General features: G+C 64.7%; 49 protein-coding genes and 1 pseudogene (1 of these 50 running past the window's edge). 23 read left to right on the top strand and 27 right to left on the bottom strand.

Features of this window, described 5'->3' with window-relative positions:
* From ACH49N_RS10320 to ACH49N_RS10310, 3 genes are all read right to left on the bottom strand, one after another.
* Window positions 1-794, bottom strand: partial view of a 3,4-dihydroxy-2-butanone-4-phosphate synthase gene (locus ACH49N_RS10320; protein ID WP_358272633.1) — the 5' portion only. It extends 235 nt beyond the left edge of the window; 794 of the gene's 1,029 nt are visible here — the first part of the coding sequence; it begins with the start codon at window positions 792-794; the stop codon falls past the left edge of the window.
* 235 nt (window positions 795-1,029) lie between these two features.
* Window positions 1,030-1,524: a flavin reductase family protein gene (locus ACH49N_RS10315; RefSeq protein WP_358272635.1), complete on the bottom strand. Its 495-nt coding sequence runs from the start codon at window positions 1,522-1,524 to the stop codon at window positions 1,030-1,032.
* A gap of 27 nt (window positions 1,525-1,551) precedes the next feature.
* Window positions 1,552-2,799: an acyl-CoA dehydrogenase family protein gene (locus ACH49N_RS10310; RefSeq protein ID WP_397504500.1), complete on the bottom strand. Its 1,248-nt coding sequence runs from the start codon at window positions 2,797-2,799 to the stop codon at window positions 1,552-1,554.
* A 534-nt stretch (window positions 2,800-3,333) separates the two neighbouring features.
* Here ACH49N_RS10310 and ACH49N_RS10305 point away from each other — a divergent pair.
* The 17 genes from ACH49N_RS10305 (at window position 3,334) to ACH49N_RS10225 (ending at window position 25,190) form a co-directional block, all read left to right on the top strand.
* Window positions 3,334-4,653: a helix-turn-helix domain-containing protein gene (locus ACH49N_RS10305; protein ID WP_358277866.1), complete on the top strand. Its 1,320-nt coding sequence runs from the start codon at window positions 3,334-3,336 to the stop codon at window positions 4,651-4,653.
* Window positions 4,654-4,791: 138 nt separating this feature from the next.
* Window positions 4,792-5,532 (top strand): SDR family NAD(P)-dependent oxidoreductase, encoded by a 741-nt coding sequence (locus tag ACH49N_RS10300; protein WP_358277868.1) that lies wholly within the window; start codon window positions 4,792-4,794, stop codon window positions 5,530-5,532.
* Window positions 5,533-5,805: 273 nt separating this feature from the next.
* Window positions 5,806-6,276 (top strand): nuclear transport factor 2 family protein, encoded by a 471-nt coding sequence (locus ACH49N_RS10295; RefSeq protein ID WP_358277870.1) that lies wholly within the window; start codon window positions 5,806-5,808, stop codon window positions 6,274-6,276.
* Between the two features lie 65 nt (window positions 6,277-6,341).
* Window positions 6,342-7,187 carry a fumarylacetoacetate hydrolase family protein gene (locus tag ACH49N_RS10290; protein WP_358277872.1) on the top strand — a complete coding sequence of 282 codons (846 nt, stop codon included), beginning with the start codon at window positions 6,342-6,344 and terminating at the stop codon, window positions 7,185-7,187.
* Between the two features lie 4 nt (window positions 7,188-7,191).
* Complete coding sequence (locus ACH49N_RS10285) at window positions 7,192-8,202, top strand: C-terminal binding protein (protein ID WP_358277874.1); 1,011 nt, start codon at window positions 7,192-7,194, stop codon at window positions 8,200-8,202.
* A complete protein-coding gene (locus tag ACH49N_RS10280; RefSeq protein WP_358277876.1) occupies window positions 8,199-9,224 on the top strand; it encodes a phosphotransferase in 1,026 nt (341 codons plus the stop codon). The genes ACH49N_RS10285 and ACH49N_RS10280 overlap by 4 nt, the downstream gene beginning before the upstream one ends.
* Window positions 9,221-10,522 (top strand): phosphopyruvate hydratase, encoded by a 1,302-nt coding sequence (gene eno, locus ACH49N_RS10275; protein WP_358277878.1) that lies wholly within the window; start codon window positions 9,221-9,223, stop codon window positions 10,520-10,522. The genes ACH49N_RS10280 and eno overlap by 4 nt, the downstream gene beginning before the upstream one ends.
* Before the next feature lie 209 nt (window positions 10,523-10,731).
* Window positions 10,732-11,940: an acyl-CoA dehydrogenase family protein gene (locus tag ACH49N_RS10270; protein ID WP_358277880.1), complete on the top strand. Its 1,209-nt coding sequence runs from the start codon at window positions 10,732-10,734 to the stop codon at window positions 11,938-11,940.
* Between the two features lie 52 nt (window positions 11,941-11,992).
* Complete coding sequence (locus ACH49N_RS10265) at window positions 11,993-12,400, top strand: nuclear transport factor 2 family protein (RefSeq protein WP_358277882.1); 408 nt, start codon at window positions 11,993-11,995, stop codon at window positions 12,398-12,400.
* An 87-nt stretch (window positions 12,401-12,487) separates the two neighbouring features.
* Entirely contained in the window at window positions 12,488-13,417 is a 930-nt protein-coding gene (locus tag ACH49N_RS10260; protein ID WP_358277884.1) for a tetrahydrofolate dehydrogenase/cyclohydrolase catalytic domain-containing protein, read from the top strand.
* Window positions 13,418-13,442: 25 nt separating this feature from the next.
* The gene (gene purU / locus ACH49N_RS10255) at window positions 13,443-14,300 is read left to right on the top strand and encodes a formyltetrahydrofolate deformylase (RefSeq protein ID WP_358277925.1); all 858 of its coding nucleotides are present in this window, start codon (window positions 13,443-13,445) and stop codon (window positions 14,298-14,300) included.
* A 48-nt stretch (window positions 14,301-14,348) separates the two neighbouring features.
* Window positions 14,349-15,680 (top strand): glycine cleavage T C-terminal barrel domain-containing protein, encoded by a 1,332-nt coding sequence (locus ACH49N_RS10250; protein ID WP_358277886.1) that lies wholly within the window; start codon window positions 14,349-14,351, stop codon window positions 15,678-15,680.
* Window positions 15,681-15,739: 59 nt separating this feature from the next.
* The gene (locus ACH49N_RS10245; protein WP_358277927.1) at window positions 15,740-17,140 is read left to right on the top strand and encodes an acyl-CoA synthetase; all 1,401 of its coding nucleotides are present in this window, start codon (window positions 15,740-15,742) and stop codon (window positions 17,138-17,140) included.
* Between the two features lie 62 nt (window positions 17,141-17,202).
* A complete protein-coding gene (locus tag ACH49N_RS10240; protein ID WP_317613047.1) occupies window positions 17,203-17,601 on the top strand; it encodes a hotdog fold thioesterase in 399 nt (132 codons plus the stop codon).
* Between the two features lie 26 nt (window positions 17,602-17,627).
* Complete coding sequence (locus ACH49N_RS10235) at window positions 17,628-18,500, top strand: PHB depolymerase family esterase (RefSeq protein ID WP_358277888.1); 873 nt, start codon at window positions 17,628-17,630, stop codon at window positions 18,498-18,500.
* Between the two features lie 52 nt (window positions 18,501-18,552).
* On the top strand, window positions 18,553-21,513 hold the full coding sequence (locus ACH49N_RS10230) for an AAA family ATPase (protein ID WP_358277890.1): 2,961 nt from the start codon (window positions 18,553-18,555) through the stop codon (window positions 21,511-21,513).
* A gap of 203 nt (window positions 21,514-21,716) precedes the next feature.
* Window positions 21,717-25,190: a protein kinase gene (locus tag ACH49N_RS10225; RefSeq protein ID WP_358277892.1), complete on the top strand. Its 3,474-nt coding sequence runs from the start codon at window positions 21,717-21,719 to the stop codon at window positions 25,188-25,190.
* Window positions 25,191-25,255: 65 nt separating this feature from the next.
* Here ACH49N_RS10225 and ACH49N_RS10220 read toward each other — a convergent pair whose 3' ends face one another.
* The 3 genes from ACH49N_RS10220 to ACH49N_RS10210 form a co-directional block, all read right to left on the bottom strand.
* The gene (locus ACH49N_RS10220; protein ID WP_358277894.1) at window positions 25,256-25,903 is read right to left on the bottom strand and encodes a type IV toxin-antitoxin system AbiEi family antitoxin; all 648 of its coding nucleotides are present in this window, start codon (window positions 25,901-25,903) and stop codon (window positions 25,256-25,258) included.
* 193 nt (window positions 25,904-26,096) lie between these two features.
* Window positions 26,097-27,764: a CocE/NonD family hydrolase gene (locus ACH49N_RS10215; RefSeq protein ID WP_358277896.1), complete on the bottom strand. Its 1,668-nt coding sequence runs from the start codon at window positions 27,762-27,764 to the stop codon at window positions 26,097-26,099.
* Window positions 27,765-27,894: 130 nt separating this feature from the next.
* A complete protein-coding gene (locus ACH49N_RS10210) occupies window positions 27,895-28,761 on the bottom strand; it encodes an alpha/beta hydrolase (RefSeq protein ID WP_358277898.1) in 867 nt (288 codons plus the stop codon).
* Between the two features lie 155 nt (window positions 28,762-28,916).
* Between ACH49N_RS10210 and ACH49N_RS10205 the strand changes: the two genes are divergently transcribed.
* On the top strand, window positions 28,917-29,510 hold the full coding sequence (locus tag ACH49N_RS10205) for a TetR/AcrR family transcriptional regulator (RefSeq protein WP_250777081.1): 594 nt from the start codon (window positions 28,917-28,919) through the stop codon (window positions 29,508-29,510).
* A 43-nt stretch (window positions 29,511-29,553) separates the two neighbouring features.
* Here the strand turns inward: ACH49N_RS10205 and ACH49N_RS10200 are convergent, their stop codons facing one another.
* Genes ACH49N_RS10200 through ACH49N_RS10185 form a run of 4 tightly spaced genes read right to left on the bottom strand, consistent with a single transcriptional unit; the run spans window position 29,554 to window position 34,226 of the window.
* Entirely contained in the window at window positions 29,554-30,798 is a 1,245-nt protein-coding gene (locus ACH49N_RS10200) for an NADH:flavin oxidoreductase/NADH oxidase family protein (protein WP_358277900.1), read from the bottom strand.
* Window positions 30,799-30,827: 29 nt separating this feature from the next.
* Window positions 30,828-32,291 (bottom strand): AMP-binding protein, encoded by a 1,464-nt coding sequence (locus ACH49N_RS10195; RefSeq protein ID WP_358277902.1) that lies wholly within the window; start codon window positions 32,289-32,291, stop codon window positions 30,828-30,830.
* Between the two features lie 10 nt (window positions 32,292-32,301).
* Complete coding sequence (locus tag ACH49N_RS10190) at window positions 32,302-33,249, bottom strand: alpha/beta fold hydrolase (RefSeq protein ID WP_358277904.1); 948 nt, start codon at window positions 33,247-33,249, stop codon at window positions 32,302-32,304.
* A gap of 8 nt (window positions 33,250-33,257) precedes the next feature.
* Entirely contained in the window at window positions 33,258-34,226 is a 969-nt protein-coding gene (locus tag ACH49N_RS10185; protein WP_358277906.1) for an enoyl-CoA hydratase/isomerase family protein, read from the bottom strand.
* 168 nt (window positions 34,227-34,394) lie between these two features.
* Here ACH49N_RS10185 and ACH49N_RS10180 point away from each other — a divergent pair, with 168 nt between their 5' ends.
* The 3 genes from ACH49N_RS10180 (at window position 34,395) to ACH49N_RS10170 (ending at window position 37,143) form a co-directional block, all read left to right on the top strand.
* Window positions 34,395-35,120, top strand: a complete 726-nt coding sequence (locus ACH49N_RS10180) for a TetR/AcrR family transcriptional regulator (protein WP_358277908.1) — start codon at window positions 34,395-34,397, stop codon at window positions 35,118-35,120.
* Window positions 35,121-35,197: 77 nt separating this feature from the next.
* Window positions 35,198-36,106 (top strand): SDR family oxidoreductase, encoded by a 909-nt coding sequence (locus ACH49N_RS10175; protein WP_358277910.1) that lies wholly within the window; start codon window positions 35,198-35,200, stop codon window positions 36,104-36,106.
* A 35-nt stretch (window positions 36,107-36,141) separates the two neighbouring features.
* Window positions 36,142-37,143, top strand: coding sequence for an NADP-dependent oxidoreductase (locus tag ACH49N_RS10170; protein ID WP_358277912.1), 1,002 nt, complete (start codon window positions 36,142-36,144; stop codon window positions 37,141-37,143).
* A 32-nt stretch (window positions 37,144-37,175) separates the two neighbouring features.
* Here the strand turns inward: ACH49N_RS10170 and pgi are convergent, their stop codons facing one another.
* The 3 genes from pgi to ACH49N_RS10155 all read right to left on the bottom strand — a co-directional run bounded on the left by pgi (window position 37,176) and on the right by ACH49N_RS10155 (window position 40,425).
* A complete protein-coding gene (gene pgi, locus ACH49N_RS10165; protein WP_358277914.1) occupies window positions 37,176-38,834 on the bottom strand; it encodes a glucose-6-phosphate isomerase in 1,659 nt (552 codons plus the stop codon).
* 3 nt (window positions 38,835-38,837) lie between these two features.
* Window positions 38,838-39,809 (bottom strand): phosphogluconate dehydrogenase (NAD(+)-dependent, decarboxylating), encoded by a 972-nt coding sequence (gnd, locus tag ACH49N_RS10160; RefSeq protein ID WP_358277915.1) that lies wholly within the window; start codon window positions 39,807-39,809, stop codon window positions 38,838-38,840.
* Between the two features lie 115 nt (window positions 39,810-39,924).
* Window positions 39,925-40,425 (bottom strand): MarR family transcriptional regulator, encoded by a 501-nt coding sequence (locus ACH49N_RS10155; RefSeq protein ID WP_358277917.1) that lies wholly within the window; start codon window positions 40,423-40,425, stop codon window positions 39,925-39,927.
* Window positions 40,426-40,591: 166 nt separating this feature from the next.
* Here ACH49N_RS10155 and ACH49N_RS10150 point away from each other — a divergent pair, with 166 nt between their 5' ends.
* Window positions 40,592-41,470 carry a class III extradiol ring-cleavage dioxygenase gene (locus ACH49N_RS10150; protein ID WP_358277919.1) on the top strand — a complete coding sequence of 293 codons (879 nt, stop codon included), beginning with the start codon at window positions 40,592-40,594 and terminating at the stop codon, window positions 41,468-41,470.
* Between the two features lie 16 nt (window positions 41,471-41,486).
* On the opposite strand, the gene ACH49N_RS10145 is transcribed toward ACH49N_RS10150, so the two are convergent.
* The 8 genes from ACH49N_RS10145 to ACH49N_RS10110 form a co-directional block, all read right to left on the bottom strand.
* Window positions 41,487-42,014 carry an ATP/GTP-binding protein gene (locus tag ACH49N_RS10145; RefSeq protein WP_317613084.1) on the bottom strand — a complete coding sequence of 176 codons (528 nt, stop codon included), beginning with the start codon at window positions 42,012-42,014 and terminating at the stop codon, window positions 41,487-41,489.
* Window positions 42,015-42,091: 77 nt separating this feature from the next.
* Window positions 42,092-42,490, bottom strand: coding sequence for a roadblock/LC7 domain-containing protein (locus ACH49N_RS10140; protein ID WP_317613081.1), 399 nt, complete (start codon window positions 42,488-42,490; stop codon window positions 42,092-42,094).
* Window positions 42,487-45,126, bottom strand: coding sequence for an ATP-binding protein (locus ACH49N_RS10135; protein ID WP_397504499.1), 2,640 nt, complete (start codon window positions 45,124-45,126; stop codon window positions 42,487-42,489). The genes ACH49N_RS10140 and ACH49N_RS10135 overlap by 4 nt, the downstream gene beginning before the upstream one ends.
* A 280-nt stretch (window positions 45,127-45,406) precedes the next feature.
* Complete coding sequence (locus ACH49N_RS10130) at window positions 45,407-45,688, bottom strand: DUF3263 domain-containing protein (protein ID WP_358277923.1); 282 nt, start codon at window positions 45,686-45,688, stop codon at window positions 45,407-45,409.
* Window positions 45,689-45,764: 76 nt separating this feature from the next.
* The gene (locus ACH49N_RS10125) at window positions 45,765-46,259 is read right to left on the bottom strand and encodes a flavin reductase family protein (RefSeq protein ID WP_397504498.1); all 495 of its coding nucleotides are present in this window, start codon (window positions 46,257-46,259) and stop codon (window positions 45,765-45,767) included.
* Between the two features lie 27 nt (window positions 46,260-46,286).
* Window positions 46,287-47,537, bottom strand: a complete 1,251-nt coding sequence (locus ACH49N_RS10120) for an acyl-CoA dehydrogenase family protein (RefSeq protein ID WP_397504497.1) — start codon at window positions 47,535-47,537, stop codon at window positions 46,287-46,289.
* A 64-nt stretch (window positions 47,538-47,601) separates the two neighbouring features.
* The gene (locus tag ACH49N_RS10115) at window positions 47,602-49,086 is read right to left on the bottom strand and encodes a CoA-acylating methylmalonate-semialdehyde dehydrogenase (RefSeq protein WP_358278722.1); all 1,485 of its coding nucleotides are present in this window, start codon (window positions 49,084-49,086) and stop codon (window positions 47,602-47,604) included.
* Window positions 49,087-49,146: 60 nt separating this feature from the next.
* Window positions 49,147-50,208 carry a 3,4-dihydroxy-2-butanone-4-phosphate synthase gene (locus ACH49N_RS10110; protein WP_358278724.1) on the bottom strand — a complete coding sequence of 354 codons (1,062 nt, stop codon included), beginning with the start codon at window positions 50,206-50,208 and terminating at the stop codon, window positions 49,147-49,149.
* A gap of 323 nt (window positions 50,209-50,531) precedes the next feature.
* On the opposite strand from ACH49N_RS10110, the pseudogene ACH49N_RS10105 reads away from it, so the two are divergent.
* A pseudogene (locus ACH49N_RS10105) lies at window positions 50,532-51,163 on the top strand (NADPH-dependent F420 reductase).
* A 60-nt stretch (window positions 51,164-51,223) separates the two neighbouring features.
* On the opposite strand, the gene ACH49N_RS10100 reads toward ACH49N_RS10105, so the two are convergent.
* The 6 genes from ACH49N_RS10100 to ACH49N_RS10075 all read right to left on the bottom strand — a co-directional run.
* Window positions 51,224-52,261, bottom strand: coding sequence for a porin PorA family protein (locus ACH49N_RS10100; RefSeq protein ID WP_358278728.1), 1,038 nt, complete (start codon window positions 52,259-52,261; stop codon window positions 51,224-51,226).
* 297 nt (window positions 52,262-52,558) lie between these two features.
* Window positions 52,559-53,086, bottom strand: a complete 528-nt coding sequence (locus ACH49N_RS10095) for a DoxX family protein (protein ID WP_358278730.1) — start codon at window positions 53,084-53,086, stop codon at window positions 52,559-52,561.
* Window positions 53,087-53,241: 155 nt separating this feature from the next.
* Window positions 53,242-53,775 carry a nuclear transport factor 2 family protein gene (locus ACH49N_RS10090; protein WP_358278732.1) on the bottom strand — a complete coding sequence of 178 codons (534 nt, stop codon included), beginning with the start codon at window positions 53,773-53,775 and terminating at the stop codon, window positions 53,242-53,244.
* Window positions 53,776-53,885: 110 nt separating this feature from the next.
* Window positions 53,886-55,226, bottom strand: coding sequence for a helix-turn-helix domain-containing protein (locus ACH49N_RS10085; RefSeq protein ID WP_358278733.1), 1,341 nt, complete (start codon window positions 55,224-55,226; stop codon window positions 53,886-53,888).
* 54 nt (window positions 55,227-55,280) lie between these two features.
* Window positions 55,281-56,495 (bottom strand): acyl-CoA dehydrogenase family protein, encoded by a 1,215-nt coding sequence (locus ACH49N_RS10080; protein WP_358278735.1) that lies wholly within the window; start codon window positions 56,493-56,495, stop codon window positions 55,281-55,283.
* Window positions 56,496-56,699: 204 nt separating this feature from the next.
* A partial coding sequence (locus ACH49N_RS10075; protein ID WP_358278845.1) for a transposase occupies window positions 56,700-57,671 on the bottom strand: 972 nt, incomplete at its 5' end.

The following is a 57,671-nucleotide window of genomic DNA, read 5'->3' as shown; positions in this document are numbered from 1 at the left end:
GGCACATCGCTCGCCTCATCCATCTCGCCGATGAACAGACACGTCCAGCGGCCCCACTCATCATCGATCACCGTCATCCGGGCGGGACCAGCAGGCAGCTCGAAATGCGCTTCGAAGGCGGTTGCCGGTGCGACGCCGAGCGCTACGTCACCGACTGCAACCATGGGTAGACCGTGACGCTTCGCGAACCGTGTCAAATTTGGACCGGCGGCCAGATCCGTGGGATTGTCAGTTCCGACGACCGTGGCAAACACCGCTGCGGGACGATGACCGCTCGCGGTGACCAAATGCAGTGCGGCAGAAGCGAATCCGTGGGGAGAGCGATCAGTGTCGACGCGCACGGGGACAAGGTGACCCGGCCGAGTGAAGGCCTCGACGGTGGAGTCGGCGTCGGCCAGCCTTCGCGCCGTGGTGGCGCGGTCGGCGGCCGAGATTCCGGTACCGACCCCGTCTGCGGCGTCCACGCTGACACACTGCTGGGCGGTGGGGTCATCGGCGCCGCACTGTGGGGTCAATCCGAGGGCAGCGCACCGCTCGGCAGCAATGGCGACCTGGAGGAACCCTGAGGTGTGGCGCACCGTGAAGGCAATCGTCTGCGCCGTGGCGCTGTCGGCGGCGGACACGATCTCGCCACGACGCGGCCGGTCGATGTCGTCGCAGAGGACGATTCCGCGGCCCGCGGCCAGAGAGTCGGTGGCCGCGCTGATCCGTGCATGGGAGTTGCGTTCGCTGCCGGTCGGTGTGAGCCTGATCAACTGGGCGAGTGCAATTTCCGCCTCATACATCACCGTCATTGTCAGAACCTTTTCCTGTATGGGCCGAAATGCTCGGGTTCGGAGGGAGCGACCTGGTCCCCGATTCCGAGCGGTTCGCGACCGTAGATTTCCCGGCAAAGAACTGAGGTGTTCCCTGCGTGTGATGAGGCAGTTTCCTCGAGGCGCCGGATTCGCTGCACCGAGCCCATCTCAGCCACGAGCCGGTGCCACGACATCACGCACGAGGTCGACGATTGGAGCACGTCCGCCCGGTCTATGAGTCGTGCGGGGCGTGGGTTCCGAACAGTCGTCCGTGGTAGACGAGGGGGCTGCCGTCGGTGAGTTCGGCGGCGTCGACGGTGCCGAGGGCGATGACGTGGTCACCACCGTCGACCAGGTCGGCGACGGTACACGCGATCCATCCCGGAGCACCCGGGATGCGGGGCAGGTCGTGGTCGAGGTCCCAGCGGGTGCCGTGGAACTTGCCGACCCCACCCTTCTTCGCGAACGACAGGGCGGTTGCGGCCTGGTGGGCGCCGAGGATGTTGAGCCCGAACCGTCCCGACTCGCGAATCAGCTCGAGCGTGTCCGATCCGCGGTCGAGGGAGACCAACACCATCGGCGGGTTCATCGACAGGGACGCGAACGCGCTGACCGTGGTGCCATAGGGCAGGCCACCGTCGATGGCGGTGACGACGGACACCGGTGTCGCGACGCTCGCCATCACCTCCTTGAACGAGGCCTGGACATCGTGTTCGATGGTGGTCATTGTGTGCTTCCTTGTTCGAGGTCGATCTCAGCCAGTGATGTCGCGGCCGAGCAGTTGGCGGGCGATGATCCATTTCTGCACTTCGTTGGCGCCCTCGTAGATTTCGCCGATCTTGCTGTCGCGGTAGATCGCTTCGACCGGGCCGGGGCTGCCGTCGGCGCCGAGTTCCCGGGTGAACCCGAGACCGCCGAACACCTGCACGGCGTCGCGGGCGATCGTGACGGACAGTTCGGTGCCGGCCAGTTTGGCCATCGCCGCTTCCGGTTCGGGGAACGGGTTCCCCTCGTCGAGGCGGATCGCGGCCTTGAGGTAGAGGCTGCGGGCGGATTCGAGGGCGAGCGCGTGATCGGCCATCAGGAACTGCCAGTGCTGCATCGACCCGAGCGGGCGGCCGAATGCCTGCCGGGTGGCAAGCCGGTCGGCCATGTGGTCGAACGCGGCCTGCGCCATTCCGACGCCGGCGGCCGCGATGCCGATCCGACCGTAGGTCAGGGTGGACAGGGCGATCTTCAGCCCACCACCTTCGGTGCCGAGGATCGCGTCCTCGGGCAGTTCGACACCGTCGAGGAGAACGTCGGCGGTGAGCTGCCCCTTGTTCCCGAGCTTGCGGTCCGCCCGACCGATCGTGACCCCCGCGGTGGTGGTGGGCACGATGAACAACGACAACCGCTCCCCGGTGCGGGCCAGGATGACGATGACGTCGGCGACCGGGGAATTGGTGATCCACCGTTTGCGCCCATCCAGACGCCACCCGCCGGCGGTCCTGGTGGCCACGGTCTGCACCGCCTGCGGAGACAAATCACTCGAGGCGCCGGGCTCACTGGTGGCGAACGCACCGATGATCTCGCCGCGCACCAGCGGGGTGAGCCAGCGGCCGCGCTGCGCGGGCGAGCCCTGGTTCAGGGCGTTGCCGGCGAGGATGCAGTGCACATCGAAGATCGCGGCCACGCTGTTGGAGTAGTAGGCCAGTTCCTCGACCACCGCCGCGGTCGCCGACGCGGGCCGGGCCAGTCCGGCGCCGTGCACATCGGCGGGAAACGGGATCTCGAAAATTCTCTGGTTCGCCATCGCCCCGAACACATCGAACGGGAACCCGACATCGACCTCGTCCCCGGCCGCGATCCGGGCCGCGGCGGGGGCGACGTACTTGGTCGCGAATTCCCGGGCCCGGGTTCGGATCTCGGTCGTCTCGGTGCTCGACTGGGTGTCGTGGTACAACCGATCGGCCTGACGAACCGGTGCCTGCGTCGTCGTGGTCTCGTTGGTGAGGGTCATTGAATCATCCGAAGGTCGAGCGTCTGTAGTTGAGTCATGGGTTCGAACCCTTTCAACGAGGTGTGGCAACGCTGCTCCTCGGCGAGTAAGTCGTCCCCATCGGGAGCAGCGAGGTCTTCTGTCTCTGTGCAATGCACCTGAGATAGATCCTGTGTGAAGAGCGACACAAGCGCTTGGCTCGGCAGACAAAAGTTATGCACGGCGATTGCGTTCGCCGCCCACCTATGCAATGCGCCGACCTCTTCACGCGATCGAGTTCAGCGTTTCGAGGTCCGCCGGCTTCGTGGGAAAGAACAGCGCGCCGTTAGGCTCCCAGCCACATCTCCGGGTTTCTTGCGCTGAAAGCGCATATCAATCGTGAGATCTTTGCGCTCAGAGCACTAGTGTCGAGCATCGCTTCGAGGATAATGACAATGCCGAGCCCGGCAAAAAAGTTCGGGTCCCATGAGCTGACAAGCCCGAACGTCGCCGAAGCGGGAAGGAACGATGGCGTTCTGACCGTGAGGCGGGCACGACACAAGGATGTGTATTGCGGTGACCAAGCAACGGGGCACATGGGTCCGAGATCTCCACGTAGATGTGGAGCAGCGGGTCGAGCCTGTTTGTTCCCCCCAGTTACTGGATCCGGCAAGAGAGGAACTCGGCCGCGGCGCAGTTGACTGGGCGATCCGACTCGGGCGTGACGTCGCAGCGCGCGCTGTGTTGAACTTCCCCGAGTTCGGGTCGGGAGCTCCGCAATTAGCGACGCTGCGGCTGGGGACGGAGTCGGCAGCCATCATTGCAATGTTGGGCATAGATCGCGGTGACGGGGAAACACCGGAGATCACAGAGGACGCGATCCGTGCAATCCAGGATTGGGTACATCGCGGAATCCCCCTTCACATCATCTGGGCAGCCATGCGGCAGGGTCACTCCTGGTTGGCCGAGGGGTACATGCGGGCCTGCGTGGAATCGGTTCCCATCGCCGAACAACCCGATCAATTGCAACTGACCTCAGAAGTGCTCTTCAATTTCGTCAATCGGTTCTCGGCCGCAGTAGGCCGCGAATACGGGGCAGAGCACGAGCGCTGGATCATGTCCACCGTCGCAGCGCGGGACGAAGTCGTTCGCTCCATACTCGACGGAAAGATCACCGACACCTCGGACGCGGAGAACATCCTCCACTACACACTGTCTCACCGCCAGCACATCGGGGTGGTGCTGTGGGCGGACACCGTCGACGGTGCGAGCGGATCGGCGTTGCACAGCAGTGCAATGGCACTCTTGCATGCGGCCGGTGCAGAACAAACCCTGCTCGTTCCCCATGGCCGTCACAGCATGCACGGGTGGGGCAACAGCATTCGCCCCTTGATCGGACAGGGGACAGATTTTCCCATGCTGGCGTCCGGGGTACGCGCAGCAGTCGGCACCAGCCACGGCGGCGTTGATGGATTCGCCCGGACACACGAAGAAGCCGCAGCGAGCAAACGGGTGACCGAAATTTTGCCGGGAATCAGCGAACCAATCGTGGATTTTCCTTCAGTACATCTGCTCACGCTGCTTGCGCAGGACAAGGACAAGGCGACCTACTTCGTCCAGGCGGAGCTGAGCGACCTCGCCGGCGACGACGCGCAGCATTCCGAGCTACGCAAAACCGCAATTGCGTATCTACGACATAGGCGGAGCCCTCTCGCGGCCGCCCAGGAGCTCTTCGTCGTGCGAAACACCGTGGCATACCGGTTGAAGAGAGTCGAGGATCTGCTCGGACATTCACTCGATGAGCGGACACTCGAAACATGGGCGGCGCTGGTCCTCAAGGAAAGTTTGGTATGTGGCACCTCCGCGACGAGAGAGGAATTGAGCTCTCGACCCTAGAAGCACCAATACGTTTCGCTACGAGCCACTTGCTGCGGTCGGCAGCTCTGACGTTCACTGGCTCGAGGACGAGCAACCTGATCTTCCGGGGCTCCAGTTCGCGGGCCGACGGGTCGCTCACTCGAGAAAAGAGAACCCATGGTTGGGGACCCGAACGCACGTGCCGAGACCGCTGTCGTCGTCGATGCTGCCACGGGTCTGGGTGAAGCCACTGCCCGGGCGTTGGCCAACGGCGGGTTCCATGTCGTTCTCGGCGCAACAGGCGCCGATAGATGTGTCGACCTCGCCGCCGATATCGGTGGCGAGGCGATGCATCTGGACGTGACCTCCGAGGATTCCGTCCACTCTTTCGCGGAAAGAGTTCACAGTGTTTCCGCACTGATCATCGCCAGCGGCCCGCGGCGTCTGGAATCGCGGGAAGACGCCAGCACCGACGACTGGCGGTGGCGATGGGAGACCAACATCCTCGGCGCCCTACGCCTGACGAAAGCGTTCCTGCCTCACCTCGCCGCAGCGGATGACGGGATCATCGTCGTTGTCAGCACCGCCGAGAACTCGCGCACTGAGTGCGTCGAGCCGGACGGCGGTGCAGTTTATTCCGAAACTCGCGTGTTAGACCGATTGCTGGAAGCGGAAGTGAGCACTTCCGGCGTCCGGCTCGCGAAAATCAGATCGGCACCGATCGAGGAAGCAACGACACGGTCGGGCCAGCTCTCGGCCGCCACACACATGCATGGTGGCCTCTATAGAGACTATTCACCCCGAATGGCCAGCGACGTAGCCGACTTCATCAGCTATGTCGTGAGGGGACCGGCGAAGTCATTCGTCGAGGAAATATCCATACGGCCACGGCTGGATGAGAGTAATCGCCTGAGCTAGGCCGCGGCTCCCGGTCGCGGGCGCGCCACTACCGGCACTGACCGCCCATCGGCGCGATGGCCGTCGTCCTCACCGGGGACCAAATGCGAGATCCGTTCTTATGCTCGGCGCGCAAGAGCGGTGTAACCACCGTCACGCACGATGGATCACGACCCCCACTGCCACCGTCCTTCGGACGAGGGAAACGTGCAGAGACGGGGCTTTAGGCGCAGTCGGTTGGCCGACGGACCACGCGGCACACCGCGCGCCGAACCACTACGGAAAGGGAACACCATGAGCGAACAGCTGGTGCAGGCTGCTGACGCCTACGACTGGGACGAACACGTCAAACCTCCGATCGGCACGGTTGAACGAGCCCTGTGGCTCGCGCACTGGCACATGGAATGGGAGAACCCTGAGCAGCTGGACAAGCTCGCCGAGCTCTACCACCCCGAGGTGGAGTGGGAGACCCCCGGCCGGCGTATCTACCAGAAGGGGAACGTGCCGAAGATCATCGAGAACTACCGAGCGATCTGCGACAGCCTCGAGTTCATCTCTGCGCGGCGCGTGGATCGGTTCGCTACTCCAGATCGAGTCTTCGACGACAGCGAAGCGCTGGTCAAGCTGGTGAGCGGACACGGTTTCCCGAATCATCCGATGCCGGTCGGCAGCCTTGTCGACATGCGAATTGTGCACAGCTTTCACATCAAAGACGGCCTCATCATTCGCGAGAACTCGTACGAACTGTGGCGGAAACCCGTCTAGTTCCCCTGCCCGACCATCGCCGCCGAGGCGGGGTTGACCCACTGATCGCTCGAAGGAGCCCAGCCATGAAGTTTGCCAATCAATCAGGCCGATTCGTCGTACTACATCCGGGTGGGGGTGTAGTCGATGTCGAGACGGCCAGCAAGGGCGCGTTCGGTCCGTCGCCGGCTGACGTGTTTCCCGTGTGGCGTGAGTTCACCCAGTGGTTGGCGTCCGCCTCGCTGTCACCAACCGGCCCGTTGGTGACAGAACAGTTGGACGCTCCGTCACCCCGTCCTCCGCAGGTGTTCGGAGTCGGCCTGAATTACTCATCCCATGTTGACGAGGGCGGCTTCTCCTTGCCGGACAGCCCGTTGACCTTCACCAAGTTTCCCAGCTCGGTGACGGGACCGACCGGTGATATCACCATCACCGGTCCGCAGGTCGATTGGGAGGTCGAACTGGTGGTCGTGATCGGTGAGACGGTGAACGCCGTCAAAGCCGAGGATGCATGGGATGTTGTCGCAGGTGTCACTCTCGGGCAGGATGTCTCGGACCGGGAGGCCCAGAACCGACCCAAGCAGTTCCCGCAGTTCAGTTTGGGCAAATCTCGGCCGGGCTTCAGTCCGATTGGGCCGTTCCTCGTCACCCCGGACGAACTGGCCGACCGCGACAACATTGAACTTGCGTGCTCGGTCAACGGCGAACAAGTCCAGAAGGGCCACACCCAGAGCCTGATCTTCTCGGTAGCCGCGCTGATCGAGTACCTTTCCGGGCTGGTCACCCTGCTCCCCGGCGACCTCATCTTCACGGGCACCCCCCCTGGCGTGGGAGCGACCATGGACCCGCCGCGCTTCTTGGCAGACGGGGACATCCTCGTCAGCACATCGCCAGAACTCGGCCAGATGAGGCACCGCTTTGTCGCACCGTGACGCAGTGCCAGGGAAAGACCGCGTTCTGGTGGTCGACCACGCCTGGCCCGACCTCCACGTCGAGGAGACGGTGCTCGGGGCGGCCGGCATCGAGGTGGTCGCCGCTCCGAGCAGGGATCACGATGAACTCGTCGACACTGTCGCGGACTTCGACGCCATCATGGTCAACTGGCTCTCGTTGCCGGCGACCGTCATCGACGCCGCGGTCCGTTGCCGAACGATCGCGCGGTTCGGAGTAGGAGTCGACAACATCGACGTCGATGCCGCCACCCGCCAGGGCATTCTGGTCAGCAGGGTGCCCGTGTTCTGCACCGACGAAGTCGCCGAGCACGCACTCGCCCTCATACTGGCCCTCGGCAGGCGAGTTGTTCCGTTTGTCGAGCAAACACGATCGGGCGGCTGGTCGAACACGGCGGCCGGGCCGATGTTCCGTATCCGCGGCAGTGTCCTCGGTATCGTGGGCTGGGGATCGACGGCCCAGGCGCTTGCCTCCCGCGCTCAGGGAATCGGCATGCAGGTAGTGGTCTACAGCCGCACCGTGTCCGATTCCGCCCTGCCCGACGGCATAACCGCAGCGCCGTCGCTGATCGACATGGCCGCGACCGCGGACTTCGTCAGCATCCATATCCCGTTGACCGAGCACACTCGAGGACTTATCGATGCCTCGGTCATCGCGGCCATGCGACCTACCGCCTATCTCATCAACACGGCGCGCGGACCGATCGTCGACACCGATGCGTTGGCGGACGCGGTGCGCAACGGCCGAATCGCCGGCGCCGGGATCGATGTTCTCGACGCCGACCCTCCTGCACCAGGCAATCCGCTACTCAGCTTGCCTGACGTGATCGTGACGCCCCATGCGGCTTTCAATTCTGTCGAAGCTCTCAACGATCTACGTCAGCAGGCCGCCGCCAACGTGCTGTCCGCTCTATCGGGGACACCGCCGGTGAACACGGTCAACCCGGACATCCTGGCCAGAGCCGACCTCCGTCTCACCGTAGGACAACCACAATGAGCCAGTCAGAGGCCCATCTCGCTCCACATGCGGCATTGACCGCGGAGTCCATCCTCAACTATCTCGTCGACCGGGGAGTGGTTGATGAGGCACGCGGCACGGTCGAGGTACTCAGCGGCGGCGTCTCGGCCGACGCTTTCGCCGTGCACGCCCCGAATGGATCCTGGGTGATCAAACAGGCGCTCACACGACTGAAGGTTGCGGCGGAGTGGCACGCCGATCCCGCTCGGATCCTCAACGAAGCCGCGGCACTACAGGTGGTCGGTGAACGAGTACCCGACAGTGTTCCGTCGGTTGCCTCGGTCGATCAGGACCGGCTGATCCTCGTCATGGAGCACGCCCCATCAGCCCTCCACGACTGGAAGTCCGAACTCATGGCGGGGGGCGGTCAAGGCAGTGCCGAGACCGCAGCGCGTCTCGGGCAGATCCTTGCGGCCCTGCATGCCAGCACCTTCGGCGACCCGATTCTCGCCTCCCGATTCGGTGACACCGAGTCCTTCGTAGACCTGCGAATCGACCCATTTCACCGGACCGTGGCACGGCGGCTACCCGACCTCGCCGGTCCCCTTGGCGCGCTCGCCACAGAACTGACCGAACACCCGCAATGCCTGGTTCATGGCGACTACTCGCCCAAGAATGTGCTTGCCTCGGGACCGTCGGCGTGGGTGATCGATTGGGAAGTAGCACATTTCGGCAATCCAGTATTCGACCTGGCCTTCATGCTCGCCCATTTGATGTGCAAGACGGCGCACGCGCCCAGCCACCGCGCGGTGTACCGAGAATGCGCGCAGGACTTCCTCACCGCGTATGACCGCGACGTACCCGGCGCACTGAAAGCGGACCCGCTCGGCCTCGTCCGACATACGGCCGCGGTCGTCCTGGCCCGTACCGACGGCAAGTCCCCCGCCGCTTACCTCGAACCACCACAACGAGAAGCCGCGCAACGAGCCGCAATCGAGCTGCTCACCGCAAAAAGTATTGATAGTGATGTCGTCCAACAACTCTGGAGTGTTCTGACGTGAGCTCAACCATTTCCTCCGTTCTCGCCTGGGAGGCGCTCGATTCCCGCGGCAACCCCACCGTGGCGTGTGAAGTACGGCTGCGAGGCGGTGCCACGGGCACGGCGATCGCGCCGTCTGGTGCGTCCACCGGTGCTCACGAAGCCCATGAGCTGCGCGACGGCGGCTCCCGCTACCGAGGCAAGGGTGTTCTCCGCGCAGTCGCCAACGTCAACGGCCCGATCGCGAAGGCCGTGATCGGCTTGGACAGCTGCGACCAGCGCGGCGTCGATGAAACGTTGCGGGCAACCGATGGCTCCGGGAACCTCTCGAAGCTCGGGGCCAATGCCGCACTGGCCGTCTCACTGGCGACCCTGAAGGCCGCTGCCGCCGCCGCGCAACAACCGCTCTGGCGCTACGCGGCGGACGACGACCGTCCCGCCGAGCTCCCGATGCCCATGATCAACATTCTGTCCGGCGGCGCACACGCCGGTCGAGCGGTGGACATTCAGGACGTTCTCGTCATGCCCGTCGGGGCTACCAGTTTCGCTCAAGCGCTCGAATGGGTCGACCGAGTCCGCTCGGCCACCGCCGCCCACCTCCATGACCTGGGCTACTCCACAGCTCTGATTGCCGACGAAGGTGGCTACGGTCCGCAACTGCCCACCAATCGCGCCGCACTCGACGTCGTCACGCGTGGCATTGAACGGGCCGGCTTTGCCCCCCGAACCGACGTGGGAATCGCCCTCGATATCGCCGCCACCCAGTTTTTCGACGCGTCCTCGCAGCGATATGTACTCACCGCCGAGGAACGACAGTTGACGGCGGCTCAATGGGCGGAAGAGTTGGCGCAATGGGCCGAAGACTTCCCCGTCATCTCGATCGAGGATGCGATGGCCGAGGATGATTGGGAAGGATGGGTCGAGGTCACCGACCAACTTGGCGCCCGGACACAAATCATCGGCGACGACCTGTTCACCACGAGCGTCGATCGACTTCAGCACGGCAACAAGCTCGGCGCCGCCAACGCAGTTCTGGTCAAACCGAACCAGATCGGCACCGTGTCCGACGCCCGCGCCCTCATTCAGGCCGCCAACGACTCCTCCTACGCAACAGTGCTGTCCGCCCGATCGGGCGAAACCGAGGAATCATGGCTCGCGGATCTGTCGGTGGGGTGGCGAACCGGCCAGATCAAGGTCGGCTCACTCGCCAGGTCGGAACGCACGGCGAAATGGAACCGCCTGCTCCAGTTGGAAGCCGAACTGGCAGGAGAAGCAACCTTCGCCGGCCGCTCCGGCATCGCACCCCGCCAGCGCAGCTGACCCGCCGCCGCAGCGCAGTTCGACAGCCGAGGTTGTTGCTCAGCGCACAAGAGACGAGTGGCGGCCGTCACACATCATAGAAATCACCAGCTTTTGAAGTATCACCGATCGCTCCGGCACCCGGCACCACTGGCCGAGCCGACGAGAACCGCACCGCGCCCTACGTCGAACCGACACCGCGCGGCAGAACTCATCCAGGAGGATTACCGATGACCACCCTGCAGACAAGTGACCGGGCGACCGAGACGCCGACCAAGAACGAACTTGTCCAACGCGCACGTGATCTGGGCCCGCTGCTTGCTGACAACGCCGCCAAGGGCGAGTCCGATGGCCGCGTCGCCCAGGAATCGATCGACGCGCTCACCGAGGCCGGACTCTTCAAGCTCGCAGTCCCCAAGCGTTATGGCGGCTACGAGACCAACATGCGGACCCTTATGGAGGTCACGGCCGCTATCGGCGAGGCAGACGGCGGGACGGCCTGGGTCGCCACGATCCTCAACGGCACCGCCTGGTTGACCGGGTTGTTCAGCCAACGTGCGCAAGACGACGTCTTCGGCAGCGACCCGGATGCACGCGTGTGCGGCGTCATCACCCCGAGTTCGCAGGCCACCAAGGTCGACGGTGGGTACCGGGTAAGCGGGCGATGGTTCTTCGCATCCGGTTCCTCGCACGCGACGTGGGCCGTGGTCGCCATCCCGGTGACCAACGCGGAAGGTGAGACGATCGACGGTGGAATGGCACTCGTTCCCGCGACCGACTACCGCATCGAAAAGACTTGGTATGTCGCCGGAATGAAGTCGACCGGAAGCAACTGCATCGTCGTCGAGGACGTCTTCGTCCCCGATCATCGCGTCATGTCGGTCTCGCAGGCGATTCAAGGAACCTATGCCACCGAACACACCGACGAGACGATGTACCGCTCCTCGTTCGTTCCATTCCTGACACTGAACATGGTCGGACCGCAACTCGGGATGGGCCGTGCGGCCCTGCGGATGGTGACGGAGAAGGCTTCCAAGAAGTCGATTGCGTACACCCACTTCGACACTCAGGCCGATTCGGTCGCATTTCAGCTGGCCATCGCGAAGGCCGCGACCAAACTTGACACCGCGATGCTGCATGCATACCGCGCCGCCGACGACGTCGACAACGCTGCTGCCGACGGCGCCTACCTCGACTACACGACACGGGCACGCGTACGCGCGGACACCGGCAAGGCCGTCGAGACCGTCGTGGAAGCCATCAATGACCTGCTCTTCGCCAGCGGCGCCGGCAGCTTCGCGGAGAACAATGCGCTGCAGAGGATCTGGCGCGACTCGAGCACCGGGGCACGCCACGCGCACGTCATCCCGGACATCGGCTACGAGGTCTACGGCAAGGCGTTGCTCGGTGTCGACAACACCGTCACCGATCTCGTCTAGACCCGACCACTACCGGAGAAACCAACAGATGCACGCGCGAACGGGGACGAAGATGACGACTACCACCGCCGAGACCGTGGACTTGTTCTTCGAAACGATGGGAAACCAGGGTGTGCGCACCGCTATCGAGCGGTACGCGGATGAGAAATTGACCTGGTGGTCGGCCGGCGCCGGAAACGTCGAAGACAGAATCGGCGAGTTCATGGACGAGTTCGGCGCACAGGTATCCGGTGCCGTCGAGTTGACCGTTGGCGCGAAGACTTGCGAAGGCGACCGCGCCGCCGTCGAAGTGACACTCCATGCCGAACTGACCGAAGGACGCGTCTACCACAACAACTTTCATTTCCTGTTCGAGTTTCGGAACGGCGTCATCGTCAAGATCTCGGAATACCACGACACACACCACGCCTACGAAACCATCGGCCCCACCCTCCGCAAAGTCGGTTTTGTCGATGCATGAGACACACCAGGATCGGCACCGCTACGTGCGAGTCGCCGACCGCCAACCAGCAACGTTCGATCAGTCAGTCCCAGAGAGGTGTTCACGATGACCGCCGAAGTGATCGACGGCCGCAAGATCGCCGCCAAACTGAAGGAAGAAGTCGCCCTCGAAGTCCAGCAGCTCAGGGCAGACGGCGGCGACTGCGGTATAGCCACGGTCGTGGTGGGCGACAACTACGGAGCCACGGTCTACCAACGACGGATCGGCAAGATCGCCGACGAACTCGGCGTGCCCTGTCGACAACTGCGCTTGGGATCCGACACCAGCCAAGACGACTTGCTGGACACGATCCGATCGCTCAATAACGACCCCGCCATCAGCGGCATCCTGGTTCTGCGACCACTTCCCGAACACATCTGCGAGGTCGACGTCTTCCGGGAGCTCGCCCCGGCGAAGGACATCGAGTCGGTGCATCCGGAAAATGCGGGACTGCTCGCCCTGGGCACGCCCCGATTCGTTCCGTCGACCGCAGCGTCGGTGTTCTATGTGCTCGACTCGTGGCTGGACGCCGTCGGTGAGGATCGCGCCGATTTCTACCATCGGAATCTCATCGTCGTCGTCGGGCGCTCCAACACAGTCGGTAAGCCGGCCGTCTCGCTCGCCTATGACCGGCAGGCGGCGGTGCAGTCGATCGATGTCTGGGCAAGCCAGAACGGTCGTCTGGGATGGCATACCCGCCGAGCCGACGTGCTCATCGTGGCCGCCGGTGTCCCCGGTCTCATCCGGGCCGAGCACGTGCGCGAAGGCGCCATCGTCCTCGACGTGGGAATCAACCCGGCCCGCGACCCCGAGACCGGTGCGGTCCGCATGGTCGGTGACGTCGACTTCACCCAGGTGGCCACGCGTGCCCGCGCTCTGACCCCCGTTCCAGGCGGTATCGGACCCGTCACCGACGTCTGGCTGCTGCGCAACGCGGTCCTGTCCGGGCGCAACGCGCTCCGGACCGCCGGCAACGGCGTACTGGAAATGGTGTGACGCCATGAACTCGACATCCCCGCAGATAAATCCCGGTTACGTGCTCACGTTGTCGTGCCCCGATTCGCCGGGCATCGTCTACGCGGTCTCCAAGTTTCTCGTCGAACACGATTGCAACATCGTCGAGAGCAAACAGTTCGGCAATCCCGGCAGCGGCGTGTTCTTCATGCGCGTCCACTTCGAAGGGGCACACCCGCACAGCCTTTCCATCGAGGCTTTGCGGGTGGCGTTCGAACCGATCGCAACGACGTTCGCGATGTCCTGGCGGCTGGCCGAGAGCAGCGAGAAGCAACGAGTTCTGATCATGGTCAGCAAGTTCGGGCACTGCCTCAACGATCTGATGTACCGCGCCAGCATCGGCACTCTCAACATCGAAATCGTGGCAGTGGTGTCGAACCACCCCGACCTCGGATTCCTGGCCGACCACTACGAAATCCCGTTCCATCACGTCGCGGTGACGTCGGAGACGAAACCCGAGGCCGAGGCAACACTTCTGCGACTGGTCGAAGAACTCCGCGTCGACCTCGTCGTCCTCGCACGGTATATGCAGATCCTCTCCCCCGACCTGTGTAAGGAACTCGAGGGCCGGGCGATCAACATCCACCACTCGATACTGCCGAGCTTCAAGGGCGCCCGCCCCTACTACCAAGCTCACGACCGAGGGGTGAAGCTGGTCGGCGCGACCGCCCACTACGTCACCAGCGATCTGGACGAAGGTCCCATCATCGAGCAAGAGATCGCCCGGGTCGACCACTCGATGACCGCGGAAGAGGTCACGGCGCTGGGCCGCGACACCGAATGCGTCGCCCTCGCCAGGGCCGTCCAACGACACACCCAGAACCGGGTCCTTCTCGACGGAATCCGCACCGTCGTCTTCACGTAACCGCTCGAGCCACCATCAGCAACACATCTCACGAAGGGTTCCACTCCGATGACAGATTCAGCGCCGTTCCGCGCCTTCACCTCTGCAGCTCCCATGCCGTACCCACCGAACATCGGACTGCCCGAGTACACGGGATGGAAGGATGAGCAGTGGGCGTGGAAGAACACCGTCTACATCGGGGACTGGTCGTTCGTCCCACAGATTCGCATCACCGGTCCCGATGCGCTCCGCCTACTGTCGGACCTGTCCATCAACAGCTTCGCGAACTTCCCTATCGGCAAAGCAAAGCACTGCGTCCAATGCGACGAGAACGGCAATGTCATCACCGAGGGCATCCTCATCCGCCACGGCGAAGAAGATTTCGAACTCGAGTGCGGTGTCCCGCAGTGGACGCTGTTCCATCTCGAGACCGGTAACTACGACGCCAAGGCATCGTTCCCCTCCACCCACAAGTTGCAGGTGTCAGGACCGAAAGCACTGCCACTGATGGAGAAGCTGACCGGTACCAACCTCCGCGACGTCAAGTTCATGAACAGCAAGTACGCCACCATCGCCGGCCGTGAGGTGATGCTGCTTCGCCAAGGCATGGCAGGAGAGATCGGTTTCGAACTCCACGGTCCGATGGAAGGCCACGACGAGGTCTACGCCGCGGTAGTGGAGGCCGGCCAGGAGTTCGGGATCCGTCGACTCGGATGGCGGTGGATCCAGCTCAACCACCTCGAGTCCTGGTATCCGACCGCCTCGGTGCACTACCTCAGCGCGCTTGCCGGCGGAACCAACCGCGAGTATGTCGAGTTCATGGACAAGCACCTTCCCGCCGAGTGGGTCGGCACCGTCATGGAAGGTCCGTTGCGCTACGACTTCGGCGCGACGTTCACCGGAAGCTGGGACGGGCCGGACATCGAGGGGCTCCACCGGAACCCGGTGGAGCTCGGCTGGGCCAAGAGCATCAACTTCGATCACGACTTCATCGGACGCAGCGCACTCGAGGCGTTGGTAGCCCAGCCCCGCAGGGTGGGCGTCACTCTCGAATTCAACAGCGACGACCTCATCGCGATCTACTCGTCGATGTTCAGCGACGGTCCCGTCTACCACCTGTTCGAGATCCCGCATCCTCCGTTCGCGAGCAACTGGGCGGACAAGATCCTCGTCGACGGCCGCGAGGTCGGTCAGTCGACCCATCCCGGTTACAGCTACACATACCGAAAGGCGCTGTCGATCAGCTTCATCGACGTCGAGTACTCCGAGCCCGGCACCGAGGTGAAGGTGCTGTGGGGAAATCCCGGTGAACCACAAACCGAGATCCGCGCAACCGTCGCGCGCAAACCGTACAAGCAGGACGAGCGCCGCAAGGATCTGTCGCTCTCCGGAGCGAGCTGAGCGAGTGACGCCGCAAGGACCGTTCGTACACCTACATCGAAGGAAATAGCGGATCGATGATGCTCCTGCCCCAGCTGACACTCGCCGCCGATACCGCGGCACCGGCTGTGACGATCGGGGACATCACGCTACGGCGTGACGAACTGTTCGAAGCCGCCGGCGCCGTCGCAGCACGGATACACGGCGCACCGGCCGCTGCGGTCCACGCCACGGCCAGTGTTGACACCGTGGTCGCCGTGGTCGGGTGTCTGCAGGCCGGTGTCCCGTTCGTGCCGGTACCGCCCGATGCCGGGGTGGCCGAACGTGCCCACATAATCGGCGACTCCAAGGCCGCCATACTACTCGGCCCCTCGGGGGAGTCGGATCCAGAAATCGAGCGAATCCCCGTCGATCGGACAGAACGGCGAACGCCCATCTGGTCCGAGGGGCAGCCCACCGACACCGCGATGATCATGTACACCTCGGGAACTACGGGCAAGCCCAAAGGTGTGGTGATGTCGCTCGGCGCGATGGCGGCCGGTTTGGACGGGCTGGCCACCGCGTGGGACTGGACCGAGAACGACGTTGTGATCCACGGCCTGCCCCTGTTTCACGCTCACGGGTTGGTGCTCGGTCTGCTCGGGGCACTTCGGCGAGGCGGCAGCCTCGTTCACACCGGACGTCCATCACCGGCGAACTACGCTGCCGCAGCCGATAATAACCCCAACGCGGTGGTCTTCGCGGTGCCCACTATCTGGTCCCGTCTGGTCGCGGATCCGGTCACCGCCCGGCACTTGGCCAGCGCTCGGCTCCTCGTGTCGGGCAGTGCGCCGCTACCGGTGTCGGTCGCCGCCGCAGTGGCCGAACTGACCGGCCAGATGCCCGTCGAACGCTACGGAATGACGGAGACCCTGATAGCGCTGGCCATGCGTTCCGCTGGTGAGCGCCGGCCGGGGTGGGTCGGCACCCCGGTGCCCGGTGTGCGTACCAGGATCATGGAGAACGGCGCTGCCGTACCAGCAGACGGTGAAACGGTGGGTGAACTGCAACTGCAGGGACCCAATCTGTTCGATCGCTACCTTGGGCTCCCGGACGCCACGGCGCAGTGCTTCACCGAGGACGGATGGTTCCGCACGGGTGACGTCGCCGTCGTCGACGACTCCGGCTACCACCGGATCGTCGGCCGGGAATCCGTCGATCTCATCAAGACCGGAGGGTTCAAAGTCGGTGCTGGAGAGGTCGAAGCGGCGCTACTGGATCACCCCGATGTCATCGAGGCGGCCGTAATCGGGGTCGAGGACGCCGACTTGGGTCAGCGCATCGTCGCGTACGTCGTAGGCGACGTTGCGCAATCGGAGATCCTGATCGAGTTCGTGTCACACAACCTCTCGAGACATAAACGGCCCCGGGAGATCAGGGTGGTAAATAGTCTGCCCCGCAACGCGATGGGCAAGGTGCAGAAGTCAGCGCTCACTCAGTGAATGTGATGCGCAGGCGACGCGGTCGGCTCCTCCGGTCAGCCGCGCAAACGAAGGGAGACGATGTGGAGACCGATCACCGGCAAGACGCATACGCGGACTACCTCGGAGTCGAGGTAGACACGCTCGGGGAAGGCCACGCTACCGCGGCGCTGACGGTGAATCACCATCACCTCAATCCTCACGCGACCGCTCATGGCGCACTGCTCTATTCCATCGTCGGGGCCGCGTTGGCGGCAGCAGCAAACGATGGCATCAACACCGGGGTGGTCAGCGCTGTCCACATCGACTACGTCAGTCCCGCGTATCCCGGCGATCGCCTGATCGCCACCGCGACCGTCGCAGAACACCTGGCTCGCGAGAACCTCTACACAGTCCGGTTGGTCCGCGTCGCCGATGGTCAGATAGTGGCCCGCGCATCGGGACGGGCTACCCGCAGAACCCGCACCGAAGCTACCCCGTAGTACTGATCAGGCGAAGGAGATTGACGATGCGCACACCCTTGACGACAGCGCAATCGTTCGAAATGCGGGTCGGTAACGACGTGCGCCGATACACGATGGTGAGTGCGGTCGAAGGCGACCTGGCAACGTCGCCGATCATCATCGACTTGCACGGCAGCGGATCGTCACCGGAAGAACACCTCGCAGTCACCGCCGCGCACGCGCTGGCTGAACAAGGGGCAGTCGTCGTATTGCCACGGGCCGACATTCCTTTTCGTCTCCTGCCCGAGTGGCCTGCAGGCTGGGCGTGGAACGTTCCCGGCAGCCCGTTGCCCGGTGAAACCGAGCCGCGACCAGGACCCGACGACGTGATGTTCATCGGTGAACTTATCGCCGAAGTCGTCCAGCGGCACGGTGCCGATCCGTCGCGGATCCACTTGCGTGGGTATTCCGGGGGCGCCCGGTTGAGCGCGCACCTGGCCGCACGATTCGGCGGCTCACTCGCTTCGGTGTGTTTCGTCAGTGGAGTGCGTTTCGTCGATGGCGGGGGCAAGCGCCCGCCGGTGCTCGCGCTTCACGGACGGCGCGATCACCTCAACCCCTACGACGGCGGCGCGGGCAGCCGGTGGTCGGAATCAGTGGAGTCAGCGGTACAGCGCTGGGCTGGCGCAGTGAGATGTGAACCCGTTCCGACGGTGCGGGCGATCACCGAAACCATTCATGCCATCGACTATCGTGACTCGACTGGATTCGCGGCCGTACGGCTGATCAGGGTGGACGACGCGGAGCACGCATGGCCGGGGACGCGGGACCGCGACCACATCGAACAGTTCGGCTGTTCCGGCGATCTTGATGCGTCACAGGCGCACTTGGACTTCATCCATGACGTCGAGAGCCAGTACACCGACTCGTTCCGGTGACCGCCGTACGCCCGACAACCCCGGGACCGTACCGCTCGCGGAGAAAGAGCACATGGCAACTCCTGAACGTCCCACGCGGGCCGACGTGCCCGCTCCCCTGCTCGAACGCGGCCGAGAGGTCGAGGCGATTACCCGGGCCGTGCGCAGCGGAGCCCGCGGGAACGGCCAGATGCTGCTGATCGAGGGGCCCAGCGGGATCGGGAAATCGAGACTACTCATCGCCGCGCACCACATCGGCGTGGACGTCGGGGCCGAGGTACTCACCACCAGTGGAGGAGAACTCGAGCAGGACTTTCCGCTCGGGCTCGTCCTACGACTCCTCGAGACCCGGCTCACCCGGGCCACCTCCGCCGAGCGGGACGCGGCCTTCCGTGGTCACGCAGCGCTGGCCGAGCCGATGCTCCACCGCACACTGCACGAGACCACCACCGCGCTGACCGATCAATTCGTACTCCTGCACAGCCTCTACTGGTTGATCGCCAACCTTGCCGAAGAACGGCCACTGGTCCTGATCGCCGACGATCTCCAGTGGGGAGACGAGCTCTCCCTACGATTTCTGCTCTATCTCACCCAGCGGCTGGGAGACCTCCCGGTCACCATCGTCGGGGCGGTCCGCACCGGCGACCCCGCCGCGGAGAACGAACTCGTCGCCCGGATCACGTTGCAGGCCTCGCATACCCTGCAACCGACGGAACTGAGCCGCGACGGAGTCAAAAAGCTACTGCACACGCTGCTACCCGACGCCGGAGAAAATGACGCCCTGATCGAGGAGAGTTGGACCGCCACCCGCGGAAACCCCTTCCTGCTTCGTGAACTCGCCACGGCAATGAATTCGCGTGCAGCCGTCGGAGCCCCCGACCCGTACGACGCGGTTCCCGACACCGCACCCGAATCGGTGACGCGCAGCGTCATGCTCCGCATCGCACGGCTCGGTGACCACGCGCAGGCCCTGACTCGCGCTGTCACCGTCCTGGGCACCTCCACATCACTGACCACCGCCGCACAACTGGCCGGTCTGGACCATGCGGATGCCACCATCGCGGCCGAACGGTTGACCGCGGCACAGATTTTCGCCGACGAAGCGAACGTGTCGTTCTATCACCCCATGATCCGCGCCGCCATCTACCGGAAACTCCCCTCACATGAGCGAGCGAGATTGCATCTCGAGGCCGCCCAAGTGCTCCTGGCGTCGGACGCGGACATGGACGAAGTCGCGGTGCACGTCATGAGGGGCACCCCAACCGACGCCGAGTGGGCACACTCGGCCCTACACTCGGCAGCGAAGAGCGCGGCACGAAAAGGTGCTCCCCGCGCAGCTGCCCGCTACCTGCGCCGCGCCCTGACGACGAAGTATGACGACCCGCGTCAACACGCCAACCTGCTGATCGACCTCGGCATCATGGAAGCCGCCGCAGGCGAGACCAACTCTCTCGGTCACCTCGAAGCCGCCCTCGAACTGATCGACGAACCGGAAGAACAGGCGCGGGCCATGCACGCCCTGGGCCAAACCCTGTTCCGATACGGTCGCCCGGCCGAAGCGCTGCCGGTATTCCGCCGCGGAGCGGACACCTTCACCGACCGCGATCGCGAACTCGCCCTGCGATTCGAGGCCGGATACATGGCCTCGGCGACCTACCTGGCCGACCACCCCCACGAAGCCCACAAACGAGTCAGCGCGCTCGCTGCAACGTTCCCGTCACACGCCGCGCTGAGTTCAGCCGAACGCCTCCTGGTCCTGCACCTGGGTGTGTTCCGCGCCATGTCCGAACCCCGCTCCGCCGACCACGCTGAACTTGTCCTTCGCGCCCTCGGTGACGGTGTGACATTGTGGCGAGAGACCTCCGACGGCATGACCATCACTCACGCCATCCTCGCCCTGACCTGGTGTGGGCGTGCCCACGACGCCGCCAAGGTCGCCGGCAGTGTCCTCACCGACGCTCGCACGCGCGGTGACTCCCTGATTTTCGCCGAAATTTCTCTCGCCAGGTCGATGGCGATGTACGCGCTCGGCCGAATCAGCGAGGCCATGGTCGACGCGCAGACCGCGATCCTGGGAATGAAACGCGGTTGGAATTCGACCGTCCCCGCGCCGCAAGGACTCCTGGCCTACTGCCTGATCGACCGCGGGGAACTCGAGCAGGCAGCGGAGGTCGTTCACGATGCAGAAATGCAACTCCGCAGCCGCGAGACCCGAACGTTGAATGTCTGGTTCTACATGGCCCGAGGCCGGCTACGCCTGGTTCGGGGCGACTACGTCGGCGCCGCCGACGACTTCCTTCGCGCGGGGAACCTCCTCGAAGCCAATGGCTTCCACAACCCCGGCTACATGCTCCTCCCGTGGCGATCACTCGCGGGGCTCGCGCTCCACGCGGTAGGAAAGACCGATGCGGCTATCGAACTGATGAACCGCGGCATCGAACTTGCACGCGAGTTCGGGTTGTGCTCAACCCTGGGCTCGGCGCTCCGGTACCGGGCGCTGATCGCCTCACCCAACCCCGACATCGCGTTGCTCGAAGAATCGGCCACCGTACTCGAGTCCGCCGAAAGCTCGCCCCTCGAGTTGGCGCGGACGCTCATCGAGCTCGGATCGGCGCAACGCCGGGCCGGGCGCAAAGTTCGATCACGGGAGACCCTTCGGAAGGCCCTCGATCTCGCCCATCATTCCGGGGCCACGGCGGTCGAGCTGCAGGCGCATCAGGAACTGCTCGTCAGTGGGGCACGGCCCCGTAGGCCGGTTCTGCGAGGACTCGCTGCGCTGACCCCGAGCGAACAACGGATCGCAGGCCTGCTCGCGGACGGTATGACCACCCGAAGTATCGCGGAAACCCTCTACCTGACGATGAGCACCGTCGAATGGCATCGCCGAAACATCTACCGAAAACTCGACATCGACTCCCGCGAGGCGCTACGTGCCGCACTTGACGACGCGACGAAAACCCCACAGATACTGCGAGCTGACGAACGACAAAACTCCACGCAGAGCCCTGACAACACTCCTTACTACTCCACCTGATCTCAGATGACTTCACCACGGCATCTGGACAGATGTTCGGCCGATTCTTTCCACCCTGACGCCGGCAAACGCTTTTCGGCGAATAGATGGCTGCCGGTATCTAGAATGGGGTAGGCGCAGTGCGAGGAGGCCCTCATGGGCAGGTGTTGGTGGGCCCGGGCGTGGAGAATCGGCGAACCGGGCAAAGTGCGCTGAGGCTTGCCATGCCGGAGGACGACACCGAGAGCACGCAACGACAGGTCGACGCAGACCTCGTCGCGGAGTTGGCGGCTGAAGGTTTCGAAGACGCGTGCATCGTCGGCCGCGGCGGCTTCGGCATCGTGTACCGGTGCCGGCAACCGACGCTCGACCGCGTGGTCGCCGTCAAAGTCCTGAGCCCCGACCCGGACCACATGGATCGGGCCCGTTTCCTGCGCGAGCAACAGGCCATGGGGCGGCTGTCCGGACACCCGAACATCGTCCATGTGCTGCAAGCGGGAATCACCTACACCGGTCGCCCCTACATTGTGATGCCGTTTCATCGCCGTGATTCCCTCGACTCCTGGATCACCAAGCACGGCGCGTTGACGGCCGCGGAGGCACTGGCGGTCGGTGTCAAGCTCGCCGGTGCTCTGGAAACCGCGCACCGCGCGGGAGTGCTGCATCGCGATCTCAAACCGGGGAACATTCTGTTGACCGAGTACGGCGAGCCGCAGCTGACGGACTTCGGCATCGCCCGCATCACGGGCGGCGAGGAAACCACCCGGGGTCTGGTGGCCGGGTCGCCCGCCTATACCGCCCCGGAACTGCTCAGCGGCGCCGACGCGTCGGTGGTCACGGATATCTATGGGCTGGGGGCGACACTGTTCACGGCACTGGCGGGCCGGCCGGCGTATGCCCGTCGCCGCGGTGAGCAGGTCTTCGCCCAGCTGATGCGGATCGGCACGGAGCCGCTGCCCGATCTGCGAGAGGCGGGCATCCCAGAGGCGGTGTGCGACGTGGTCGAGTCGGCAATGGCCCGAGACCCCGCCGACCGTCCCACCACTGCTGCGGACCTGGGTGCCGCACTGCGACGGGCGGGCGAACACATCGGTCTTGTTCTAGGGGACATCCCGCTTCCGATCGTCGATGAGGAAGACCGCCCCTTCCTGCCCTCGGATGAGGTCGACGTCGGCGTGTCCGAATACCTTCGATACCGACGGGGCAGCGGGACCCGGCTGGATCGTCCTCCGCCACCGAGTGCGTCCACCAAGTACCGTCCACCGGTCACACCGGGTGCGGCGGTGGCGCGCACGCAGCTGCTCGAGCGCCTCCGTCGGAGCGGGCGTCGGCGTCTGGTGCTCATTCACGGACCGGTCGGGTTCGGTAAGAGCACGCTCGCCGCTCAACGGCTCGCGGCCCTGCGGGAGGAAGGGGTGGCGACTGCGTGGCTGACAATCGACAACGACGACAACACGCTCATCTGGTTCCTCACCCACCTGATCGAGTCCATTGCGGTGGCGGAACCAGCTTTCGGCCGAGAGCTGGTTCGTGAACTCGAAGTCTACGGCGCGGACCGTGAGCGGTATGTTCTCACCTCGTTGATCGACAAACTTCATTCGGCCGACCAGCACGTCGCAGTGGTCATCGACGATTGGCACCGCGTGAGCAATGAGGACACACGGTCGGCGTTGGCATTCCTGCTCGAGCACGGTTGCCACCATCTACATTTGATCGTCACCAGCCGCACCCGGCTCGGTCTGCCGCTCAGTAGAATGAGTGTGCGCAACGAACTCGTCGAAATCGATTCCTCCGCTTTGCGTTTCGACGTCCGGGAGTCGACCCAGTTGTTGGTGGACCGCTCCGGCCTCCACCTGGACGCACCTGACATCGTCGAGCTCGAACAGTCGACGGACGGATGGGCAGCGGCACTGCAACTGGTTTCACTGGCCTTGCGTGATCACCCGGACCCACGGAGGCTGATCGACCACCTGTCCGGAGGGAATCGGGCCATCGGTGAGTATTTGGCCGAGAACGTCCTCGGCAATCTCGATCGAGGCACCCTCGATTTCCTCCTCGCGACCTCGATCACCGAGAAAATCTGCGGCAGCTTGGCACGCGCGCTCACCGACAGCAGGGAGGCCCAAGTGACGCTCGAGGACATCGAGTCCCGTGATCTGTTCCTGCGACGGCTCGACGAGGAAGGGCGATGGTTCCGCTACCACCATCTGTTCGCCGAGTTCCTGCAACACCGCCTCGAGCGTGACGATCCCGACCGAATTGTCGAGCTTCATCGTCGAGCAGGTCGGTGGTTCGCGGACCGGCACCTTCTCAGCCAGGCGGTCGACCACTACATCCTCGCGGGTGAGGAAGACGATGCTGTCACGCTCGTCGAGGACGCCGCGATGGATTTACTCGAGCAGTCGCAGATGGGAACGCTTCTCGGCCTCGCCGCGAAGCTGCCGGCGAAGGGAACTACCAACCGGCCCCGCCTCCAGGTTGCACTCGCGTGGGCGCACGCCCTGCTGCATCACCCTCGCGATGCCGAACAGTTTCTCTCCGTCGCGGAAGCAGCGTTGAGCGGTGGAGGTGACGACCGAGCCACCGCCGATTTGCGGGTCGAGGCAGCATTCATCCACTCCACGGTGACCGTGTTCAACGACGAGATCGACGGGCTAGACGAGGCCGTCGAGCGGTGCATGGCCCGGGCGGACACACTGCGACCATGGGTCATGTGCGGAACCGCCGACGTTGGGTCGTTCCGCGCCATCTACCGATTCGATTTCGATGACGCTCGCCGATGGCAGAAATGGGCGCTTCCCTTCCACCAGCGTTCCACCGGGCCGTTCAGTGTCATCTACGGATACTGCCTGGCCGGGATGGCGGCACGCGAACAACTCGATCTGCCGGCGGCGGAGGCCAGCTTCCGGCACGCTATGGCGCTGGCCACCGAGGCCGAAGAGGGTATCGGCTACGGCGGCCGGCTCACGGCGGCCTTACTCGGCGACCTGCTGTACGAACAGGGACACCTCGCCGATGCGGATCAACTCCTCGACCGCAGCCACACCTTGGGCGCCGAGGGTGGCACCGTCGACTTCATGCTGGCCACCTACGGAACGGGTGCCCGGCTGAAGCTCCTCCTCGGACAGAAGGATGCGGCGAAGGCGCGTCTCGACGAGGGCGCCCGGCTGGCCCAGCAATTGGGCTTGCCCCGTTTAGCAGCGCGAATCACCAACGAACGAGTCCGAACCGGAATCGGATACGCGACTTCCGGGCCCCCGGCTATCGATCTCGAGAGCCGACAACTGCCCGACCGGAACAACGGAATCGCCGTCGTCACCTATGAATTGGAGGAGGACTCGGCTATCCGAGCAGCACTGACCGCCCGCGACCAGGACCTCGAACCCGTCTACGAACGGGCACACGCCCTCGTCGAGTCGATCGATCGACGGGTCCGCCCCCGGGCATTCCTGCACGCCGCCTTGCTGGAGGTGGAGGTGTTGGCCACCATGGGACAGCACGATGCCGCACTGACGGGGCTGTTGCCCCTCGCCGAGCAGTGCGCTCGAGTCGGGCTGATACGACCGCTGCTGGATGCCGGACCCGCGGTGAGCAGGTTGGCACGACATCTCCGCACACATCTTCTCGAGCGCGCCGACGCTGCCGCGTCCACCGGCTTGAACCAGTACCTCGACGAGTTGGAGAAGCAACCGACGTGAGCGACTACGACGCTGGATCGCCCAAGTCGATGTAGGGGCGGCGACCCTCTCGCGTTCGTCGAGGTTCACGAGGCCGCCCGCGCCCAGGTTTCGGCGCGGGTGAGGGCAGTGGTCAGTCCCTGGTCGGCGGCGAGTGCGGTGAGACGTTCGCGGTCGCTGCGCCGGAAGAGCGAGGTGACGGCCGTAGGGACTTCGTTCTCGGTATCTCCGAGGGACGGCCACCTCGCCAGGTCGAGGACGGTCTGTTCCGGGGTCGTCACCAGGGCCGGCCCGAGGGGGGTGTCCGCCCGTTCGGCATCGAGTTTTCGGGTGTCGCGGCGGAGGAAGCGGATGGTCGCGGCCCGGTCGGTGAGGGTGATCGTCCGGTGTCGGCGGGGGACGGCAATGACTGCAGTGGCCAACGCCCGGGGAATTGCGTGGTGGAGGCGAGCGGCGCTGATGCCCATTACGATAGCGTCGTCGGGCCCATAGATCGCGGTCGCTATTCCGGCAGCGGTGGCTTCGAGATTTGGTATCCAAGGGCGCCCGGTCTGATCCGGAGGAACGACGATGAAGTAGCCGGGGGCGGCGCGGTGCAGGACACCGCGCTTAACCAGGCGGGCGAGTTCGGGCCGCGGGTGGGCGTAGACATCGGTGGCGTCCTGAGGACGGAAGGTACGCAACGGCAGGCGAGCCAATGGTGCCGGTACGGCGGTGCTATGCGCCAGAGCCATACTTACATCACCCCCTCTGAGCGCATTCCGTAGGGTTAAAGCCTACGAAATGCGCATCCGGAAGACAAGCCCGCGCATAGACACTGTGTGGTCGTAGCGACACCAGACGGAGAGAGACCGGGAAGGCGCGTGCGTCCTTGTGACAGGTGAGCGCGCGCCTGCCCGGCCGTCATTCTCTCGTGGTGAGGATATTTCAGCGGGGAACGACCGGGAGTACGAGGTGAGAGGGGTGGACTGCGTTGTGGTGAATGCTCTGGCGCGCGACCCGGAATTTGCTGGCGTCGTCGACTTCGGTGTCGGTGTTGGGGTTGCGGTCCCAGCGGGGAAAGTTGCTGGATGTGACGTGCACTCGGAGACGATGCCCGGCCTTGACGACAATGCTGGTCGACCATAGATCGATTTCGGCCTGGTCGATGCGGTCCGGCTCGGTGCCCACGCGGGTGATCCCGTCGACGATGTTGTAGGACACGCCGTTTTCATCGACATCACAGAGTCTGACTACCCAGTCGGTCGTCGGTCCGTCAGTGGCGGCGAACAGCTCGGCCGTCACCCTGCCGGTGATCTCGAGGTCTTCCGTCAGCACGGGAGTAGAGAACACCAACACATCGGGGCGACTTTCAACGGTTGCCTGGTCTTTCGGTCCGGCCGGGAACTGGGTGGACATGACGAGGTTGCCGCCGCAGGTCGGCACCGGGTCGGCGGGGTCATAGGTGAAGTCGCTGTGCGATTGCTCGTCGGTGGGCTGGTCGAAGGACAGGCTGCCGTCTGCGTGCAGGTACAAACGTGTGGCGACCGCCCGCTGGAGCGGCCATTCCTCCTCGTGGCGCCATTGGTTGATTCCCATGACGAACAGTTGCACTGGTGCACTCGAATCGGTGGTGTCCGACCCGTCACGAAGGTAGTTCTCGAACCAATCGAGTTGATAGTCGGTCATGGTCTTGGCTCCGGGGGCGACCTCCGACAGCAGCCCGAAATTGACGTCGCCGATCTGGCCGAAGCTGAAGGCACTCACATGCGGCCATGGGCCCACCACGAGACGGGTCGGCACCCCGCGTTCGCGCATCGCGATGTAGTTGTCGAGTGTTCCCTGTTGGAAGACGTCGTACCAACCGCCGATGTTCAGGCTCGGCACAGTTACCTGGTCGTGGTGGCCGGCGACCCGGCATTCCTCGGTGGTGTCGGGGCTCTGCAGACCGCGTTGAACACCGATGTCGGGCAGGCCGGCCCGGGTCAGAGCGGGGAGTGGCGCCGCCGGGAGCTCCCAGTAGCTCTTGGTGGCCAACGAGTCGTAATCCGCAATCGTTGTTGCCATCGCGCCCAGCAGCTCGTCGGGATCTTCGACGACCTTGGGCAACTGCGCCAAGGACTGGGCGAGCGTCCACCACGCGTTGAGACCCAGTTCAATTGCGCCGCCGCGGAACATGAGACCATCGGCTGGGTCACTCCAGGTGATCTGCGGTGCTATCGCGGCGAGACCTGGCGGTGCAGCGAGAGCTGCGGCCCATTGAGTCTGACCGGTATAGCTTCCACCGAACATGCCGACCTTGCCATTGCTGCCGGGAAGGCCGCTCGCCCAGAAGACGGTGTCGTACCCGTCCTGCTGCTCGTAAGCCCAGGGCAGCCACTCTCCGTCGGAATCAAACCTGCCACGGGTGTCCTGCTGCACGACGATGTAGCCACGCTTCACCGCGGCCAGGGTGTCGAAGATCAAAACGTTCAACGATGCCGTCCGGTCGTACGGAGTGCGCTGGATCAAAACCGGATACGACCCCGCAGCCGCCGGCCGATAGACATCGGCCCTCAAAATCGTGCCGTCGCGCATCGGCACCTCCACGTTGAGATCGATGCTGATCTGACTCATTTCGGGCTTCCTACCTTCGTTCGGATACCAACCTTGACGCGCACCCGTTGGTCGGTGTGCGACTCGCTGTGATTGCGGTCACCCATAGGGTACAAGAGTGGGTACCACTAGGCAAGCAAACGTACCCGGACTAGGGTCGAGCCAGAAATTCGAGCACCTCAGGAACGAATCGCTGGTGGTACTGGAAGACCCCGCCGTGTCCGGAGTTGGGATAGATCGTCAACTGCGAGTTCGGCAGTCGCCGCGCCAGGTCCTCCGAGTGCTCGCTCGCGACCATCAGGTCGTGGTCGCCATTTGCGACGAAGGTGGGATGGGTGACCACCGACAGGTCGTCCGGAGTCGCCTTTCCGCCTCGTACGATCGCTGCGATTTGCGCAAACCTGGCTTGGATGGAAATCGGCTTGTCGCGGCCGTCGGTTCGCTCGCCCAAACGCGCGAAGTAGTCGTTCGCTGCGCGTTTGCCTTCAGAGGTGCGGGGAAAGAAGAGGAAGTGCCGTGGGTCCTTCCGCGTGAGCGCTGCCTTCAGATACGCACTGGTGACGATTCGAGCCATCTTGTCGATACCGCTACCCCCACGCGGCCCGGTACCGGCGAGCACCATTCGTCGCACGAGCCGAGGTTCTCGCAGCGCGATGACTTGAGCCACCGCACCTCCGAGCGAAAAACCGAACAAGTCGACGGTGTTGTGACCGAGCGCGCGGATGAACGCGATTGCGTCGACGCCCATCTGCGTGAGGTCGGCGGGTACTCGTGAACCACTGGCACCCACGCCGCGATTGTCGAACGCGATCACATGGTGGTGCTGAGCGATGCCGTCGAGCACTCTTGGGTCCCAGTCATCCATGACGGCGGTGAAATGGTGGAGGAACACCACGGGCACTCCGCCCCGGGGCCCCAATTCGCGGTATGCGAACGGCACACCGTTGACGTCGATGACTTTCGTCGGCGCCTTCGCCCAAGCAATTGCGTCGCTCTCTTGCGCGTTGTGAAGTGACATTTCCACTACTCCTTGTAGTTCGACAGTGACCGCTCGCGGCCGACTTTGCGCCGATTGGCATACGATCATAATATTATGATCGTCAGGTTATCGCGTAGACTCGCTGCTGGCAAGGAAGACGCCGGAGTGACCTATCGAGGCAAGGTGGTGCAGAAATGGCGCGGTACGACGAAGCGCACAAGGCTCAGACGCGTCGTCGCATACTCGACACTGCGGGTCGGCGACTCAAGCGCAGCGGTATCGATGGTTCCGGCGTGAGTGCGCTCATGTCGGACGCAGGTCTGACCAATGGCGCTTTCTACGCGCATTTCGGTTCCAAAGACCAGCTCGTCGCCGTTACCGTCACGGATCAGTTGACAGCGCAGGAGGAAGCGCTGCGTTCGCTGCTCTCCGACGACGGTTCGCTCCAAACATTCGTCGAGGAGTACCTGTCGTGCGACCATCGCGATCATCCAGATCAGGGTTGTCCGTCGGCCGCCCTACTGGATGAGATCGGGCGCTCGAGCACCGAGATCCGCAGTGCATACACCGAAGGAATCGCGAGAATTATCGAGCTGGTGGCGAGCCACGCCGGCGGAGACGAATCAGCTTCCGCCAGAAGCACAGCCATTGGCCTCATTGCCGTACTTGTCGGGACGATGCAGCTCGCCCGAGCCGTAACCGATGAACAGCTGTCGGCGGAGATACTGGCGTCTGGAATCGCCAACGCGGGCCGGCTCCTGGAGCACGCCGAGCCGAACTCCCCGTGAGCACCGCCCCAGGTCGCCGGCCCGCCGGTTCACCTCGGCCGGCCTAGCCGCCGCGCTTGGGGCGAAAGGATGTCCGGCCGTTGCGACGCAACAGTGCGACCGTGGTGGCGAGCAGCCCCCGATTCAGATCGGGTTCGAGACCGGCGCTGATGCGGTGCAGCTGGTCGGTGTGCCAGCCGAGGTCGAGTAGCCCGTCCAGGGCTTTGACGTCGACCACCCTACCCAGGACACCCCGCATTCCGGATCGCGACTGATGAGTGGTGAGGGCGTCGGCGCGCCGGGCGAGGATGACGTCGGCAGCATCGGTGGTCGTCGCGGTGGGCCGTCCGATTCCGACGACATCGCACTCCCCGGCCCCGATTGCCCCCTCCATGGCGGTGCGGGAGCGGAAACCGCCGGTCACCGCCAGCGGAACATCTCCTGCCAGCGCGCGGACAGTGCGTGCGTAGTCGAGAAAGTATGCCTCACGAGCGCGGGTACTGGCCGCGGCACTGCCCATCATGGCGGGAGACTCGTAGCTTCCTCCGCTGACCTCGATCAAGTCGAGGCCTTCCTGGGCCAGCGCCGCGACCACCGCGCGGGACTCGTCCTCGGTGAATCCGCCGCGTTGGAAGTCGGCCGAGTTGAGTTTGATGCCGACCGCGAAGCCCGGTGACACCCGCGCGCGAATGCGACGCACGACCTCGAGGACGAAGCGCATCCGCCGCTGCGGGTCACCACCCCACTCGTCATCGCGCCGGTTCGCCAACGGTGAGAGGAACTGGGCGACTAGGTAGCCATGGGCACCATGAATCTGCAGGCCGTCGAAACCTGCTGTCTCACAGACGAGCGCGGCAGCGGCGAAACGCTCGATGATGCCCTCGATTTCACCGGAGGTCAGCTCCCGCGGGGTAGACGCGCCGGGAATATCGAGCGGCACCGGACTCGGAGCGACGGGAGTGTTTCCGAGGGCGAGCGGGTTTGCCTGGCGTCCGGGATGATTGAGTTGAACCCAGATCGGGACACCGGCATCTTTGGTCGTCTTCGCCCAACGGGTCAGCGCGTCGAGATCACGCTCGTCCTCGATGACGATATTGCCCGGCTCACCGAGCTGGGTGCGGTCGACCATGACGTTGCCGGTGACGAGCAGCCCGTAGCCGCCTCGGCTCCAGGTGGCGTAAAGCTGTTCGAGGCGGTGGTCAGGAGAATTCCGCCGATCACCGAGCGCTTCACTCAACGCAGACTTCATGATTCGGTTCGGAAGTATCTGACCGCAGGGCAACGGCAATGGATCGTGCAGGGAGGCCATGAAGCAGTACCTTTCGCAGGGATTGATTCTTACGACGTCGTGGGGGCATGTGCGGCCCGCAGTGCGTTCTTGTCGATCTTGCCGACCGCGTTCTTGGCGATGGCTTCGACGACGACGATCGACATCGGCCGCTTGTAGCGGCTGAGTTTCTGCGTGCACAGCGCGTGCAGGGCAGCCGGATCGACGGTCGATTCGGGTGCTGGTTGCACGTAGGCGACGACGACCTCGCCCCAAATGTGGTCGGGTACGCCGATCACGGCGGCCTCGAGCACGGACGGGTCGCCGGCGAGAACGTCCTCGATTTCCTTGGGGTAGATGTTCTCGCCGCCGCGGATGATCATGTCTTTCGATCGCCCGACCAGTGTCAGATAGCCTTCCGCATCGAGGTGGCCGATATCGCCGGTGTGCAGCCATCCGTCGACGAGGACCCGGGCGGTGTCGTCCGGGCGGCCGAGGTAGCCGCGCATGACATTGGGGCCGCGCACGACGACCTCTCCGTCCGCACCCACACCCATGTCGGTGCCGTTCGGGTCGACGATGCTAATTTCTTGACCTGGGAAGGCAATCCCGACCGTTCCGGCGCGCCGGGGCCCCGCAACAGGGTTGAGGGTCGACGCGCAGGTTCCTTCGGACAGCCCGTAGCCCTCGAGGAGGGGAAATCCGTATCGGTCCTCGAATCTGGTCAGTAACTCCGCTGAGGCGGGTGCGGCGCCGCAGATGCCGAAACGCAGTGAGGACGTGTCGGGCCGGACGTCGTCGGGGAGGGCCGCCAGGATGCTGTAGATCGTCGGCACCGCGCTGAAGAAGGTCGGGCGTTCTGATTCGACGAGATCGAAGAAGGTCCGGGGATCGAATCGGCCGGCGATGACGACGCTGGCACCGACGAGCAGCGGGGTGAGGACACTGACGACGATGCCGTTGACGTGGAACAGCGGCAGGATCAGCAGGCATCGGTCTGCCTCGCCCAGCTGCAGTGCCTGCGCGCCCATCTCGGCCATGGCGTCGATATTGGTGTGGTCGAGCATCACCCCCTTCGGCACTCCGGTGGTGCCGCTGGTGTAGATCAGGAGGGCGGGGGCCGACGTATCTGCGGGAGGTGCGGGGTCCGCCGCCACGGGCGCGTCGTACAGATCAGCGACGCGGAGAGTGACGACATCACCCGCCGGAGTCGGGGCGTCCTCGACGACGAGCAAGCGTGCGCCGGAGTCGGCGAGCTGCCGAGCCACCTCGACGTCGGTCAGGGCCGGGTTGATCGGGGTGACGGTGGCGCCGAGTCGCCAGGTCGCGAACAGCAGCACCACGAACTCTGTACGGTTGGTCAGCTTGACGGCAACGACGTCTCCCTGCCCGATTTTCAGCTGATGGAGGTGGCGGGTGGCCGCGCGTACTCGGTCGAGCAACTGCGCATTGGTGAGTGCGCTCCTGGCGTCGGATACCGCGGGTCCGTGCGGGTCGAGATCGGCGCGGCGGTCGGGCAGCGATGCGAACGTCATGTTGTCGTGTTCACCTTCGGTGTGATGCGGCCCGGCCCGGTGCGGGTGTGGCGGGCGCTGCATCGAGATGGCGGGTGAGGAACTCGGTCTGATCGCGGACCAGGTCTTCGAAGGGTTCGCCGAGGTAGAAGTCGAAGTGTCCGGCGTCGTAGGTCTTGATCTCTCCGTGCGGTGCGGTACGCGCGTATCGGAGGGTCTGAGCGGGTGGGGTGACGGTGTCGGTGTTGCTGATGCAGAACAGGATCGGGAAGTCGATGTTCTGTGCTGCGCGCCCCGGCCGGTAGGTGACCAGGCTGGGAATTACTCGGGCCGCTACCTCGTTTCGGAACGTCGCCCCGGTCGGCACGATAGCCCGGTAGCCGGGAAGTGCATCCGGGGCATTCATCAGGGCCAGTGAACCGGGTGCGCCGGCGAGCGGAATCATGACCGGCTGCCGTCGGCGAACCTTGGCCGCCAGATCCCGGGCGATCAGAGGCGAGGCTTTCACCGAGGCGGCCGGGCCGAGGGCGAGCGCGGAGGCCAGCCCGTCGGTGAACGGGCATTGGGCGACGGCGGCTCGCAGTTCCGGATGCCGTGACGCGACGGTGATGGCGTGTCCACCGCCGAAGGAACTGCCCCACACGGCAATGCGTGTGCTGTCGAGACCGTCACGAGCCTTGACCCACGCAATGGCGGAATCCCAGTCGGCAAGCTGCTTCTTGATCGACAGCAGCTGACGGGGATGGCCGCCGCTGTCGCCGAAGTGCCGGTAGGTGAACGCGAAGGCGGCGATGCCTGCCTTGGCGAAACGCTCGGCGAAGGCGTCCAGGCGCATGTCGCGGGTGGCTCCGAGGCCGTGCCCGAGGATGACGACGGGCGGCGACGCGACGCCGGTGGGCAGATACAGCCATGCCGCGCAGGAACTGTCACCGGAGGAGAAGAGGACGTCGTGACGGGTGTAGGGCTTCTTCGTGGCCATGGCTGGTCTCACTGTCCGTTCGTCGAGCGGGACCCGGGCACGCGCCCGGATTCGAGGGCCTGTTTGTAGATGTCCGGGTTGTAGAGTGGCAGCTCACCGGTGGAATCGGTGCTCTCGAGGTAGTCGAGCATCAACTGCTGGCCGTCGTCGGACCGATCGGTACCGAGGAACTCGGTGCGCTCGACATGCAATCCCTCCGCCAGCGACATCGAGCCGCCGAAATACACCGACCGCTTGACCGCCGCGACCGCTTCCCTCGGGCGAGCGCCGAAGTATTCGGCGAGCTCGGCCGCGCGGGAAACCACTTCGCCCGGCGCAACAACCTCGTCGACGGCTCCGTTGGCGAGGGCCTGCGCGGGCGTGAACGGTTTGCCTTCGAGGATGGCGACCAGGGACCGATGGGTGCCGATCAGTCGAGTCAGGCGCTGGGTACCGCCACCGCCGGGATTGATTCCCAGCAGTACCTCGGGCTGACCGATGAAGAAATCTCCGTCGGCCATGACCCGCAGGTCGCACGCCCAGGCGAACTCCGCACCCAGACCGAGCGCCGAACCGTTCAGCGCAGCAACGAAAATGACGCCGCTCGCGTTCATCCGCAGGAACGTCGCATGCAGACGGTCGAGCTGGACTGCTCCCCACAGCGGGGTTTTGCGCATCACGGGCTCGAGGGCACGGGCGCGATCCGCACCTCGGGCCACCCGCGCGATCGCGGAGGCACCGCGCCGGCCGAACGGCGGGACCGCCGCCCCCTCTTCCTGCAGCCACCGCACATCCGCATGGCTGACGAATCGGCCCGGACGTGTGCCGGTGAACACCACGGCGCGGATGCCCGGATCCCGGTCGGCCCGGTCTACCAACTCCTCGAGTTGGTTGGCGATATCGATTCCGAACAGACTGTGCGGGCCGCCGTCGACCCGCACGATCAACACCTCTCCGCGGTCCTCGACCTCGAGATGTCCCTTGGTTGTGTATGTCATGAGATTTCACCTTCGTGAATGGAGGAAGGGGGAAGCATGTCCGGCGTGCCGGAGTCGGTGCCGGCCGCCAGTAACTTCGTTATAGGAGTACTGTAACCTCGTTATTGGCTAGTGGCAACCGTCACTCAGATAGATGGATGCCCCAGCGGAGCGAAGTCAGGTGTAGATATGGGAGAGACGTCGTCGGTGCCGGTTCCGGGGAGTGTTCCGGAACGGTTGGTTCTGGCCACGGTCGGCCTGCTGGCCGAACAGGGCCCGTCCGCGATCAAGGCGCGAACCGTGGCGTCCTCGGCCGGTCTGTCGACCATGGTGGTCTACCACCACTTCGGCGGGATACCCGAGCTCGTCCGCGCGGTCGCAGACCATGGGTTCATCGAACTCGGCACCGCCTTTTCCCGGGTGCCGGAGACTGAGGATCCGGTCGTGGATCTGTTCGCACTGGCATTGACGTGTCGGCGTCTGGCGCGCGCGAACCCCCATCTATACGACCTGATGTTCGGACTGTCCACCCGCTCTACCTACCGGCCGCTGGAGTCGGACGTGCGATTGAGCGGACATTCCCTGGCGTTCCGCGAAGCCTACGCACGCGTTGTCCACGCATGTGCACGTCTCGAGAGCTCCGGCAGAATCGAGCCCCACGCCCCGGAGGTGGTCGCTGCACAGCTGTGGAGTTACGTCCACGGTTACATCACCCTGGAGCTGGGCGAGCATTTCGCCGAGTTCGACGACGCGGTGCTGCAGGTTATGTTGCCGATGGGAGTGAACTTTGCCGTCGGCCTCGGTGACACACGCGAACTCGCCCAGGCCTCACACGACAGGGCCATGCGCCTGTACGGGTCGGCCCAGCCGGCGGAAAGTTCGGCGGGGGAGTCGGAAGTGGCCTCGGGCGCGTAGCGAGCTCGCCGCAGTCAGTGGAAGATCCGGACCGTAGGACCATTGCGCTCGTCACATAACGAAGTTACAGTCGAGTCATGAAACGAGATCTGGTGGGACGGAAAGTGATTGTCACGGGGGCGGCACGCGGCATCGGCGAGCAGGTGGCGCGCCTGGCCGCGGCCCAGGGGGCCCGTGTCGCTCTGATCGGCCTCGAGCCCGACAGACTGCAAGCCCTCGCCGCGGAACTGGGGCCGTCGTCTCATTGGTGCGAGGCCGACGTGCGCGACAGCACGGCGTTGCAGTCCGCGATCGACGAGTGCGCCGGTGCCATGAACGGTGTGGACATGGTCGTCGCCAACGCCGGAGTGGCCGCCTACGGAACTGTGCGGCACGCGGACGAAGCGTCCTTCGAGCGAGTCGTGGACATCAACCTGAACGGCGTATTCCGCACACTCAAGCATGCGACACCCCATCTGCAACGCAGCGGAGGCCACGTGCTGATCGTGGCATCGGCGCTGTCCTTCACCTCGATAGGCGGCCTTGCCTCCTACGGTGCGAGCAAGGCCGGGGTCGAGGCGCTCGCGCTCGCCTACCGCGGCGAAGTGGCCCATCTCGGGATCACCGTCGGCCTGGTTCATCCGTCGTGGATCGACACCGACCTCGTGCGAGGCGCCGAGGTCGACATTCCCTCCTTCCAACAGATGCGCAACCGCCTGCCGTATCCGGGGAACGTCACGACCAGTGTCGATCGGGCGGCCTCGGCGATTGTGGACGGACTCGCCTACCGGCGCAGTCGCGTCTATGTGCCGCGGGCCGTCGTCGTCGCCAATTGGGCGAAAGCACTGTTGAACTCACCGCTGGTCTGGCCGTGGACGAGGCGGTTCTCTGCCCTGACAATCCCGTCGCTCGAGACCGAAGTTGCCGCCTTGGGCCGCAATGACCAACTCGTTCCCCGCTTCGAGTCGCCTGACCGAGAACGGTCGGACTCCCCGGTCCACGCCTGAGCGACCCCCACTCAAAGAAGAAGGAGAAGACGACGATGAAGGCATTCGTTCTCGATCGTTACGGCAGGAATGACGGCGTGCGGTTCGGCGACACTCCCGACCCGGAAGTCGCCCCCGGCGACGTCCTGGTTCAGATTCACGCCGCGAGTGTAAACCCGCTGGACTTGAAAATCCGAGGGGGAAAACTCAAACCCGTCCTGCCGTATCGCCTACCGATCGTGTTGGGCAATGACCTGGCCGGAGTGGTCGTCAAGGTTGGACAAGACGTGCGGAAATTCCAGGCAGGTGACGAGGTGTACGCGCGGCCGGACCAAGGCCGGATCGGCGCCTTCGCGGAACTCATCGCCATGAGTGAAGACGATGTGGCTTCCAAGCCGCGGGAGCTCAGCATGGAGGAGGCGGCTTCACTACCTCTGGTCGGGCTGACCGCGTGGCAAGCGTTGATCGAGAGGGCGAATCTGCAGGCCGGACAGAAGGTTCTCATCCATGCCGGTTCGGGTGGGGTGGGCACCTTCGCGATCCAATTGGCCAAGCACCTCGGTGCAACCGTGGCCACGACGACGAGTACCGCGAATGTCGATTGGGTGCAGCGTCTCGGTGCCGACATCGTCATCGACTACAAGAAGGAGGACTTCGCGGCGGTCCTGCGCGATTACGATCTCGTCCTCGATACCCTCGGTGGAGAAGCACTCGCGAACTCGCTGCGCGTTCTCAAACCGGGCGGCAAGGTCATCTCCGTTGCAGGTCCGCCGGATCACACTTTCGCGAAAGAAGCCGGCCTGAACTGGATCGTGCAACAGGTGATGCGCCTTCTGAGCTTTCGAATCCGAAGGAACGCCAAGCGTCACCACGTCACATACTCCTTCCTCTTCATGAAATCGAGTGGAGACCAGTTGCGCCAGCTCACGTCCATCATCGATTCCGGCGCCATACGTCCAGTGGTGGACCGAATCTTTCCGTTCGAACAGACCAAAGAGGCTCTGGCATACGTCGACCAGGGTCGCGCAAAGGGCAAGGTCGTCGTCAAGATCAGGTGAGATCTCCTCCAGGCGGTGCCTGCCCGCCAATCTCACGCCACGGTGTTGCCTCGGTTCACCCTGTACCAGCGCAGTGCGGTCTCGGTCGAGCTGTCCAGGGACTGTGCGGTCTGATCGTCGTTGCTCACAGCCGTCTGCAGTTCGAGAGCTTGACTCTTGCCGAGCTCGACTCCCCACTGGTCGAACGAATTGATATTGCAGAGAATGCCTTCGGTGAAGGTCTGGTGTTCATACAGTGCAATCAGCTGTCCGAGAATCGAGGGAGTGAGTTTCGGCGCCAGGATGGTTGTGGACGGCCGGTTTCCGGGCATCACCTTGTGGGGAATCAATGCGTCGGGAACACCGGCGCCTGCCAGTTCCTCCGCGGTCCGGCCGAATGCGAGGACACGTCGCTGCGCAAGAAGATTGCTTACGAGGATGTCGTGCATGCTTCCGTTGCCGCCGATGGTGGGAAGGTCCTCGGTGGGTTGGGCGAAGCCGAGGAAATCGACGGGTACGAGCCGGGTGCCCTGGTGGAGCAGCTGGTAGAACGCGTGCTGCCCGTTGGTGCCGGGCTCACCCCACCAGATGGTCCCGGTGGCGGTGTCGACCGGAGTTCCGTTCGTCTGCACCGCTTTACCGTTGGACTCCATGGTCAGCTGTTGCAGGTAAGCAGGAAACCGAGCGAGATCGTTGGAATACGGCAGCACGGCCCGGGTTTCGGCGTCGAAGAAGTTGGAGTACCAGAATCCGAGGAGCCCGAGCAGTACCGGGCCGTTCGCCTCCAGGGGCGCCTCGACGAAATGGCGGTCTATGGTGTGCATCCCGGCGAGGAATTGACCGAACGCGTCCCTACCGATCGCGGCCATCACCGACAGGCCGATCGCGGAGCCAACGGAGTAACGACCGCCGACCCAGTCCCAGAACTCGAACATGTTGTCGGGGTCGATACCGAACTCGGCAACTTTCGCGGCGTTGGTGGAGACGGCGACGAAGTGCCGGGCCACAGCATCATCACCGAGCGCGGTGGTCAGCCAGTTCCGCGCCGCGGCAGCATTGGTGAGGGTTTCGATCGTGGTGAACGTCTTCGACGACACGACGAACAGTGTGGTCGCCGGGTTCAGATCGGCGAGCACCGATACCAGATCAGTGGGATCGACGTTCGACACGAACCGGACCGCGATGCCGGCGTAGTGGCGCAGCGCCCCATACGCCATGCGCGGCCCCAGATCCGAGCCGCCGATACCGATGTTGACCACCGTGGTGATGCGCTCACCGGTGGCACCGCGCCAGTGGCCGCTGCGGATGCGGTCGGTGAAGTCGCCCATCCGGTCGAGCACCCGGTGCACGTCCGCGACGACGTCGTCGCCATCCACCCGTAGTGTCGACGAACGGGGTAGGCGCAGCGAGGTGTGCAGGACGGCCCGGTTCTCGGTGGCATTGACGCGTTCGCCACCCAGCATGCTGTCGCGGCGTTCTTCCAAGCCTGCCGCGCGGGCCAGGTCGGTCAGCAGATCGATCGTGTTCCGGTCGATCCGGTGCAAGCTGTAGTCGATGAAGAGGTCACCGGCAGTGACGGTCAGGTCACGGCCACGATTGGGGTCGGATTCGAAGAGTTCCCGAAGATGCAGCTTCGCCACCTCGGAGTGGTGAGCCTTTAGTTTCTGCCACGCAGGGGTACGGGTGATGTCCGGTTGGGTCGAGGTTGTCACGGTTCAGGCGATTCCGGCCGATGCGGCGGACCGGACGGCGTGCCCTCCAAATTGATTACGCAGTGCCGAAACCGCTTTCATGGCGGGGGAGTCGTCCTGGCGGGACGCGAACCGCGCGAACAAGGCTGCGGAGATCACCGGCGCGGGGACCGCGTGGGCGATGGCCTCTTCGACGGTCCACCGGCCTTCACCGGAATCCTCGGTGTAGCCGGAGATCGCGGCCAATTGGGGATCGTCGGACAGGGCTTGCACCAGGAGGTCGAGCAGCCAGGAACGGACTACCGTGCCCTTGGACCACGCGCGCAGCACGGCGGGCACATCGACGATAGATTCCTCCGCCGCGAGCAGTTCGTACCCCTCGGCGTAGGCCTGCATCAATCCGTATTCGATACCGTTGTGCACCATCTTCGCGTAGTGGCCGGCGCCAACAGGCCCGGCGTGCACGAATGAATCGTCCCGTTCACCGTCCGGGCGCAGCGCATCGAAGACCGGCATCAATTGGTCGATGTCGGCCGCCTCGCCGCCGGCCATCAGCGCGTACCCGTTCTCGCGTCCCCACACCCCGCCGGAGACGCCGCAGTCGAGGTAGTGGATGCCGTGTTCGGCGAGAATTTCCGCGTTGAGCTTGTCGTCGGTGAACCGTGAGTTGCCGCCGTCGACGACGAGGTCCCCGGGTGCCAGCAGGCGAGAAAGTTGCCCGATGACCTGACGGGTCGGCGCCCCAGCGGGCACCATCACCCACACCGCGCGGGGAGTGGGAAGTGACTCGACCAACGCTTCGAGGCTGTCCGCGTCACTGTCGGGGGCACTGGGGTCGTATCCGATCGCGTCTAATCCTCGGTCGCGCAGACGCTCCCGCATGTTCAGGCCCATTTTGCCCAGACCGACCAGTCCCAGTTTCATCGTCACCATTCCCGTTTCACATCGGCGATCTTGCCGAGATCTATGTCTACGGGGGAATCGGGACGACCTCACCTGCCCGGACGGGCAGCCCGCACTGGCCGCTCGGCCAAGTGCATCTTGGCGGCGCTACGCGAATCCTGAGGTAATCACAAGTACGGAGCCCGCACTCCTCCCCACGGCGCCGCGGTCATTCCGGGAACCGTGAGCAGGCGTCCTCGGGGTCGATGGCGGCAAGGACGCGTCTGTTGATCGCGGTCATCTGGCGAAGCTGCGCCTTGGTGAGGGGGTCGATAACCAGGCGCCGGACCTCGGCGACGTGTCCGGGGGCAGTGTCGACGACTTTGTCCCAACCCGCACCGGTCAAAATCGCCAACGTCGAGCGACCGTCGGCCGGGTCGGGTAGGCGGCGCACCCACTGCGCCTTCTCGAGCCGCCCGACTGCGTAAGACAACCGCGACAACGAGCCTTCGGCCAACTCCGCGAGTGCGCTCATCCGCAGGGTTCGTTCCGGCGATTCGGATAGCGCGGCCAGGATCTGATATTCGAAGTGCGACACGCCCGCGTCACGTTTGAGTTGAGCATCGAGAGCCGGTTGCAGCCGCATGAGGACGCTCGCCAGAGACAACCACGCCGCGCGCTCCTCCGCCTCCAGCCATCGGGTGTCCGGTTCCTCTGCGTCCGTGTTCACTTGGTCATCGTATCCGGATTGCTACGCCGTGAACTCACGAAGGATTTGTTTGACTGTTCAAACAAGACTTCGTAGTATTCACTTGAACATTTAAGTTAATGGCGAGGCTGAAGCAGACGCAGGACAGGTTCGCCGGAACCCCGGATGACGAAAGTAAGGGATACCGATGACCTCACACGCCCCCGACCCGTTCAACCCCGCGGTACCCGCCGGCGCCTACGACACCTTGCTCGCCCGCGTGCTGCCGCAGGCACGCGCACACAAGGCGTGGACCGCCGAGGACGGGCCGCTGCCGTCGTTGTTCGTCAGCCACGGCGCCCCACCTACCCTGGACGACCCGCAGTGGCTCGTCGATCTGTTCTCTTGGGCGCAGACCATGCCGAAGCCCCGCGGGATCGTCGTCGTCTCCGCGCACTGGGAGGACGCACCGGTCGCCATCACCGGTGCAGCAGCGGGTACACCGCTCTACTACGACTTCGGCGGCTTCCATCCGCGCTACTACACCCTGCAGTACGCCACGCCCGACGCCACCCGCCTGGCGCACCGGCTCACTGCCACCCTCCGTGACACCACCCCCGTGCATGAGTACACCGACCGCGGCCTCGACCACGGCGCCTTCATCCCGCTGATGGCGATGTACCCCGCCGCCGACGTACCGGTCGTGCAGCTCAGCATGCCCAGCCTCGACCCCGAGGCACTGCTGGACCTCGGCCGACGACTGCGCCACCTGCGCGAGGAGGGATTCCTCATCATGGGGTCGGGCTTCATGACGCACAGCTTCGCCGTCCTACGTGACCCCGGCCTCCGAGGACACATCAAAGCATTCGACGAGTGGGCCGCCGATGCGCTGAGCCGCGGCGACGTCGACACCCTGGTCGACTACCGCACCAAGGCGCCCGGTGCACACGTTGCGCACCCGACCGCCGACCATTTCGTGCCACTCTTACTCACCATGGGCGCCGCCACAGATCTCGGTGCCGCCGCGACCACCGCCATCGACCGAATCACCTTGGGAAACTCCATCCGGTCGATCCAGGTAACCTGATCCCACACAGGTACATTCATCGGATCAGCGTTTCGAGGGCGTAGGCCGCGATCTCGAGTAGGCAGTTCTTCACCGACGTCCGATCTCGTGCATCGACAGACAGGATCGGGACGTGCGCGGCGATTGCCAGTGCGGCCCGGATGTCGGTGATCGGATAGCGGGGCGCTCCGTCGAATTCGTTGACAGCGACGATGAAGGGGAGTCTGCGGGATTCGAAGTAGTCGACGGCGGCGAAGCTGTCGTCGAGACGACGGGTATCGATCAGGACGATCGCACCGACCGCCCCGCGCACGAGGTCGTCCCACATGAACCAGAACCGCTGCTGGCCGGGGGTGCCGAAGAGGTAGAGGATCAGATCGTCGGCCAGGGTCAGACGCCCGAAATCCATTGCCACCGTGGTCGACACCTTCTGCGGTGTCGCCATGAGGTGATCGACGCCGGTGCTGGTGTCGGTGACCATCGCCTCGGTCCGCAACGGAACGATCTCCGACACCGCCCCGACCAGGGTGGTCTTCCCGACACCGAAGCCGCCGGCGATCACGATCTTCGCCGACGCCGCCCGGTAGGCGGGCTCGACCGAGCCCCGGGCAGGGCCGGCGCCCGCGCGTGGGTGGGCTCCGATCACGGCCGCGCCGCGACGCGGGGGAGGGCGTCGATCTCGGCGCCGACGCGTTCGACGAGGACGGCCATTTCGTAGCCGACCTGCCCGATGTCGCATTCCGCCATGGTCAGGGCGGCCAGTTGGGAACCGTCCCCCACGCTCATCAGCAGCAGATATCCGTGGTGCATCTCGACGACCGATTGCAGTACCCGACCGCCCTCGAACAGGGTCGAGACACCGGTCGACAGACTGGCGAGCCCCGCGGTCACCGCGGCGAGTTGTTCGGCCCGATCGAGCGGAAGGTGGGTGCTCGCCGCCATCAGCAGACCATCCGCCGAGACCAGCACCGCGTGCGTGACCCGGGGAACGTCGGCGACGAAATTCGATACCAGCCAGTCGAGCGTCCGACGACTCGTCATTGTTCCTCCAGATTGTCGTGGTCGTGGTGATGGACCGATGATGTGTTCGACCCTTGGGTGCTCGCCCGGCCGGCCCGAATCCCGTTGTGGTGCCGAGTCAGGTTCGCGCGAATCATCTCGGGTGTCCGGTGGTGGGCGGCGGAGCGGTCGGTGTAGGTGACCGCACCCGGAACGAGGCGCCGGCCGGGGACCCGTTGCGGGAGCCCGCTCGGGGCGACGGCGTCCGCGCCCTCGCGCCTTGCCCGCTCCGCCGCCTCCCATCCCGGATCTGCCCGGGTCACCCACTGCGGCTCCGAGTTGTCGGGAGTCGTGGGATCGGTCAGCCACACCGGGGCGAGGCTGGCGAAGATCGGGGGTTGCGCGATCGGATTCTCGGAGTCCGTGCCGGGCCCCGGGCGTTGGAAGAAGGTCGCGGCCCGGGCCGGATCGAGGCGATGCCGAGGGGAGGTGTGCGCCGGCGATGGATCAGGAAGTGGTGCAGAGAGGGGCGGCACCGAATGGTCGACTGCCGACGCGGTCGCGATGGTCGAGGCACCGGGACGGCGCTGAGGCAGAACACCGGACATTCGGTGGCCCGTACCGCTGTGCTCGTGCGGCGGAGGGGTTTCGGGCGCAAAGGTTCGCACCGGAGCGGCCGGGAGCCTGGAGGCGGGTCCGTCCTCGGCCTCCTGCCGCGGGGTGGGCTCGCCGCGGCTGTGCCTCGTGTCCTGGTGGGGGCGGTCGCCGACGGGAGCGGTGAGGATGTTCGCGGGCAGGTGCACCGACGCGGTGATTCCCGCGTCCCGGGTGCGGTCGAGAGTGGGCGTGAGGGTCACGGAGATGTGGTGCCGGGCGGCGAGGTCGCTGACGACGAACAAGCCCATGTGGCGGGCGGTGTCCGGGGTGACCTCAGGGGTGGAGGCGATCCGGTGGTTGAGTTCGCCGAGATCCTGCGGTGAGATACCGATGCCGTGGTCGACGATGTCGATGACCAGGCCGCCGTCGATGGTGCGCGCGCAGTTCGTGGTGACCGCGGTATCGGGCGGTGAGAAGTGCAGCGCATTGTCGAACAGTTCGGCCAGGATGTGCACCAGGTCGTGCCCGGCCGGGCCGGTGAGGATGACCGGGGGAATCGCGCCGATCTCCACGCGCTGATAATTTTCGACCTCCGACATCGAGGCCCGAACGGCGTCACCGAGCAGGATCGGGGCCGGGCGGGTGCGCCGGGTGTCGGTGCCCGCCACGATCAGCAGGTTGTCGCCGGTGCGGCGCATCCGGGTGGCGAGGTGATCGAGCCGGAACAGGTTGTCGAGGCGTTTGGGGTCGCGTTCTTCGAATTCGAGTTGCTCGATCATCTCCAGTTGCAGGTCGATCAGCGACCGGCTGCGGCGGGCCAGCGCCTCGAACACATTGTTCATCTGTAACCGGAGCTGGGCCTGCTCACCGGCCAGCCGCAGCGCTTGGCTGTGCATGTCGTCGATCGCGCGGGCGAGCTGACCGATTTCCTCGTGGGTGTGGACATCGATGGGCTCGACCGCGGGAATGGCCGTCTCGGTCCCGGTCCGCAGGAGCTCGACGGCCCCGGGCAGGGTGGTGTGCGCCACCTCGAGGGCGCCGCGCCGTAGCCGGCGCAGCGGTGTCAGCAGCGACCTCGCCACGACCGCGGCCAGCGCAACCGCAGCGAGCAACAGTGCGCCGACGATCACCGAGTCCCGCCAGGCGTCGCCGCGGAGGATCTCCGATTTACGGGCCACCGCTCCCACCAAACCGGCCGACGTCTCAGCAATTGCCCGCGAGTACTCGTCGACGCTGACGAACAGCGAGTTCTTCAGCTCGGTCAACGCTTGCTCGGTGCTGTCGCGTAACGGTATCTCCCGCGCCAGCATCGTCCGCTCCGCCACACCCGCACGCAGCGCCGCCACCGTCGGGTCCCCGGATGGGTAGCGTTGTGCGAGTTGATCGATCAATGCTGACTCGGTCCGCAGATCGGCCAACAGTTCGGCGCTCTGCGCATCGAGCGTGCCACCGGACTCCCCTGAGAGGATCGCCGACGCAGCCACGACGAACAGCCCCTGAGCAGACAGTAATTTCTGGGCCGCCCACAAATCTTCGAGACGCCGGGTTTCGAGGGCGACATCCGGATCGACAATCGGCTGAGTAATTGCCGCCACCACACCGGAGAGGGCGGCGCGGATGGCGGCCAGTTGTTCGGTCAGCGCCACCGTCTGCGCCGGCCCCAGCTTTGCCGTTGCGCTCAACGCCCGTGCCTCGGCGAGAGCGGACGACAGCTGTGCAGTCTCGTCCCGATCGAGAGTCGCCGCCGGGCGCGTAACTTCAACGGCCTCGATAGATCGGTCCAAGCCGTCGATCATCGGGGCGCTGATCGATCCCTGCGCCAGCGTGCCCATCACGACAGCGGCATCACCATCGAGCTCGACCAACAGCGGAACCATCGTCAACCGATCCGCGATCTCGGCGAAGTCGGCTGCTGCACTGAGGTTCTCGTGCACACGCAGACCACCGAGAACGACCGCCACCATCAACGGGACGGTCAGCACGGTCGCCATCTTCCACCGCAGCGGCCACCCCTCCACTCCCCACCGGCGACGCACTCCATGCCTGCGCCGGAGACCGACCACCGCGGTGGGTGTGCTCATCATGGAATACCTCTCGAATCAACAAGGTCACGCGGGACGTCGACAGCCGCTACCAGGCGAGAGTTTCGATGCCACCGTCCGTCACGTGCGGTCACTTACCAATTGCACAATCCGTAAACGATCGGCTGCGTACGAAGATTCAGCCCCTGCTGCGGGCGGACAGGATGATTCGCGATCGGCCATCGATGTGCGTATCGATTCGGGCAGGCAGCGCCGGAGCGTGACAACCACGACTGCGATCAGAGCGTCGAGCATCAGAGTGGGCATAGTCGATCCAGATTCACTGTCGCGCCGGCGCCGCGGCGCCGCTCGGCTGGACCGACGACCCCGGGCTGCGCTGCGAAGGACTCTGCCCGACCAGTGGATAGGTCACTTCGAGATTTTCCCGGTCGTGCGCATCGATCTGCTTCGCCGCCGCTTGGGAAGTCAAGATCTGGTGAATGCGAATCCTGAACTGCGCCGGGGTCATCCCGAAGTTTACGAGAATGTCCTCGCGCCGGGCGCCGCCGTAGGGCACCCATCGGATCGCGAAATCGAGCAGGTCCTGATCTTCGCGCGTCATTGTTCCTCCGTGTGCAATCGCGGACGTGCCCGCACCGGCACCGGTGCACTGTCCTGCATGGTCCGATTGGTAGTCATCAGGAGTCGTGCGGGGCGTGGGTTCCGAACAGTCGTCCGTGGTAGACGAGGGGGCTGCCGTCGGTGAGTTCGGCGGCGTCGACGGTGCCGAGGGCGATGACGTGGTCACCACCGTCGACGAGGTCGGCGACGGTACACGCGATCCATCCCGGAGCACCCGGGATGCGGGGCAGGTCGTGGTCGAGGTCCCAGCGGGTGCCGTGGAACTTGCCGACCCCACCCTTCTTCGCGAACGACAGGGCGGTTGCGGCCTGGTGGGCGCCGAGGATGTTGAGCCCGAACCGGCCCGACTCGCGAATCAGCTCGAGCGTGTCCGATCCGCGGTCGAGGGAGACCAACACCATCGGCGGGTTCATCGACAGGGACGCGAACGCGCTGACCGTGGTGCCATACGGCAGACCCCCGGCGATGGCGGTGACAATGGAAACGGGTGTCGCGACGCTCGCCATCACCTCCTTGAACGAGGCCTGGACATCGTGTTCGATGGTGGTCATTGTGTGCTTCCTTGTTCGAGGTCGATCTCAGCCAGTGATGTCGCGGCCGAGCAGTTGGCGGGCGATGATCCATTTCTGCACTTCGTTGGCGCCCTCGTAGATTTCGCCGATCTTGCTGTCGCGGTAGATCGCCTCGACCGGGCCGGGGCTGCCGTCGGCGCCGAGTTCCCGGGTGAACCCGAGACCGCCGAACACCTGCACGGCGTCGCGGGCGATCGTGACGGACAGTTCGGTGCCGGCCAGTTTGGCCATCGCCGCTTCCGGTTCGGGGAACGGGTTCCCCTCGTCGAGGCGGATCGCGGCCTTGAGGTAGAGGCTGCGGGCGGATTCGAGGGCGAGCGCGTGATCGGCCATCAGGAACTGCCAGTGCTGCATCGACCCGAGCGGGCGGCCGAATGCCTGCCGGGTGGCAAGCCGGTCGGCCATGTGGTCGAACGCGGCCTGCGCCATTCCGACGCCGGCGGCCGCGATGCCGATCCGACCGTAGGTCAGGGTGGACAGGGCGATTTTCAGCCCACCACCTTCGGTGCCGAGGATCGCGTCCTCGGGCAGTTCGACACCGTCGAGGAGAACGTCGGCGGTGAGCTGGCCCTTGTTCCCGAGTTTGCGGTCGGCGCGGCCGACGGTGACGCCGGGGGTGGTGGTGGGGACGATGAACAGGGACAGCCGCTCGCCGGTGCGGGCCAGGATGACGATGACGTCGGCGACCGGGGAATTGGTGATCCACCGTTTGCGACCGTCCAGACGCCACCCGCCGGGGGTCCTGGTGGCCACGGTCTGCACCGCCTGCGGAGACAGGTCACTGGAGGCGCCGGGCTCGCTGGTGGCGAACGCGCCGATGATCTCGCCGCGGACCAGCGGGGTGAGCCAGCGGCTGCGCTGCGCGGGCGAGCCCTGGTTGAGGGCGTTGCCGGCGAGGATGCAGTGCACATCGAAGATCGCGGCGACGCTGTTGGAGTAGTAGGCCAGTTCTTCGACGACCGCCGCGGTCGCCGAGGCGGGCCGGGTCAATCCGGCGCCGTGCACGTCGGCGGGAAATGGGATCTCGAAAATCTTCTGGTTCGCCATGGAGCCGAACACGTCGAACGGGAAACCGTCGTCGACCTCGTCCCCGGCGGCGATCCGGGCCGCGGCGGGCGCGACGTACTTGGCCGCGAATTCCCGGGCCCGGGTACGAATCTCGCTCGTCTCGGCGCTCGACTGGGTGTCGTGGTACAACCGATCGGCCTGACGAACCGGCGGCGCCGGGGTGGTGGTCGTGTCCTGGGTCAAAGTCATAGCTTCTCCGGTGAAGTAATAACGGCGATGGACGGGCGGGAAGCGCCCGGTCGTGGGGTTGTGGTTAGTTGGGGCGGAAGCCGAAGTCGACACCGGTGACGGTTTCGTCCCAGCGGGCGGTGACGTACTTCGGTTGGGTGTAGAACCGCCAGGCGGCGTTGTTCAGGCCGGTGTCACCGAAGACCGAGTTCTTCCAGCCGGCCACCGAATACGGTGCGACCGGGACCGGGATCGGCACGTTGACCCCGACCATGCCCGCGGACGCTTCGCGCTGGAACTTGCGGGCCGCACCCCCGGAGGCGGTGAAGATCGACGCCCCGTTGCCGTACTCGTGATCATGGATCAGCGCCAACGCCTCGTCGAGGGTATCGACCCGGACCACCACCACGACCGGACCGAACACCTCGGCCTGATAAATCTCCGCGGTCGGATCGACCCGGTCGACGAGGGTGGGGCCGACGTAGAAACCGTCCTCGAAACCGGGCACCGCCTCGGTCGAGCGGTCCACCACCACGGTGGCGCCGGCCCGCTGTGCGGCCGCGACGATGCCCTGGATCCGCTGCTGGGCGGCGGCAGAGACGACCGGCCCGATTTCGGATTTGGGGTCGTTGCCCGGTCCGACGACGACCGCCTTCGCCCGCTCCGACAACGCAGCGACCAACTCGTCACCGACCCCGCCGACCGCCACAGCCACCGAGATCGCCATGCACCGCTGCCCGGCGGCACCGAACCCGGCCGAGGAAATCGCGTCCGCGGCCGCCGCGATCGGGGCGTCGGGCATCACGACGAGGTGGTTCTTCGCCCCACCGAACGCCTGGACCCGTTTGCCGGCGTTCGCGGCCCGTTTGTAGATGCTGTGCGCGATCGGGGTCGAGCCGACGAACGAGACCGCGGCAACCTCCGGGTGATCGATCAGCGATTCGACGACCTGCTGCCGGCCGTGGATCACCGTGAGCACACCGTCGGGCAGGCCGGCTTCCTGGGCGAGTTCGGCGATCCGCAGCGCCGGGCCCGGGTCCTGCTCGCTGGGCTTGAGGATGAAGGTGTTCCCGGCGGCGATCGCGACGGCGGCCATCATCAGCGGGATCATCACCGGGAAGTTGAACGGGGTGATTCCCAACACCACCCCGAGCGGGTGCAGGGTGGAGAAGGTGTCGATCCCGCGGCCGGTCTGCTCACTCATCTCCCCCTTGAGCAATCCCGGTACCCCGCAGGCGAGTTCGACCGAGTCCAGGCCCCGGGCCACCTCACCACGGGCGTCGTCGAGGGTCTTGCCGTGCTGGGCGGTGATCAACTCGGCCAGCTCGTCCTGATGGCGGCGGATCAGATCCCGGAAGGTGTAGAGCACCTGCGCGCGGCGGGCCGAGGGCAGATCACGCCAGGCCGGGAACGCGGCCACCGCCGACGCCACGGCCTGCTTGACGGTGTCCTCGTCCGCCAACGCGACCGCCGCCAACACGGCACCGGTCGCCGGATCGACCACCGGCAACCGATCACCCGCCGACACATGCGGCCGACCCTCGATCCAATGGGGAATAGTAGTGGTCACAACGACCCTTCCGTGGTAGTGAAAAGTTTGGGAATAGACAAGAATTGATGGTGATTGCGGTCAATCACCGCTGCGGTGCAACGCGGCAAGGTCGCGCTCACTCCATCGCGAGAGGTCTGTGTCGGTGACCAATCGAATCGACTGGACACCCGCCCTTCGCAGCACCCGGCGCACCGCACTGCGTGGGTCATGCACCCGGAGGTGCAGCGGCCGCGTGAGTAGATCCGCGGCAAACCCGGCACCGATTGCCAGGTGTATGCGGGGGACGGAAGCCGTCGTGGTGGGTTCCGTAAGTATCTGTTCGGCAGCCACCACATGTACGGGAACGTCGGACCGGTTGCGCACGTCGCCCACGATCGCACAAAGACATTCGAGGCCGTCGTCGAGAAAGGACATCAGGCGTGCATCGCCGTGAGGCAATGCGACAGTCTGGTCGAATGTGACAGAGACGGCGTGATCGATCGCCACGTCTCCCAACGTGACCAGCGGTAGACCGTGGTCGCTACCGAAGCGAACAAGTTCGGGTCCGGAGGCCATCGTCGTCGGATCGTCGATTCCGACGACCGCACCCAACACGGCGGCTCTCCCTGCCACCGCCCGATCGGTCAGGGCGATCGACGCTTCGGTGAAGCTGAACTCGGTTGCCGGCAGATCCATATCGGCCCGTAGCGGCACGACGTGCCCAGGCCGGGTGAACGAATCCGGGCTGGAATCACGAGAGGCAAGCAGCCGCACCGTGGCGGCGCGGTCCGTCGCAGAAATTCCGGTACCGATGCCCCCACGAGCATCGACAGTCACACACTGCTGCAGGCCCCCGCGATCCGCGCCCGCCTGAGGGCGAAGGTCCAACTCATCGCAGCGCGACGCTGGGAGCGCGACCTGTACGAACCCGGAACCATGGCGAATCGCAAAGGCCATGAGCGGAGCATCGGCGTCGGCTGCGGCGAAGAGGATCTCGCCGTGAGTGGGCCACGCGGCGTCGTCGCAGAGAAGAACCGCTCCTCCACCGGCCAACCGTGCCACGGCGGCACGAGCACGCGCCAGGGCAGCCCTCTCCTCGGAATTAGCAGCTAGATCGATTGTGCCGTCGACGGGCGAATGAAGCTCGTGTAACACGGTCATGGCGCTCTCCTTTCGCACGAACGGACATCGAACCGAGAGGCAACCGCCCGGACTCGCGGATTACTGATCTCGATGCAACCCATCATGTGTGATGGTGACCACAGCAGTCTTGGGCGCTCGGCACAAAACTCGGGACTCGCCTTGGTCCGGTGAGCGGCAGCCCTCCAATCGCTCGACGTGCATCAGGGTGACACCACTCACCTCGGTTGCCGGACAGGTGCCTTGACATACCGGACGCTCGGTCACAAGCTTGGCGAGCGCCAGCGCCGCGCTCCGCGGCTGAGATCGACACTCTAATATGCTGCAACGCAGAAGGAATCACCATGACCAGTAAGCACCCGGAATCTCCCCTCACAATCGCCGTGATCGGAGGGGGAGTTATCGGACGCACATTGGCGAGAGCATGGAGCGAAGCGGGCACGGCGTCACATTCGGTGTGCGTCGACCACAGGACGACGATCTCCTGCAGTTCGCCGCCGGAATCGGCGCGAATGTCGCCGCTATCGACACTGCCCTCGCAGAAGCAGACACCGTCCTGCTCGCCATCGCCGGTAACGCGATGCCCCAGGTCGTGCCTAAACTCGCGCCGAACCTTGCCGGCAAAACCGTCATCGATGCGACAAACAACGTCGGCTCACCGGTGCTGAACAGCATCGCAGACCTCAGCGCCCTCGCACCGACTGCGCACATCTACCGGGCATTCAACACCGTCGGATGGGAAAACTTCGCTGACCCTGTCTACGGTGACACCATCGGTGACCTGCTCTACAGCGGCCCCGACGGAACCGGCCGGCAGGCGGTCGAAAAACTGATCGGCGACACCGGGCTCCGACCGGTTCACCTGGGGGACAACGACAAAGCACACCTCGCCGACGCGCTGACTGCAGTGTGGTTCACGCTCGCTTTCGAACAGGGATACGGCCGGGGAGTCGGCTTCAAGGTGTTGACCCGCTGACCACCGACCGAAAGCTGGTGACTGACCACGCCGCGGTCAGCCACCAGCTGTTCTATCGGCTCACACTGTCGATGAATCGACCGTTGCGCGCTCGGACCGGGACGCAGGGAGTTGCTTGTTCCGGCGGAGCAAGCCCACCGCGATAAGAGCAATGCCGACCAGAGCCAGGACGATCGGCGTGACCACGCTGATCAGCGTCAACAGCCGCGACTGCGACGATGCGGCGTTCGCGGCATCGGCCACCGACTGGTCGGAGAGCTCCGTATCCAGAGCAAGGACAGGAATGAGGCTGATGTTCTTGCCCCCAACTTCCACGTTCGCGATCACCTGCTGATCGAGCGCACCGTCGATCGGGGTGCCCAAGACGCTGTCAGCAGAAAGTTCGAACTTCGATACCGCCGTGTAGTTGAACGGAACCGGGTCGGGCAGAGATCCGAGAGCCGGCGCAAGCTCTGCCTGCAGGTCGGCCGGGAGCAGCGGCGCAATACCCGCCAGTTGCGCCTTCGGCAGTGCGGGCGGCAGCGCCCCGAGGATCGCCGGATCCAGCAACGGACCCGTGGCCTCAGCGCGATAGTTCAACACATCACGACCCGACACGACGCTCGAATCGACATATGTCAGAGGAACTGTTGATCGTGTGGCGAAGTCGTAGAGGGAGTAGTCGGACGCATCGGGCGACAGGGGAAGTCCAATTGTCATTCCGGAATGCGGTTCGGCGTTCACTCCCTCGATGGAATCTGCAGCATCCATGGTCTTGCGATCGAGCACGTAGGTGTGATTGGTCGGTAGCGAGATACCTCCAGGCGCAGACACGGTGAAGTCGTCGTGCGCGACAGCCGAATCACCGTGTGTCTCAGAGACGTAAACATGCCGGTCGACGGTGACGGGAACACCGGACGCGATGACGTTCGTGTAATCTCCCGACTGCAGGGCGGCCGGATTCATGAGCGTTCCGGTGCCCACATACTGTGCCGTGACATCAACACTGTCGGGCAATTTCGAGAAAGCCGGCACTACGAAAAAACGCAGTACCGCGGCAAGGATGACAAGTACCAACCCGATGCCGATCAGAATTTTGGACGAGCGACGTAGAACCACGAATGGCCTCCTGGATTGTCGATAGAGCACCGATAGCCCGCAACCATGTCGGACCGAATGATGCGCGTCACGTGACTTCCGCTACTGTGACACGCATCACGAACCGCCGAATAGTGCTCCCGACCCAAACCTTCGCAGAAATTGTGACCGCCGGACACATGCGGTCGAGCGGCCAGCAGGATAAAGCTATTGCAACACAAGAATGGACTACGGATTCATTCCGTAGTCCATTTCCCGGTTTGCGTTCCCTACCGGAGCAGGAAATTCAGTTGCGCCGTGTGCTCGCGAACCGGCCGACTAGTTCGTGTCGGCGCCACGCCGGGCCAGAATCCTGCGAGTAGAGATGATCGGCTGCGATGCGCCGACCAGAGCGACGGCGACGACCAGGATCCCCGCCACCGTCGAATGACCGGCTGTCCAGCTGTCGAGCCCCGCGACGGCGTCCAGCGAATAGTCGCCGGGACCGGTGAAACCGATGACGACCGCGAGCGCCCCGAGCACGAGCGGGTATTCACCGCCACCTGAAGTGATCCAGACTTTCCCGGTGAGGGTGGTCAGAGCAGCGCCGGCCACCAGCATCGTCGCGGCTGCGATAGCAGCGGCGAGCGGTGTCGCGAGACCGAATACCAGAAGTGCGGCGGCGGACACCTCACAGGCGATGGCCAGTCGCACCTTCTGGCGCGGCGGTTGTTGCCCGATCTTCTCGAACATCGCAGCGGCGCCGCCGATTCCGGGACCCTCGAACCAGCCGCGCGCCTTCTGCATCCCGTGAACGAACAGTATCGCCCCGACAATTAGCCGCAGTATCAACAATCCGATATCCATTTTTCTTGCTTTCCTGTAGGTGTGTCGCAGAGGTAAGTCAGTCTCGATGCGGTCGCCGCGCCACAGACGGCGACCGCATCGACTGACTTCACTGGGGTGCGAGCATAGAGCCGACTACGCGTCGACCTCACGTACCCAGGGTGTCGAAGCCTCCGTCAGGGTGCGGGAATCGCATCAACGGGCGGGAATTCCTCGATGATCGCTGTATCGATGATGTCGTCGTGATCCACCTCGCTGCCACGAACACGCCACATCTCGTAGGCGATTTCGCGGGCGATTCTGCCGTCCCGCATCTCGAAGCAGTGAAGGAGCCGGACGCTGAGCTTCGTTCCGACAGGGAAGTTGTGGTTCGGCATCAGGTCCTCGACCTTGGTGACATAGGCGACCTGGTCGTCGATCACATACTTCTCGGTGGCGAAACGCCGCAGGTAGAAGACCTTCTCATAGATCACCGACTTGAAGATGTCGCGGTAGGCATCAAGTACTTCGGACGCGCTGCGGAGCAGGAGCCCGCGGGCAGGGATTTCCCAGACGATGTCGTCGGTGTAGACCGCGACCGCCTTCTCGACATGCTCGGGGTTTTCGTTGTGGAAGTGCACTTCCACGGCTGCGATGTTGCGCTCGACGATCTCCTCGCGCGTAAGTTCGGAGTCGGGACGACGATCATTCCAATCGAACGTGTATGCCATGATTCTTCCTTTCATTGAGCGCCGATTTCCGGGTCGCTGCATGATGATGTGGGTATGGGCTGATACCGCAGGTTTCATGGGGCTGCGGAAGTGGTATTGCGGCTCAACGCTTATTGCTTGGCCGGGTTGTTCTCACAGTCGTACAACGCTTTGGCGATGAGCAAGGCCGCCCACGTCTCGGCCGGCCGTTCGTCCAGACTGCGGCCGATCAGTTCTTCGGCCCGCTTGATTCGGTATATGACAGTGTTCTTGGCGACGAACAGCCTTTCGCCAGCTGCTCGGGGGCTGTGCCGACATTCGAAATACGCCAAAACCGTCTCGCGGAGATTGTCTACGTGCGACGACTTCTCCGCAAGCTCTCCCAGTTCACGGTCCGCGAAGTCGGCTGCCTGCTCGGGGTTTTCGAGAAGCAATCCGACCAAGCTGACCTGGTCGTAGGACACGATATTCGGGGGGAAGCAACGCAGCTTTCCCACGATGTTCGCCGTGCGAGCGGCCTCCTCGGTGGCCCGGCGGAAACCCTTGGCGCCGCGACCACCGAACCCGACTACGACGTTGACGCCGGGAATGGCTTTCCGTGGTAACTCGCCGTCCGCTGAGATCCTGTGGTCCGAACCACCCCATGCGCGTATCTCGCCTCCGGGATCTCCGACAACAAGAGCCGTAGTGGTGCCGAGCGATCGCAATAGCTCGGTTGCCGCCGCGTGCAGATCGGCAGGCCCCGCCGACTCCTCCTCGGTGGCGGCCTCGAGAAAAAGTGCGACATGGAACTGGCTGAGTGGGTATCTCAGGGTTTGAGAGACGGCGTTCTCGTCAATCTCGTCCCCTTCGAGGATCGATCGGAGTGCATCATCGCGAGCGAATTCAGCACTCGATATCCATGCCTCGTTCTCGACACGGTACAACTCGCCCAGCTCCGCGGCATAGGTGATGACCTGCTCGAACAGAATCTGTGATACTGATTCGAGTTCCTCGGCACGCTGGTCCCGGTCGACCAACGTTCGGCAGGCGGCCATGAATTCCTCCGTCAGCCAAGCGTGTCCGTATCGCATGCCGGCCCAGATACGGTCCATCGGAACCCGGCGGTGGACGTAGTCGTGAATCATCGAGATAGATTCCGCACTATTGGGTGTGTGAAACATGTGACCGGCGTCCAGGCTGCGCACCATGTAGATCGCGACTTGCTCGGTTCCCATGCGCAGCGTGGTCACACTCGCACGACCACCTCCGAACTCCGGTAACCGTCGGATGGTGCGATCTGCGATTCGCGCCCCCAACTCGACCGCCCACTGCACCGGGCCTGGTCCCACTTGCGCAACGGCCGAAGCGATCGTCTCGGGACTGCACACCGGCTCCACAGGCGATTCGGCGTCGGAGTGCAGCGCGCGTACCCAGTGATGCCCAGCATCGTCCTGGGATACTTCCGGTTGGGCGTCGGGCGCATTCCGCATCGTCGCGGTCCTTCACTATCGCTGGAGCACTGCAGTTTGCAAGGGGCCGATCGATCAGATCAGGGGAGTAACACCTCCCTCGACGCCGACGAGGGCCCGGCCGTAGACGAGTGCGCTGATCTGCGGGTCGGTGACGGCGTGCAGACTGGCGGCCTCGATATCGCGCATGATGCGCTGCAGCGGATTGACTTCGGCGAACGTCGACGCGCCGTGAGCGGCCGCGACGGTGCGGACTGCTTCCCGCGCCGCAGTAATCGCTGCTGCCACGTCCATCCGAGCGCGCGCCCGTGACTTGTAGTCCATCACCACACCGTGGTGTGCGGCCTCGTCGATATCCGCCGCCGCTCGATACGCGTGCAGGTGTGCTGTGTCCACCAGGGACGCCGCCTTGGCGAGCAGAAGCTGAACCGTGGGCGCCTCGACCTGGCTGCCGTACTCGGTGTAGGCCATGCGCCGCTTCGGTGCCTTCTCGATGGCCAGATCCAATGCCGCCTGCGCCATACCGAGCTGCGGTCCCACGACGAGCAGGAGTGCTACCGGAACGAAGGGTGACCGGTACAGCGCTTCATCGGTGAACGGTGTATCGAACTTGCCGCCCAGCGCCTTCGAGAGCGACAGCACCCGGTGGTCGGGTACGAAGACCTCTTCACAGCTCAACGTGTTGCTGCCGGTGCCACACATCCCCGCGACGAACCACGTCTCCTCGATGGAAAGGTCACTCATCGGAATGAGTGCCAGTCCCTGATCAACCGGTTCCCCCGCCTCGTTGACGATCGGGATGCCCAGGTGTGCCCACTGTGCGTGGTACGAGCCACTTGCGTACCCCCAACTACCGGTGACGACGAAGCCGCCGTCGACTCGCTTGGTGGTGGCCGAGGGAGCGAAGACGGAGCAGAGTCGATTCGATTGATCCTGTCCCCATACGTCCTGCTGTGCCTGCTCGCTGTAGTCGCCGGCGAGCCAGGCTGCACCGTTGAGAAGCGCCGTGACCCAGGCGGTGGAGCCGTCGCCACGCGCCAGCTCGCGGGACACCTCGATCTTCGTCCTGATATCGACCTGGAATCCCCCGAAGCGCCGCGGCCGGGTGATGGAGAACAGCCCGGCTTCTTCGATAGCATCGATGGATTCCTGGGATACGCGGCGATCGCGCTCGTTTTTTTCCGCATTGCCGGCGACGATTCCGCGCAGTTTCGCTGCCCGAGCGACCAAGTCTTCTCGAAGCGCTCGGTCGGCGTCGGTCGCACTGGGACGGTCTAGGCTATAGCTCATTGTCAGTCTCCTCTGGATGGCACTCACGGGCATCTCCCCGGGGCGGGCGGCTCTCCGCCTGGGGACCATCGTGCGTGACTGACATCACTGGGCGCTTGTCCTAGTTACTTCGACCTGAAAAATGAGGCGCCACGGTGAGCATGATTTGGCTGTTCTCGGCCGGTCAGGATTGGGTTGGCCGTAAGTCCCCCCGATCCGCTTCCTTCACGCTGCCAGAGTGCTGATCTTGACCAGGTTGTGCGCCAGGACCCCGTGGCCGATCCAGATCTTGGCGCCTTCGGTGCTGTCGATGCGGGTGCGGTCCCAGCCGTATCCGCGTTTGAGGGCGCTGATTCTGCCTTCGACGCCGGTGCGCCACTTGATTGTTCGTCGGAACGCTGGGCGGTGTTCCTCTGCTCGCCGGCCAGCCGAGGGTTTGCCCTTGCGGGGGATCGCCACGTTGCGCACGCCGAGGTCGCGGAGGTCGTCGTCGACGGCTTTCTCGCCGTAGCCGCGGTCGGCGGTGACCGTGCGTGGCGGGCGCCCGGCGCGTTTGCGGACCCGATCCACAGCCGGTGCCAGCTGGGGCGCGTCGGCCGGGTTGCCGCGTTCGACGTTGTGATCCACGATCACGCCGTCGTCGCCTTCGACGAGCTGGGCCTTGTGGCCGAACTCGATGGGCTTACCGAGTCGTCCCTTGGCGATGGGCCGGGCGTCGGCGTCGTGCAGGCTGACTCGCCGGGTGGCTCCGTCCGGGGTCCGACCGGCCAACCGTTGTCGGGTCTGCGCGGTGATCTGCCGGGTGGCGGTGACCAGGTCCTCGAGGTCGTCGATGGCGCGGGCCAGGCGTCCGCGCCGGCGTCCGGCGGCTGCGTCGTGCTCGCCCTGGGTCCTCTGGGCTGTGGCCTTGGCGCGTGCCCGGCGGAGCGCCTGTTTCGCGTTGGTAAGCAGCCGTTCGGCATCGGTGGCGGCGGTCTCGGCCAGATCGGCCAGCTCCCCGGTCGTGCGCCGGACCGCGGCCAGGGCCTCGTCGCGTCCGGCGGCGCTGCGCGATCGCAGCTTGAATCCGATCGCGTGCGCCCGCTTGCCCGCCGCACGGGACCGGTCCCGGACCGTGGTGCGGGTCGCTCCACCGGCGGCCTGGATCCGCTTGCCGGTGGCCGCGATCCGTCGGATTGCCTTGGCCAGCAAACCGGA

This window comes from Rhodococcus sp. NPDC019647 (assembly GCF_044389235.1).
Classification (GTDB): Bacteria; Actinomycetota; Actinomycetes; order Mycobacteriales; family Mycobacteriaceae; genus Rhodococcus_F; species Rhodococcus_F oxybenzonivorans.
This window is presented reverse-complemented; position numbering and strand designations above follow the sequence as displayed.

Excerpts from the sequence above, each read along its gene's own strand:
- ACH49N_RS10315 (WP_358272635.1), bottom strand. The coding sequence starts at position 1,524 with ATGACCACCATCGAACACGATGTCCAGGCCTCGTTCAAGGAGGTGATG.
- ACH49N_RS10310 (WP_397504500.1), bottom strand. The coding sequence starts at position 2,799 with ATGACCCTCACCAACGAGACCACGACGACGCAGGCACCGGTTCGTCAG.
- ACH49N_RS10300 (WP_358277868.1), top strand. The coding sequence starts at position 4,792 with ATGGTTGGGGACCCGAACGCACGTGCCGAGACCGCTGTCGTCGTCGAT.
- ACH49N_RS10295 (WP_358277870.1), top strand. The coding sequence starts at position 5,806 with ATGAGCGAACAGCTGGTGCAGGCTGCTGACGCCTACGACTGGGACGAA.
- ACH49N_RS10290 (WP_358277872.1), top strand. The coding sequence starts at position 6,342 with ATGAAGTTTGCCAATCAATCAGGCCGATTCGTCGTACTACATCCGGGT.
- ACH49N_RS10280 (WP_358277876.1), top strand. The coding sequence starts at position 8,199 with ATGAGCCAGTCAGAGGCCCATCTCGCTCCACATGCGGCATTGACCGCG.
- ACH49N_RS10270 (WP_358277880.1), top strand. The coding sequence starts at position 10,732 with ATGACCACCCTGCAGACAAGTGACCGGGCGACCGAGACGCCGACCAAG.
- ACH49N_RS10265 (WP_358277882.1), top strand. The coding sequence starts at position 11,993 with ATGACGACTACCACCGCCGAGACCGTGGACTTGTTCTTCGAAACGATG.
- ACH49N_RS10260 (WP_358277884.1), top strand. The coding sequence starts at position 12,488 with ATGACCGCCGAAGTGATCGACGGCCGCAAGATCGCCGCCAAACTGAAG.
- ACH49N_RS10250 (WP_358277886.1), top strand. The coding sequence starts at position 14,349 with ATGACAGATTCAGCGCCGTTCCGCGCCTTCACCTCTGCAGCTCCCATG.
- ACH49N_RS10245 (WP_358277927.1), top strand. The coding sequence starts at position 15,740 with ATGCTCCTGCCCCAGCTGACACTCGCCGCCGATACCGCGGCACCGGCT.
- ACH49N_RS10235 (WP_358277888.1), top strand. The coding sequence starts at position 17,628 with ATGCGCACACCCTTGACGACAGCGCAATCGTTCGAAATGCGGGTCGGT.
- ACH49N_RS10230 (WP_358277890.1), top strand. The coding sequence starts at position 18,553 with ATGGCAACTCCTGAACGTCCCACGCGGGCCGACGTGCCCGCTCCCCTG.
- ACH49N_RS10225 (WP_358277892.1), top strand. The coding sequence starts at position 21,717 with ATGCCGGAGGACGACACCGAGAGCACGCAACGACAGGTCGACGCAGAC.
- ACH49N_RS10220 (WP_358277894.1), bottom strand. The coding sequence starts at position 25,903 with ATGGCTCTGGCGCATAGCACCGCCGTACCGGCACCATTGGCTCGCCTG.
- ACH49N_RS10215 (WP_358277896.1), bottom strand. The coding sequence starts at position 27,764 with ATGAGTCAGATCAGCATCGATCTCAACGTGGAGGTGCCGATGCGCGAC.
- ACH49N_RS10210 (WP_358277898.1), bottom strand. The coding sequence starts at position 28,761 with ATGTCACTTCACAACGCGCAAGAGAGCGACGCAATTGCTTGGGCGAAG.
- ACH49N_RS10205 (WP_250777081.1), top strand. The coding sequence starts at position 28,917 with ATGGCGCGGTACGACGAAGCGCACAAGGCTCAGACGCGTCGTCGCATA.
- ACH49N_RS10200 (WP_358277900.1), bottom strand. The coding sequence starts at position 30,798 with ATGGCCTCCCTGCACGATCCATTGCCGTTGCCCTGCGGTCAGATACTT.
- ACH49N_RS10195 (WP_358277902.1), bottom strand. The coding sequence starts at position 32,291 with ATGACGTTCGCATCGCTGCCCGACCGCCGCGCCGATCTCGACCCGCAC.
- ACH49N_RS10190 (WP_358277904.1), bottom strand. The coding sequence starts at position 33,249 with ATGGCCACGAAGAAGCCCTACACCCGTCACGACGTCCTCTTCTCCTCC.
- ACH49N_RS10185 (WP_358277906.1), bottom strand. The coding sequence starts at position 34,226 with ATGACATACACAACCAAGGGACATCTCGAGGTCGAGGACCGCGGAGAG.
- ACH49N_RS10180 (WP_358277908.1), top strand. The coding sequence starts at position 34,395 with ATGGGAGAGACGTCGTCGGTGCCGGTTCCGGGGAGTGTTCCGGAACGG.
- ACH49N_RS10175 (WP_358277910.1), top strand. The coding sequence starts at position 35,198 with ATGAAACGAGATCTGGTGGGACGGAAAGTGATTGTCACGGGGGCGGCA.
- ACH49N_RS10170 (WP_358277912.1), top strand. The coding sequence starts at position 36,142 with ATGAAGGCATTCGTTCTCGATCGTTACGGCAGGAATGACGGCGTGCGG.
- ACH49N_RS10150 (WP_358277919.1), top strand. The coding sequence starts at position 40,592 with ATGACCTCACACGCCCCCGACCCGTTCAACCCCGCGGTACCCGCCGGC.
- ACH49N_RS10140 (WP_317613081.1), bottom strand. The coding sequence starts at position 42,490 with ATGACGAGTCGTCGGACGCTCGACTGGCTGGTATCGAATTTCGTCGCC.
- ACH49N_RS10135 (WP_397504499.1), bottom strand. The coding sequence starts at position 45,126 with ATGAGCACACCCACCGCGGTGGTCGGTCTCCGGCGCAGGCATGGAGTG.
- ACH49N_RS10130 (WP_358277923.1), bottom strand. The coding sequence starts at position 45,688 with ATGACGCGCGAAGATCAGGACCTGCTCGATTTCGCGATCCGATGGGTG.
- ACH49N_RS10125 (WP_397504498.1), bottom strand. The coding sequence starts at position 46,259 with ATGACCACCATCGAACACGATGTCCAGGCCTCGTTCAAGGAGGTGATG.
- ACH49N_RS10120 (WP_397504497.1), bottom strand. The coding sequence starts at position 47,537 with ATGACTTTGACCCAGGACACGACCACCACCCCGGCGCCGCCGGTTCGT.
- ACH49N_RS10110 (WP_358278724.1), bottom strand. The coding sequence starts at position 50,208 with ATGACCGTGTTACACGAGCTTCATTCGCCCGTCGACGGCACAATCGAT.
- ACH49N_RS10095 (WP_358278730.1), bottom strand. The coding sequence starts at position 53,086 with ATGGATATCGGATTGTTGATACTGCGGCTAATTGTCGGGGCGATACTG.
- ACH49N_RS10090 (WP_358278732.1), bottom strand. The coding sequence starts at position 53,775 with ATGGCATACACGTTCGATTGGAATGATCGTCGTCCCGACTCCGAACTT.
- ACH49N_RS10085 (WP_358278733.1), bottom strand. The coding sequence starts at position 55,226 with ATGCGGAATGCGCCCGACGCCCAACCGGAAGTATCCCAGGACGATGCT.
- ACH49N_RS10080 (WP_358278735.1), bottom strand. The coding sequence starts at position 56,495 with ATGAGCTATAGCCTAGACCGTCCCAGTGCGACCGACGCCGACCGAGCG.